The 57,671-nt window shown below is 43.0% G+C and carries 54 protein-coding genes; 29 read left to right on the top strand and 25 right to left on the bottom strand.

Features of this window, described 5'->3' with window-relative positions:
- Window positions 1-250: 250 nt before the first annotated feature.
- From ACVW0P_RS03035 to rseP, 7 genes are all read left to right on the top strand, one after another.
- Window positions 251-1,747: a malate:quinone oxidoreductase gene (locus ACVW0P_RS03035; RefSeq protein WP_457130768.1), complete on the top strand. Its 1,497-nt coding sequence runs from the start codon at window positions 251-253 to the stop codon at window positions 1,745-1,747.
- Between the two features lie 145 nt (window positions 1,748-1,892).
- A complete protein-coding gene (locus ACVW0P_RS03030) occupies window positions 1,893-2,843 on the top strand; it encodes a glycosyltransferase family 2 protein (protein WP_354430866.1) in 951 nt (316 codons plus the stop codon).
- 115 nt (window positions 2,844-2,958) lie between these two features.
- The gene (locus ACVW0P_RS03025) at window positions 2,959-3,927 is read left to right on the top strand and encodes a glycosyltransferase (RefSeq protein WP_354430867.1); all 969 of its coding nucleotides are present in this window, start codon (window positions 2,959-2,961) and stop codon (window positions 3,925-3,927) included.
- A 9-nt stretch (window positions 3,928-3,936) separates the two neighbouring features.
- A complete protein-coding gene (locus ACVW0P_RS03020; RefSeq protein ID WP_457130767.1) occupies window positions 3,937-4,665 on the top strand; it encodes a hypothetical protein in 729 nt (242 codons plus the stop codon).
- Window position 4,666: 1 nt separating this feature from the next.
- Window positions 4,667-6,166: a GH3 auxin-responsive promoter family protein gene (locus ACVW0P_RS03015; RefSeq protein ID WP_457130766.1), complete on the top strand. Its 1,500-nt coding sequence runs from the start codon at window positions 4,667-4,669 to the stop codon at window positions 6,164-6,166.
- A 69-nt stretch (window positions 6,167-6,235) separates the two neighbouring features.
- Window positions 6,236-7,411, top strand: coding sequence for a 1-deoxy-D-xylulose-5-phosphate reductoisomerase (locus tag ACVW0P_RS03010; RefSeq protein WP_457131144.1), 1,176 nt, complete (start codon window positions 6,236-6,238; stop codon window positions 7,409-7,411).
- A gap of 16 nt (window positions 7,412-7,427) precedes the next feature.
- Complete coding sequence (rseP, locus tag ACVW0P_RS03005; RefSeq protein ID WP_457130765.1) at window positions 7,428-8,759, top strand: RIP metalloprotease RseP; 1,332 nt, start codon at window positions 7,428-7,430, stop codon at window positions 8,757-8,759.
- A gap of 219 nt (window positions 8,760-8,978) precedes the next feature.
- On the opposite strand, the gene ACVW0P_RS03000 is transcribed toward rseP, so the two are convergent.
- Genes ACVW0P_RS03000 through ACVW0P_RS02985 form a run of 4 tightly spaced genes read right to left on the bottom strand, consistent with a single transcriptional unit; the run spans window position 8,979 to window position 13,619 of the window.
- The gene (locus tag ACVW0P_RS03000; protein WP_457130764.1) at window positions 8,979-9,581 is read right to left on the bottom strand and encodes a DUF4199 domain-containing protein; all 603 of its coding nucleotides are present in this window, start codon (window positions 9,579-9,581) and stop codon (window positions 8,979-8,981) included.
- A gap of 26 nt (window positions 9,582-9,607) precedes the next feature.
- Window positions 9,608-10,276, bottom strand: coding sequence for a hypothetical protein (locus ACVW0P_RS02995; protein ID WP_457130763.1), 669 nt, complete (start codon window positions 10,274-10,276; stop codon window positions 9,608-9,610).
- Window positions 10,277-10,287: 11 nt separating this feature from the next.
- Complete coding sequence (locus ACVW0P_RS02990; protein ID WP_457130762.1) at window positions 10,288-11,541, bottom strand: dihydroorotase; 1,254 nt, start codon at window positions 11,539-11,541, stop codon at window positions 10,288-10,290.
- A gap of 20 nt (window positions 11,542-11,561) precedes the next feature.
- The gene (locus ACVW0P_RS02985) at window positions 11,562-13,619 is read right to left on the bottom strand and encodes a BatA domain-containing protein (protein ID WP_457130761.1); all 2,058 of its coding nucleotides are present in this window, start codon (window positions 13,617-13,619) and stop codon (window positions 11,562-11,564) included.
- 241 nt (window positions 13,620-13,860) lie between these two features.
- Here ACVW0P_RS02985 and ACVW0P_RS02980 point away from each other — a divergent pair, with 241 nt between their 5' ends.
- Together ACVW0P_RS02980 and ACVW0P_RS02975 are read left to right on the top strand one after the other, a co-directional pair.
- Window positions 13,861-15,417: a M28 family peptidase gene (locus ACVW0P_RS02980; protein ID WP_457130760.1), complete on the top strand. Its 1,557-nt coding sequence runs from the start codon at window positions 13,861-13,863 to the stop codon at window positions 15,415-15,417.
- Between the two features lie 91 nt (window positions 15,418-15,508).
- A complete protein-coding gene (locus ACVW0P_RS02975) occupies window positions 15,509-16,273 on the top strand; it encodes a DUF72 domain-containing protein (RefSeq protein ID WP_457130759.1) in 765 nt (254 codons plus the stop codon).
- Here ACVW0P_RS02975 and ACVW0P_RS02970 read toward each other — a convergent pair.
- From ACVW0P_RS02970 to ACVW0P_RS02950, 5 genes are all read right to left on the bottom strand, one after another.
- Window positions 16,230-16,517 carry a hypothetical protein gene (locus ACVW0P_RS02970; protein ID WP_457130758.1) on the bottom strand — a complete coding sequence of 96 codons (288 nt, stop codon included), beginning with the start codon at window positions 16,515-16,517 and terminating at the stop codon, window positions 16,230-16,232. The two genes, ACVW0P_RS02975 and ACVW0P_RS02970, sit on opposite strands and share 44 nt — an antisense overlap.
- Before the next feature lie 59 nt (window positions 16,518-16,576).
- Complete coding sequence (locus ACVW0P_RS02965) at window positions 16,577-17,305, bottom strand: hypothetical protein (protein WP_457130757.1); 729 nt, start codon at window positions 17,303-17,305, stop codon at window positions 16,577-16,579.
- Window positions 17,306-17,320: 15 nt separating this feature from the next.
- Window positions 17,321-19,636: a family 20 glycosylhydrolase gene (locus tag ACVW0P_RS02960; RefSeq protein ID WP_457130756.1), complete on the bottom strand. Its 2,316-nt coding sequence runs from the start codon at window positions 19,634-19,636 to the stop codon at window positions 17,321-17,323.
- Window positions 19,637-19,817: 181 nt separating this feature from the next.
- A complete protein-coding gene (gene trxB, locus ACVW0P_RS02955; RefSeq protein ID WP_457130755.1) occupies window positions 19,818-20,774 on the bottom strand; it encodes a thioredoxin-disulfide reductase in 957 nt (318 codons plus the stop codon).
- A gap of 150 nt (window positions 20,775-20,924) precedes the next feature.
- Window positions 20,925-22,100: a dipeptidase gene (locus ACVW0P_RS02950; protein ID WP_457130754.1), complete on the bottom strand. Its 1,176-nt coding sequence runs from the start codon at window positions 22,098-22,100 to the stop codon at window positions 20,925-20,927.
- Window positions 22,101-22,315: 215 nt separating this feature from the next.
- On the opposite strand from ACVW0P_RS02950, the gene ACVW0P_RS02945 reads away from it, so the two are divergent.
- The 3 genes from ACVW0P_RS02945 (at window position 22,316) to ACVW0P_RS02935 (ending at window position 23,643) form a co-directional block, all read left to right on the top strand.
- A complete protein-coding gene (locus tag ACVW0P_RS02945; RefSeq protein WP_457130753.1) occupies window positions 22,316-22,633 on the top strand; it encodes an ArsR/SmtB family transcription factor in 318 nt (105 codons plus the stop codon).
- Window positions 22,633-23,136, top strand: coding sequence for an SRPBCC family protein (locus ACVW0P_RS02940; RefSeq protein ID WP_457130752.1), 504 nt, complete (start codon window positions 22,633-22,635; stop codon window positions 23,134-23,136). Before ACVW0P_RS02945 ends, ACVW0P_RS02940 begins: the two co-directional genes overlap by 1 nt.
- A gap of 78 nt (window positions 23,137-23,214) precedes the next feature.
- Window positions 23,215-23,643 carry a VOC family protein gene (locus ACVW0P_RS02935; protein ID WP_457130751.1) on the top strand — a complete coding sequence of 143 codons (429 nt, stop codon included), beginning with the start codon at window positions 23,215-23,217 and terminating at the stop codon, window positions 23,641-23,643.
- Between the two features lie 253 nt (window positions 23,644-23,896).
- On the opposite strand, the gene ACVW0P_RS02930 is transcribed toward ACVW0P_RS02935, so the two are convergent.
- On the bottom strand, window positions 23,897-25,525 hold the full coding sequence (locus ACVW0P_RS02930; RefSeq protein WP_457130750.1) for an acyl-CoA carboxylase subunit beta: 1,629 nt from the start codon (window positions 25,523-25,525) through the stop codon (window positions 23,897-23,899).
- Window positions 25,526-25,670: 145 nt separating this feature from the next.
- On the opposite strand from ACVW0P_RS02930, the gene ACVW0P_RS02925 reads away from it, so the two are divergent.
- From ACVW0P_RS02925 to ACVW0P_RS02915, 3 genes are all read left to right on the top strand, one after another.
- The gene (locus tag ACVW0P_RS02925) at window positions 25,671-26,132 is read left to right on the top strand and encodes a hypothetical protein (RefSeq protein ID WP_457130749.1); all 462 of its coding nucleotides are present in this window, start codon (window positions 25,671-25,673) and stop codon (window positions 26,130-26,132) included.
- On the top strand, window positions 26,132-26,626 hold the full coding sequence (locus ACVW0P_RS02920; protein ID WP_457130748.1) for a T6SS effector amidase Tae4 family protein: 495 nt from the start codon (window positions 26,132-26,134) through the stop codon (window positions 26,624-26,626). The genes ACVW0P_RS02925 and ACVW0P_RS02920 overlap by 1 nt, the downstream gene beginning before the upstream one ends.
- Before the next feature lie 62 nt (window positions 26,627-26,688).
- Complete coding sequence (locus ACVW0P_RS02915) at window positions 26,689-27,090, top strand: hypothetical protein (RefSeq protein WP_457130747.1); 402 nt, start codon at window positions 26,689-26,691, stop codon at window positions 27,088-27,090.
- A 7-nt stretch (window positions 27,091-27,097) separates the two neighbouring features.
- Here the strand turns inward: ACVW0P_RS02915 and ACVW0P_RS02910 are convergent, their stop codons facing one another.
- From ACVW0P_RS02910 to ACVW0P_RS02890, 5 genes are all read right to left on the bottom strand, one after another.
- Window positions 27,098-27,682 (bottom strand): LOG family protein, encoded by a 585-nt coding sequence (locus tag ACVW0P_RS02910; RefSeq protein WP_457130746.1) that lies wholly within the window; start codon window positions 27,680-27,682, stop codon window positions 27,098-27,100.
- On the bottom strand, window positions 27,679-28,299 hold the full coding sequence (locus ACVW0P_RS02905; protein ID WP_457130745.1) for a hypothetical protein: 621 nt from the start codon (window positions 28,297-28,299) through the stop codon (window positions 27,679-27,681). The genes ACVW0P_RS02910 and ACVW0P_RS02905 overlap by 4 nt, the downstream gene beginning before the upstream one ends.
- Before the next feature lie 22 nt (window positions 28,300-28,321).
- On the bottom strand, window positions 28,322-29,791 hold the full coding sequence (gene guaB, locus ACVW0P_RS02900) for an IMP dehydrogenase (protein WP_457130744.1): 1,470 nt from the start codon (window positions 29,789-29,791) through the stop codon (window positions 28,322-28,324).
- Window positions 29,792-29,980: 189 nt separating this feature from the next.
- Window positions 29,981-31,264, bottom strand: a complete 1,284-nt coding sequence (locus ACVW0P_RS02895) for a M16 family metallopeptidase (RefSeq protein ID WP_457130743.1) — start codon at window positions 31,262-31,264, stop codon at window positions 29,981-29,983.
- 70 nt (window positions 31,265-31,334) lie between these two features.
- The gene (locus tag ACVW0P_RS02890; RefSeq protein WP_457130742.1) at window positions 31,335-32,603 is read right to left on the bottom strand and encodes a M16 family metallopeptidase; all 1,269 of its coding nucleotides are present in this window, start codon (window positions 32,601-32,603) and stop codon (window positions 31,335-31,337) included.
- A gap of 250 nt (window positions 32,604-32,853) precedes the next feature.
- On the opposite strand from ACVW0P_RS02890, the gene ACVW0P_RS02885 reads away from it, so the two are divergent.
- Window positions 32,854-33,426: a hypothetical protein gene (locus tag ACVW0P_RS02885; protein ID WP_457130741.1), complete on the top strand. Its 573-nt coding sequence runs from the start codon at window positions 32,854-32,856 to the stop codon at window positions 33,424-33,426.
- Window positions 33,427-33,496: 70 nt separating this feature from the next.
- On the opposite strand, the gene ACVW0P_RS02880 is transcribed toward ACVW0P_RS02885, so the two are convergent.
- The 6 genes from ACVW0P_RS02880 to ACVW0P_RS02855 all read right to left on the bottom strand — a co-directional run bounded on the left by ACVW0P_RS02880 (window position 33,497) and on the right by ACVW0P_RS02855 (window position 42,088).
- Entirely contained in the window at window positions 33,497-33,841 is a 345-nt protein-coding gene (locus ACVW0P_RS02880; RefSeq protein ID WP_457130740.1) for a phosphoribosylpyrophosphate synthetase, read from the bottom strand.
- A 145-nt stretch (window positions 33,842-33,986) separates the two neighbouring features.
- Complete coding sequence (locus tag ACVW0P_RS02875; protein WP_457130739.1) at window positions 33,987-35,603, bottom strand: hypothetical protein; 1,617 nt, start codon at window positions 35,601-35,603, stop codon at window positions 33,987-33,989.
- Between the two features lie 204 nt (window positions 35,604-35,807).
- Window positions 35,808-38,405: an ATP-dependent chaperone ClpB gene (gene clpB, locus ACVW0P_RS02870; RefSeq protein ID WP_457130738.1), complete on the bottom strand. Its 2,598-nt coding sequence runs from the start codon at window positions 38,403-38,405 to the stop codon at window positions 35,808-35,810.
- Between the two features lie 513 nt (window positions 38,406-38,918).
- Window positions 38,919-40,346: an ATP-dependent DNA helicase gene (locus ACVW0P_RS02865; RefSeq protein WP_457130737.1), complete on the bottom strand. Its 1,428-nt coding sequence runs from the start codon at window positions 40,344-40,346 to the stop codon at window positions 38,919-38,921.
- Between the two features lie 297 nt (window positions 40,347-40,643).
- Window positions 40,644-41,339 carry a hypothetical protein gene (locus tag ACVW0P_RS02860; RefSeq protein WP_457130736.1) on the bottom strand — a complete coding sequence of 232 codons (696 nt, stop codon included), beginning with the start codon at window positions 41,337-41,339 and terminating at the stop codon, window positions 40,644-40,646.
- Between the two features lie 41 nt (window positions 41,340-41,380).
- Window positions 41,381-42,088 carry a hypothetical protein gene (locus tag ACVW0P_RS02855; protein WP_457130735.1) on the bottom strand — a complete coding sequence of 236 codons (708 nt, stop codon included), beginning with the start codon at window positions 42,086-42,088 and terminating at the stop codon, window positions 41,381-41,383.
- A gap of 196 nt (window positions 42,089-42,284) precedes the next feature.
- Here ACVW0P_RS02855 and ACVW0P_RS02850 point away from each other — a divergent pair, with 196 nt between their 5' ends.
- The 4 genes from ACVW0P_RS02850 (at window position 42,285) to coaD (ending at window position 44,929) form a co-directional block, all read left to right on the top strand.
- Window positions 42,285-43,097, top strand: a complete 813-nt coding sequence (locus ACVW0P_RS02850) for a DUF3822 family protein (protein ID WP_457130734.1) — start codon at window positions 42,285-42,287, stop codon at window positions 43,095-43,097.
- On the top strand, window positions 43,073-43,606 hold the full coding sequence (locus tag ACVW0P_RS02845; RefSeq protein ID WP_457130733.1) for an RsmD family RNA methyltransferase: 534 nt from the start codon (window positions 43,073-43,075) through the stop codon (window positions 43,604-43,606). Before ACVW0P_RS02850 ends, ACVW0P_RS02845 begins: the two co-directional genes overlap by 25 nt.
- Before the next feature lie 17 nt (window positions 43,607-43,623).
- Entirely contained in the window at window positions 43,624-44,202 is a 579-nt protein-coding gene (gene nudK / locus ACVW0P_RS02840; RefSeq protein WP_457130732.1) for a GDP-mannose pyrophosphatase NudK, read from the top strand.
- Window positions 44,203-44,467: 265 nt separating this feature from the next.
- Window positions 44,468-44,929, top strand: coding sequence for a pantetheine-phosphate adenylyltransferase (coaD, locus tag ACVW0P_RS02835; protein WP_457131143.1), 462 nt, complete (start codon window positions 44,468-44,470; stop codon window positions 44,927-44,929).
- On the opposite strand, the gene ACVW0P_RS02830 is transcribed toward coaD, so the two are convergent.
- A complete protein-coding gene (locus ACVW0P_RS02830) occupies window positions 44,898-45,485 on the bottom strand; it encodes an NUDIX hydrolase (protein WP_457130731.1) in 588 nt (195 codons plus the stop codon). The two genes, coaD and ACVW0P_RS02830, sit on opposite strands and share 32 nt — an antisense overlap.
- Window positions 45,486-45,534: 49 nt before the next feature.
- Here ACVW0P_RS02830 and pyrE point away from each other — a divergent pair, with 49 nt between their 5' ends.
- The 6 genes from pyrE (at window position 45,535) to ACVW0P_RS02800 (ending at window position 49,856) form a co-directional block, all read left to right on the top strand.
- The gene (gene pyrE / locus ACVW0P_RS02825; RefSeq protein WP_457130730.1) at window positions 45,535-46,176 is read left to right on the top strand and encodes an orotate phosphoribosyltransferase; all 642 of its coding nucleotides are present in this window, start codon (window positions 45,535-45,537) and stop codon (window positions 46,174-46,176) included.
- Window positions 46,177-46,184: 8 nt separating this feature from the next.
- On the top strand, window positions 46,185-46,580 hold the full coding sequence (locus ACVW0P_RS02820) for an SRPBCC family protein (protein WP_457130729.1): 396 nt from the start codon (window positions 46,185-46,187) through the stop codon (window positions 46,578-46,580).
- 595 nt (window positions 46,581-47,175) lie between these two features.
- Window positions 47,176-47,667 carry a hypothetical protein gene (locus ACVW0P_RS02815; protein WP_457130728.1) on the top strand — a complete coding sequence of 164 codons (492 nt, stop codon included), beginning with the start codon at window positions 47,176-47,178 and terminating at the stop codon, window positions 47,665-47,667.
- 8 nt (window positions 47,668-47,675) lie between these two features.
- Complete coding sequence (locus ACVW0P_RS02810; protein WP_457130727.1) at window positions 47,676-48,359, top strand: hypothetical protein; 684 nt, start codon at window positions 47,676-47,678, stop codon at window positions 48,357-48,359.
- A gap of 10 nt (window positions 48,360-48,369) precedes the next feature.
- On the top strand, window positions 48,370-49,110 hold the full coding sequence (locus ACVW0P_RS02805; protein ID WP_457130726.1) for a sensor histidine kinase: 741 nt from the start codon (window positions 48,370-48,372) through the stop codon (window positions 49,108-49,110).
- A gap of 74 nt (window positions 49,111-49,184) precedes the next feature.
- Entirely contained in the window at window positions 49,185-49,856 is a 672-nt protein-coding gene (locus ACVW0P_RS02800; RefSeq protein ID WP_457130725.1) for a response regulator, read from the top strand.
- Between the two features lie 130 nt (window positions 49,857-49,986).
- Here ACVW0P_RS02800 and ACVW0P_RS02795 read toward each other — a convergent pair whose 3' ends face one another.
- Window positions 49,987-52,242 (bottom strand): hypothetical protein, encoded by a 2,256-nt coding sequence (locus ACVW0P_RS02795; RefSeq protein WP_457130724.1) that lies wholly within the window; start codon window positions 52,240-52,242, stop codon window positions 49,987-49,989.
- Between the two features lie 346 nt (window positions 52,243-52,588).
- Between ACVW0P_RS02795 and ACVW0P_RS02790 the strand changes: the two genes are divergently transcribed.
- Together ACVW0P_RS02790 and ACVW0P_RS02785 are read left to right on the top strand one after the other, a co-directional pair.
- Window positions 52,589-54,217, top strand: coding sequence for an ABC-F family ATP-binding cassette domain-containing protein (locus tag ACVW0P_RS02790; RefSeq protein WP_354430912.1), 1,629 nt, complete (start codon window positions 52,589-52,591; stop codon window positions 54,215-54,217).
- A gap of 30 nt (window positions 54,218-54,247) precedes the next feature.
- Entirely contained in the window at window positions 54,248-55,066 is an 819-nt protein-coding gene (locus ACVW0P_RS02785; protein ID WP_457130723.1) for a carboxypeptidase-like regulatory domain-containing protein, read from the top strand.
- Window positions 55,067-55,072: 6 nt separating this feature from the next.
- Here the strand turns inward: ACVW0P_RS02785 and ACVW0P_RS02780 are convergent, their stop codons facing one another.
- On the bottom strand, window positions 55,073-55,936 hold the full coding sequence (locus tag ACVW0P_RS02780; protein ID WP_457130722.1) for a class I SAM-dependent methyltransferase: 864 nt from the start codon (window positions 55,934-55,936) through the stop codon (window positions 55,073-55,075).
- 155 nt (window positions 55,937-56,091) lie between these two features.
- Between ACVW0P_RS02780 and ACVW0P_RS02775 the strand changes: the two genes are divergently transcribed.
- Window positions 56,092-56,286: a hypothetical protein gene (locus ACVW0P_RS02775; protein ID WP_354430915.1), complete on the top strand. Its 195-nt coding sequence runs from the start codon at window positions 56,092-56,094 to the stop codon at window positions 56,284-56,286.
- 314 nt (window positions 56,287-56,600) lie between these two features.
- On the opposite strand, the gene ACVW0P_RS02770 is transcribed toward ACVW0P_RS02775, so the two are convergent.
- Entirely contained in the window at window positions 56,601-57,095 is a 495-nt protein-coding gene (locus tag ACVW0P_RS02770; RefSeq protein ID WP_457130721.1) for a response regulator, read from the bottom strand.
- Window positions 57,096-57,671: the final 576 nt, after the last annotated feature.

Below are 57,671 nucleotides of genomic sequence, written 5' to 3'. Positions count from 1 at the left end.
TTGTTATAACACGCACACAAGCAATTTGTGTTATAGCAAGCATAACAGGCAGTTACAAAAACCTGCTTGTACTATGAGGCTTTTTATAGAAATTTTAGTAAAATTGCCTTCTGAATATCATATAGTAATTACACCGCAGTGTCGCGACTCCATTGCAATGAGTGTAAACTTTATATCATTTAATTAGTTTACAAGAGGTATAATCAGTCAAATAATTTATTTGAATGTATCTTTAGCATTCAATAGTAACATGAATAACGGCAAAGTTTTTAACACAACGGTTGATGTAGTTTTGGTTGGCGCGGGTATTATGAGCGCAACACTTGGGGTGATGCTTAAACAGCTGCAGCCCGATCTTACGATAGAGATATTTGAACGACTTGATACCGTTGCCGCCGAAAGTTCTGACGCGATGAACAACGCCGGTACAGGGCACTCTGCCTTTTGCGAACTTAACTACACCCCGCAGCGTAAAGATGGCTCGATAGAAATTATAAAGGCGATTAAAATTGCCGAGCAGTTTGAAATCACCAAAGAATTTTGGTCGTTTTTGGTCGAGAACGGTTATGTGGATTCTCCGCAAATCTTCATCAGCAAAATACCGCACATGAGTTTTGTTTGGGGTGATGACAATGTTGATTACCTAAAAAAACGCCGCGACGCATTGGTACAGCATCACTTTTTTAAAGGCATGGAATATTCTGAAGACCATGCGCAAATTAAGAAATGGGCACCATTGATAATGGATGGCCGCGATGGCGGGCATAATGTGTCGGCTACATTTATGGAAATTGGTACAGATGTTAACTTTGGTTCGCTTGCGCGTAGCTTAGTTAGCAAGCTACAGCAAAAACCGGGCGTTACATTAAGCCTTAACCATGATGTTAATGATATTAAACGCAACAAGGACAACAGCTGGAAAATAAAAGTAAGCGACCGCATCAGTGGAAATAAACGCGAACTGAACGCCAAATTTGTTTTTGTAGGCGCAGGCGGAGGTGCATTGCACCTCCTGCAAAAAACAGGCATACCGGAGAGCAAGGGCTTTGGCGGTTTCCCGGTAAGCGGGCAATGGCTGGTTTGCAATAACCCGGAGATTATTAAACAGCACGAGGCAAAAGTTTACGGCAAAGCATCGGTAGGTTCGCCACCAATGTCTGTTCCACATTTGGATAGCCGGATCATAGATGGGAAAAAAGCGTTGCTTTTTGGGCCTTATGCAGGCTTTTCTACCCGTTTCCTTAAAAAAGGCTCGTTGTTTGATCTTTTTACATCTATTAAATTAAATAATATTTTACCATTGCTGGCCGTAGGGCGCGATAATATGGCACTGACCAAATACCTTATTAGCCAGGTTCTGCAATCCCCTACCGATAGGCTTAAAGCTTTGCAGGAGTACTTTCCTGCGGCTAAAGCGGATGAATGGGTGTTAGACATTGCAGGCCAGCGTGTGCAGATCATTAAAAAAGATGCTAAACATACGGGTGTGCTCGAGTTTGGTACCGAGGTGGTAACAAGTGCGGATGGCAGTATCTCCGCGCTGTTGGGTGCATCGCCGGGCGCGTCAACATCTGTACCTATTATGGTTGACCTGATAACCCGTTGCTTTAAAGATAAGGCACAAACGGCTGCATGGCAAACTATATTCAAAAAGATGATCCCATCTTACGGGCGATCGCTAACTACCGACGAGGCACTCGCCGATGCTACAAGGGCAAGGACAAGTAAGGTATTGGGGTTGGTTTAGAAAAAAGCACATTTACGATACCTTCTTTTAAGAAGTTGTCTCTTAGCAAGATATTTAGATTTGATTTTGCGTTTGATGAATGTTACTTAATCAATCCTTAATTTTTATATTTTTGCAGATACCTTTAAAAAGGTTTACTCCATAAATGAATATATCAGTAGTAGTACCACTTTACGATGAGGTTGAATCGTTACCTGAGCTTACCTCCTGGATAAGCCGCGTAATGGCCGACCATAATTACACCTATGAAATTATCCTGGTTGACGATGGCAGCAAAGATGGCTCCTGGGACATGATCGTGAAGCTAAAAGAGAACAACCCTTTTATAAAAGCTTTTAAATTCAGGCGCAACTATGGTAAATCTGCAGCTTTAAACATTGGTTTCGAAGCTGCGAAAGGCGACGTAGTAATTACCATGGATGCCGACCTGCAAGACAGTCCGGATGAGATCCCCGTACTTTACCGCCGCATTACCGAAGACAAATATGACTTAGTATCGGGCTGGAAGGCAAAACGTTACGACCCATTAACCAAAACCATACCCACTAAGCTATTTAACGCCGCTACACGTAAAATGAGTGGCATCAATAACCTGCACGATTTTAATTGCGGGTTAAAGGCATATCGCAACGCCGTTGTAAAAAACATTGAGGTTTATGGCGAAATGCACCGCTATATCCCGGTTATTGCCAAATGGGCGGGCTTTACCAAAATTGGCGAGCAAGTAGTAGAGCACCGTGCCCGCAAATACGGCAAAACCAAATTTGGGTGGACAAGGTTCATCAACGGCTTTTTAGATCTGCTATCTATATTTTTTGTAGGCAAATTTGGCAAACGCCCTATGCACTTTTTTGGTGCGATGGGTACATTGAGCTTCTTCGCCGGTATTGTGATAGCCATTTGGCTGATATCAGAAAAGCTGTACGACCTGGCACACCGTATTGTGCCACGGCAACCCACCGATAACCCGCTATTTTATTTCGCTTTAATAGCCATTATACTGGGTTCGCAGCTATTCCTAACTGGTTTTGTGGCCGAACTGGTTTCGCGCAACTCGCACGACAGGAACAATTACCAAATAGAAGATACTATTTAGATGTGCAGATGAGAAGATATGGAAATTAGCTTCTATCTAACATCTAAACTTATAACATCAACCAAATAATACATCTGCACATCTGCCTATTCGCACATCTGCACATCTGACAAGAATGTTTTTTTCCATCATCATACCTTTATATAATCGCCCACAAGAAATTGCCGAGCTACTGGCCACCCTAACGCTGCAAACTTATAAGCAGTTCGAGGTTTTGGTTATTGAAGATGGCTCTGTTGAACGTGCCGAAGATATTGTGAAAGGATTTGAGGGAAAGCTCGATATCCGCTATTTTGAAAAACCCAACGAAGGCCAGGGCTTTACCCGCAACTTTGGCTTTGAACGCGCCAAGGGCGATTACTTTGTAATATTTGATTCGGATTGTTTGATCCCTGCGGATTACCTGCAGATCGTAAGCGATTCGCTAAACACAAACTGGCTGGATGCTTACGGCGGTCCCGATGGCGCGCATGAGTCGTTCACTCCTTTACAAAAAGCCATCAGCTACTCCATGACCTCCCCTTTCACCACAGGCGGCATCCGTGGTGGTAAAAAAGGCATCGGGCAGTTCCATCCGCGCAGCTTTAACATGGGCATTTCGCGCCAGGTTTGGGAAAAGGCAGGTGGTTTCATCATCACCCGTTTAGGCGAAGATATCGAATACAGCATCCGTATCCATTCGTTAGGGTATAAAATCGGGCTGATTCCCGAGGCCATTGTTTACCACAAGCGCCGCACCGATTTTTTGAAGTTTTACAAGCAGATCCATTTTTTTGGGCGGGCGCGAATCAACATCTACAAATTTTTCCCGGCAACGCTTAAACCGGTACATTTTTTCCCGGCGATAGCTACGCTTGGTTTTATGATCATCATTATTGCCAATATAGCGCAATGGCCGTTAGCCATGTTGTTAAACATAATGTTAGGCGTTTACATTTTGTTGATATTTTTTCACTCTCTTATTAAGAATAAATCAGCAAAAATCGCATTTTTGAGCATCATAGCTGCCTTCACGCAACTCACGGCCTACGGGTTAGGTTTTATGCAGGATTTTTGGAAGCGTGTAGTGTTAAAAAAATCTTAAAAACGTAATATGTATCACCCGTTCTCTGTTGCAGATACCGTAAAGGCTGCATGGGATATCTTCAGGAAAAACTTTGTAACTATAATAGTTTACTCGGTTATTTCATTCTTTTTGCTGGGGGTACTTGGCCTTGTAATTAGCCTCATTTATTCTCCCGGTGATTTTTGGGGAACAATGATTGTAACCTTTATTCTTATTTGGTTACAAGCCTACACTACCCTTGGGCTTTATAAATTGATTTTTACGGTTATCGATAGCGAGTATTATGAATTTGAATTTATACAGGTTATACCAAAGGCCAAAATGGTCTGGAGTTACCTTGCAGTTGTTTTCATGTTTGCTTTTGTTGTAACCAATGTTGGCATAGTGGTAGATTATTTAGAAGAGAGCCCTACCATACAACTCATTGTAGAATTGGTTGCTGGCGTGTTGGGCCTATACCTTGCCCTCCGTATTATGTTTTTTAACACATTTGTGGTTGATGATGCATCAGGCCCTATAGAGTCTATCAAACAAAGTTTTGAACTTACAAGGGGGTACATATTAAAGGTAGTTTTAATATTAGGTATCATTATTTTATTGATAGCCTTACCTGCAAAACTTTCTCAATACTATCCGCTTATATCCTTAACCATATTGTTCACTTACCCTTTTGTAAACATTGTTTTAGCGGTTACCTATCGCAAATTAATTTACAGCCACCAGGATGTAGATGATGATATTGCCGAAACCAACTAATATGGGTTTAAAAGCAGCTTTAAGCAAGGTATTTGCCTGGTATGTAAATGAGCAGTTAAATACCATAAGGCAAAATGCTGTAGCATTACAGCAAAAAACTTTTAGCAACCTAATCCACGACGCTAAAAATACCGCTTTCGGTACCGACCATAATTTTGCTGCGATTAAAAACTACGAAGATTTTAAAAAGCAAGTACCTATACGTGACTATGAAGAACTGCGCCCTTATATAGACCGCGTGGTAAACGGCGAGGCCAATGTTACATGGCCGGGCAAACCCGCCTATCTTGCAAAAACTTCGGGCACAACATCGGGGGTCAAATATATTCCCATCTCTAAAGAAAGTATGCCCGAGCATATCAAAGCCGCGCGCAATGCGCTGTTAAGCTATATCCACGAAACAGGCAAGGCCGACTTTGTAGACGGCAAAATGATATTCCTGCAAGGCAGCCCCGTGCTGGCAGAAAAGTATGGCGTACAAACCGGGCGATTATCTGGCATTGTAGCGCACCATGTACCCGCTTATCTGTTGAAGAACCGACTGCCATCGTACCAAACCAACTGTATTGAAGACTGGGAGGAAAAGGTAGATGCCATTGTAAAGGAAACCGCCAATGAAGATATGCGGCTGATCTCGGGCATACCACCCTGGTGCCAAATGTATTTCGACAGGCTCTCGGCAGTATCGGGCGGTAAAAAAATCAGGGACATCTTCCCCAACTTTAAACTGTATGTGCATGGCGGTGTGAATTTCGAACCTTACCGCGCCCGTATGGAGGAGAGCATCGGTTTCAAGATCGATAGCATCGAAACCTACCCTGCATCCGAAGGGTTTATCGCCTTTCAGGATTCGCAAAAGGATAAGGGATTGCTGCTGATGGTTGATGCGGGCATTTTTTACGAATTTATTCCATCAGACGAGTGTTTTAATGACAATCCAACCCGCATCAACCTAAAAGATGTGGAGCTTGATAAAAATTACGCGCTTATCATGAACACCAGCGCGGGTTTATGGGGATATAGTTTAGGAGATACGGTAAAATTCGTATCTAAAAAACCTTACAAAATTGTGGTAAGCGGCCGCATAAAACATTATATCTCCGCCTTTGGCGAGCATGTAATTGGTGAAGAAGTTGAGCAGGCATTAATGGGCGTTGCTACAGAAGAGGGCGTTGACGTTATTGAGTTTACCGTTGCGCCGCAGGTAGCCCCTGCCGATAGTTCTTTACCATACCACGAGTGGTTTATCGAGTTTGGAAAAGAACCTAAAAATATTACAGCATTTGCTTTAAAGGTAGACAAGGCGCTTCAACAAAAAAATATTTACTATTTTGACTTGATAGAGGGTAACATATTGCAACCTTTAATAGTCAGAAGTTTAAAAAAGGATACTTTTATAAACTATATGCGCAGCCAAGGCAAACTGGGCGGGCAAAATAAAGTCCCGCGCCTGTCAAACGACAGGAAGATAGCGGATGAATTGCAAAAGTTTATACAATAGATAAAACGCAAAAAACAACGTCATTGCGAGGCACGAAGCAATGACGTATAACATACATATTTGGACAAGATAAAAAACATAGCCATCCTTGGCTCTACAGGCAGCATAGGCACACAAACACTTGAGGTTATCCGCGATAACACTCAGTTGTTCAGGGCTTTTATGCTTACTGCACATTCAAATGCTTACTTACTTATCGAGCAAGCTATTGAGTTTGTGCCAGCCTACGCCATCATTTGCGACGAAAGTAAATACCTGGAAGTTAAAGAGGCCCTTGCCCATTTACCTACCAAAGTTTTAGGCGGATACGAGGCTATCAAAGAAACGGTTACCCATCCGGATATCGATGTGGTGCTTACCGCCATGGTTGGCTTTGCAGGTCTTGAGCCTACCATCAATGCAATAAAGGCAGGTAAAGACATCGCGTTAGCAAACAAAGAAACGCTGGTGGTTGCAGGTGAGATCATAACCGGCCTGGCTAAAGAACATGGCGTTAATATTTTACCTGTTGATAGTGAGCACTCGGCTATTTTCCAATGCCTCGCGGGCGAGCAGCGTAATAAGATCGAAAAGATAATCCTGACTGCTTCCGGCGGGCCGTTCCGCGGCCAATCTGCCGAGTTTTTGGCAAACGTGACCCGCGAGCATGCCCTTAAACACCCCAACTGGGTTATGGGCGCCAAGATCACTATAGATTCAGCATCGTTAATGAACAAGGGTTTGGAAGTGATAGAAGCTAAATGGTTGTTCGATTTGCAGGCCGACCAGATAGACGTTATTGTTCACCCACAGTCTATTGTACACTCATTGGTGCAGTTTGAGGACGGCTCGATAAAAGCGCAGATGGGCTTGCCGGATATGAAGTTGCCTATCCAGTACGCCCTAACCTACCCTAACCGCGTTAAAACTAACTTTAAGCGTTTTAATTTTATTGATTACCCAAGCCTGACGTTTGAGCAGCCGGATCTTGCTACCTTTCGTAACCTTAAACTCGCTTTTGATGCCTTGGAACGTGGTGGTAATATGCCCTGCATAATAAATGCCGCAAACGAGGTGGCGGTAGCCGCTTTCCTGAATAATGAAACAGGATTTTTAACAATGAGCGATATAATTGAAACCTGCATGCAGCAAATTAGTTATATACCGGCACCATCGTTAAACGACTATTTGAATACTGATAAAGAAACACGCATATTTGCGCAAAATTTAATACAAAAAATGCCGTTAAAGGCAGTACGATCTTAATACATAAATATAACGGATGAGCGTTTTGATAATGGCCGGCCAATTAATACTTGGTCTTTCAATTTTAGTGATACTACACGAGTTTGGGCACTTTTTAGCAGCCCGCGCGTTTGGGATAAAGGTTGAGAAATTTTACTTGTTTTTTGATGCCTGGGGAGTAAGTCTTTTTAAATTTAATTATAAAGGTGTTGAGTACGGCATTGGCTGGTTACCATTAGGTGGCTATGTAAAAATTGCCGGTATGATAGATGAATCTATGGATACCGACCAACTAGCAGGCCCGCCGCAACCATGGGAGTTCCGTTCTAAACCGGCCTGGCAGCGCTTAATTGTAATGCTTGGCGGTATCATCGTTAATATTATAGTGGGCATTTTCATTTTTTGGGTGTTAACCATCCGTTATGGCGAAACCTACACGCCAAATGCTAATATCAAATACGGTATTGTACCGGGTAAAATAGGTACCAAAATGGGCCTAAAGGCAGGTGATAAGATCAACGCGGTAAATGGCAAGCCTATTGTTCGGTTCGAGGACCTGATAAGCAGTAAAGTACTGCTTGATAAAACCGTATTAAACGTTCAGCGAGGTAATGAGACTCTTGACATACAGGTACCTCCTACCATCTTGAATGATCTTTCTGATTTTGGTATCGAAGAATTTATAAACCGTGCCCCTCGTATTAAATTTACCATTGGTACGATAGCACCTAACGGCGGAGCACAAAAGGCCGGTTTAAAAGTTGGCGACAGTATAGTTGCCGTTAATGGTACACGGGTAGACTATTTTGACCAGATGCAGGATCGGTTGCATGAAAATAAAAACAAACAGGTAGATCTTTCTATAATCCGTAACAATACGCCCTTACAGGTTAAGGCCCAGTTAGATACAGCAGGTGTTTTAGGTTTTAAACCAAAGCCCGATCTGCCTAAAGAGATAACCGTTAAATACGGTTTTTTTGCATCACTACCTATTGGAGCTACCAAGGCATGGGGTATGTTTACCGACAACGCTAAGGGAATAGGTAAAATATTTACTGGTCAGGTTAAAGCTCGAAAGGCCATATCAAGTCCTATAGGCATAGCGGTAATGTTCGGCAGCCATGTAGACTGGATCCGTTTTTGGAGCCTTGTGGGCTTTCTTTCAATGGTATTAGCGCTAACAAACCTATTGCCTATCCCGGGATTAGATGGCGGGCACACCGTTTTCCTTTTAGTTGAGATGATAAAGGGAAAACCACTTAGCGATAAGTTCCTGGAACGCGCGCAAATTGTAGGTTTTGTATTACTGATATCCCTAATGGTATTTGCCTTTGGTAACGATATTGTTAAACAGGTAATGAAGAAATAGTAATCTGAATGAAGATATCAACAAGAAAGCAGCTTCAGTTTGAAGCGGCTTTTTCGTTGATATGATACAATACAGCAAGCGTTTTAATTTGGTATTGCAATGCATATAAAAATACCTGAGCGGCGGCTCTGTAAACTTGGGGTACTTTTTATAGGTAACTATACAACAAAAAAGCCCGCCTGAATAACAGACGGGCTTGTGATATTTTAAAGGAATCAATTATACTGTTGGGTCACTTTCTAATTCGGCATCAGTGCTAAACGTATGGCCTTCCTTTTTAAGGAATGCTGCAAGTATTAAAGAAAGCATAAACAAAAAAATAATTGTGATAAAAACTGCTTGTACTTGCTTGCCAATTGTTGGGGCCTTTTGCTCATCAAATTTCTTCTGAATGTCGTCTACCTGTTTATCAATAGCTTCTTGGCTGGCATTGCTTTTTTCGAGCATCTGGGTGACCGCGGTGGTCATCGACGCTTCCATTTTCGGAACCATGTCTGGCTCTATAACTTTAGCAAAAAGCATATCCCTAACCAAAAATTGTACAGCAAACGATATAAGCAACATGATAAAGATGCCCGATGTTGCCTGCCTGAAATTCCAAAAACCACCAATTTTTGTTCTTAGTTGTTTACTGTATATAACAGCCAGTGCTATCGGAATTATAACCGATAGTAAAACCGGGGCGGCAGAGATAAGTATGATAGACGTTGTAGAGGTCATCACGTAAAATGAAAGGATACTTACCACTGTAACTATTACACCAAGTACCAACCCCAGCGGAATAGCATTCTTTTTAATTGATTTGTTTAGATCTTCACTCATGATAATGAACAGGTTTTATAGTAGGTTTATTTAAAGCTATACAAAATTTCTACAACAGCCATATCAAACGGCTTATTTAGGGCATTTTCTGCAATAGCTTTTTTATCCGCATCACCAGCTTCCGGGTTTTGAAAGAAACAGATCATTGGGTAAAACAACTCTTTTACTTCAGAATCCTCCGGGATGGTTTTGGCTACTTTGGCTACTTCAGCAACGGGGCTTTCTATCAATATCTGGTGGGCTATAACGGGCTCGTAAATGCGGTATTCGTCTTGAAACTCGTCCTCATCTACTAATAAAAATTCTTTCAAATAATCTTCCAGTTCCGGGTCGATATCTTCATCTTCGCACTCGTTTAGATATAAAAGCAGGTTTAAAAGCTCGGTGCCACGGTCAAGGGTTTGCTCCTCAATAGCTTCCCACTCCGGGGTTTCCAGGTAATCGTCGTCCAGTTTCTTAACGTCTTCGCTAAAAAAGTTGATCATCAGCAGATCGAAGAAAACTTCACGAAGTTCCTCCAGCTTTGGTTCATCGTCAAATACGGCGTCAAGCGATTCAACTTTACTCATAAAGTCGTCGTCTGACGAAAAAACCGCTTCGAATTTAGCGGAAAGGGCTGCGGCATCAAAGCCACCATATTGCGTAAAAGCCTGTAGAGCGCCGTTAACGGCTGAGCTTACTTTCGGGTCGGTCATGATTTGTATATTTAGTTTTTTAAAACTTTGTTGTTATTACAGGTTAACAATACTTTTCCTTTTAAGTTCTGCCCCATAAATGGCGAATTGTAACTTTTTGAACGGTTGCTTTCGCGGCTGTACCACCACTCGCCATCGGTGCTGAATACCACCAGGTTTGCGGTTGCACCTTCTACTATGGATGCGGGATCAATATTTAAAATCTTACGCGGGTTGATAGCTAATTTCTCTACGATCTGCCCGGCATTTAACCCCGACTGCAAAGCCAGCGAAAAGGCAGTTTGCAAGCCGATGATGCCATACTCGGCAACTTCAAACTCAACATCTTTAAACTCAATTTCGTGCGGGGTATGCTGTGATACAATGGCGTCTATAGTACCATCCTGCAAACCTGCTCTCAAAGCATCAACATCCTTTTGGGTACGCAGGGGTGGTTTAACTTTATATAGGCTGTCGAAACCCATTAAAGCCTCATCGGTGAGTATTAGGTTATGCGCGGCAACATCGCAGGTAACTTTTACCCCTTTGCGTTTCGCTTCGCGGATAAGCTCTACTGCGTGTACGGTAGATATGGTAGTAAAATGGATCTCGGAGTTGGTGTCCTGGGCCAGGTATAGGTCGCGGGCTATCATAAGTTCTTCCGCAAGCGCGGGGATACCCTTCATGCCCAGCATGGTGCTTACCACGCCCTCGTTCACCTTTGCTTTACCGGCAATAGAGGTATCTTCGGGATAAGAGATCACCTTTGCGCCAAAGTTTTGTACATAAAGCAGGGCGCGCTCCATCAGGCCGGCATCCTGCACGGGGTGGTTGCCATCTGTAAAAGCTTTTGCGCCGCTCTTGAACATGTCAAACATTTCGGCCATGTCTTTCCCCTCACGTTTGGTAGAGATGGCACCCAGCGGATATATATCTACCAAATTGCCTTTGGCGCGGTTAAGCAGGTATTCTACCTCGGCCTTTGAATGTACCGGGGGTTGGGTATTTGGCATCAGCGCTATCCCCGTGAAACCACCTGCGGCTGCTGCTGCCGTACCTGTTTGCAAATCTTCTTTTACTTCTAAACCAAGTTCGCCAACGTTACAGTTAAGGTCGAAGAAGCCCGGTGAAACATAATAACCTTTGGCATCAACGGATTTCACATCAGCATCTATCGATTTAGCTATTTTAGTGATGATGCCTTTCTCTATCAGGATATCGGCAACCTTGTTATTAAACGGAGAAGCGGGGTCTACAACAGTGGCGGATTTGATTAGCAAATTCATTTGCGCTGTTTTATGATGGGTTAGTTGATATCTGCGGGTTGCGTTATGTTTGCTTTACCAGTTTTATAGTACCGTATCAGCAAAGTTTCGGCAGCCAGAAATATCAACGCCAAAATTATACAAAGTTTCCATAATTGAAGCCCCGATTTTGCGGCACCTGCAATACTATCTGCATTTAGTTTATTCCCGTTAAGCACCGCGGCATTTTTAGGGAATATTTTCTCCAGATCTGCAGGGGTTAAATAACTCAAGTCGCTTTCGTTGCGGTTATCATTAAAAGCCAGAACAGCAGCAGTGCTATCCTGTTTTTTAAGGTCGTAGATGCCGGTTTCGGTCAGCTGTTCGGGCAGGTAAAGCATGGTGCTCCCCTCCTGTTGTCTTACATCGGGGATAATGGTTTGATCACCCTTAACCAACTTTACCAATTGCTTTTCTGTCGATTGCATCGGCACCGTTTCAATCGGTTCGTTATTGCCTGTGGTGTAGAATAAAGGCTGGTCGTGCCCGCTTAATAATGCTATCCTGAACATTACCGGCACAAACAGCGCGTGCACCGGCAGGCTGCTGTAAGTTTCATCTAACGCTACGGCAGCTACGTAAACCCTGCCCCGGCCCGAAGTTGAGCCTTGCCACATGGTAGCGCCGTCTTTTAACTTCATCAGGTATTCGCCCGGGTGGGTGCCGCTCTTTAAAGAGTAATATTTATACACCAGCGGCAGATCGGGGTTTTGTGGTAATGTTTCAAAAATGCTTTTAAAGATCTGGCTTTGCAGGTTAATGGCAGATACCTTGGTTGGTATCTCTACCAGGTCTGTTGGATATGCTGCCCCAATGGGTTGCAGAAAAGCTTTATAACTATTAAGATCTGCATGTATCGACGGGAACACCATAAGTGTACCGCCTTTGCTTACGTATGTTTTTAATTGCTGCGCCAAACCTGCCGATACGGTTTTGATATCGCTTAACACGATAATGGGATAAGCATTTAACCCTGCATAATCTACATTACCATCGGACACCTGTTTGGGTGCGAAGAAAGCATCCGTTGAAAAAACGGCACTTAAATATTTATTGGGTGTGCCCCCGTTTATCAGCAATACGGGCAGCTGCTTGGTAACGTTAAACGTAAAGTAGAATTTATTATCGAACGTAATAGGATTATCCTGTAACTGGATCTCGGCACGCTGCCACCCTCCCTCCAAACCAGAGAAAGACAAAGTATCTGTTTGTGGCGACCGCGCTTTCACCGTAAAGCTGGCGATGGCTTTTTGTACACCGTTTACTATCAGCTTTAGTGGGATCTTTTCTGCCACTTTATCGGCATAATTACGCAGCCTTACCACCATCTTTTCGCTTTCGCCTGGGCGATGCGTGGCATTGAGCATCCACACAGAATCTACAGCCACGTTTGGTAACGAGTTAGCTTTTAATTGTGACAGGTTAACCGGGAAACCGGCATCTGCAATGGCGGACTTACTTTCTATATTCCTTTGAAAATCTGACAGTATGAAAACGTTTTTTGACGCACCGGCCTGCATATCCAGCAAGCTTTTTTGCCTTGCCAATATTTGGCTTAGCTGCCTGCTTTGCGGGCTTATCTTTACGGCATCTACCGCGTCATTAAACTCGGTACCGGTAAGCAGGCGCTGGTGTTTACCCTCAAAATCTTGCGTAAGCAGTTGGAAACGGTCGTTAATATTATATGCCGCGGCTATTTGTTTGGCCATTTGTTTGGCTTCATCAAGCAGGCTTCCCTCAGGGTTGAGGGTTTGCATGGAGTAGGAGTTATCTACAAAAACGCTAACTACCTGCTGCTTGCCTGCCGTAGCTTCATCTTTACCGGGGATGTACGGACGGGCAAAGGCAAGAATCAAAAAAAACAGGGCTAATAATCGAGAAGCCAAAATCAACCGCTCTTTTAAATTACGGCGACTGGCCTGCTGATCCTGCACTTCTTTTAAAAACTGCACATTGCTGAACAATACCTTTTTATAGTGCCTAAAATTGAACAGGTGAATGATGACCGGGATGGCCAGCGTTAACAATGCAAATAAAAAAGCGGGATATAAAAAATGCATTACGCAAATGTGCAAATTATTGAGCAGATGCAGAGAGGTTATAATGTTAAATTGGTTTAAGGGCGCTATGCATAGCTGGAGACGTGAAGCATCGCGCCTCTACATAATTTTACCGTAGAGACGCGATACTTCGCAGCTCAATTCTCATCTATCGTCCGCATCCCCACAATTGCAGCAAGAAAACTTGCGCTTATAATAACATTGCAGTAGCTTTAACAAAACTTAACTTTAACCACTAACAATGAAACACTTAACCTTAAAACTGTTATTAGCCGCGGGATTGCTTGGTGGCGTTTCGGCATTTGCACAATCGCCGGATACCGCTGTTTTTAACCGCATCCGCCGTGCCGAAATGAGCAGTTCGCAGATCCCTAAAATTGCACATTACCTAACCGACGTGGCCGGCCCGAGGCTTACAGCTTCGCCGGGTTATAAACGTGCCGCCACCTGGGCGGTAGAAACCATGACCAAATGGGGACTTACCAACGCCAAAATGGAACCGTGGGGCGACTTTGGTAAACAGTGGGATCTGCAGGATTTCAGTATTATCATGAAAGCGCCTTATGTACAACCCGTTATGGCCTACCCAAACCCATGGAGCGCAGCCACAAACGGCATACAGCAAGGTCAGGTTACCATCATAACCCCTGCGCAGGCGATGGATACCATTTACATCGCGCAACATGCAAACGATTTAAAAGGCAAATTCATCCTGATCGCCGGCGGTGGTGGCCAAAAAAAAGACGTAAGTTTCAAACCCCTGGCCCAACGCTTAACAGACGAAGAACTGGCAAACATGAAGGATACCTATATGGTTACCCGTGAGCAAATGGCGATGTACGCGGGATACTCTAAAATAATTACCCGGGTTGATGTATTGATGAAAAACTCCGGTGCTTTAGGCCTTATCAGCGCATCGGCAAATAACAACAACGGTACTGTATTTGTACAGGGCTTTGCCGAGCATAAGCTAAACGCGCCTGCCGCTATTGCCCAACTAAGCATGGCTTATGAGGATGGACAAAAAATTAAACGCCTGATCCAAAGCGGCCACCCGGTAGAACTTGCGGTAAATATCCAATCAAAAACATACACCGATGACATTAAAGGTTATAACGTAGTTGGAGAAATTCCGGGTAGCGACCCTAAATTAAAATCGCAGTTGGTGATGCTCGGCGGCCACCTCGATTCGTGGCAGTCTGCTACCGGCGCTACGGATAACGCGGCGGGTTGTATTGTAATGATGGAAGTGGTTAGGTTGATAGATTCGCTTGGCCTTAAACCAAAACGCACTATTCGCATTGCTTTGTGGGATGGCGAAGAGCAGGGCGTTTACGGCTCATTCAATTACGCTAAAAATCACTTTATGGGTACGGATTACAAGTTAAAGCCTGAGCAGTCGAAAGTATCGGCTTACTATAACCTTGATAACGGCACCGGTAAGATCCGCGGGATCTATACCCAGGGAAACACTGCCATTCATCCCATATTTGAAAAATGGTTTGTACCATTTGCAGACCTTGGCGCCAAAACCGTTACCGATAAAAACACAGGTTCTACAGATCACCTATCATTCAATTGGGCAGGCATCCCCGGCTTCCAGTTCATCCAGGACCCGATAGATTACGAAACCAAAACCCACCATAGTAACCAGGATAATTACGACCACCTGCAAATTGAAGACCTAAAGCAAGCAGCTATTATTGTGGCATCGTTTGTTTACCAAACCAGCATCGAAAAAGATATGATGCCACGCAAGCCGCTGGTAAAAGAACCTTATGTTTTTGACGGGTTGTAGGAATACTCTTTTCATAAAACTACCTTAGCAAATTGCTAAGGTAGTTTTTATATTAGCTCAAACAAAAGCACCCCCCAATTTTTATATTGATATGGATTGGCATATCGGTTGCTCTGGATTTCATTATAAACATTGGCGCGGTACCTTCTACCCCGAAAAACTCGCCATGACTAAATGGTTTGATCATTATTGCAAGCATTTTAGCACACTGGAGCTGAATGTTACCTTTTACCGCTTTCCGCAACTGTCATTTTTACAAACTTGGCATGATAAGAGCCCCGCTAATTTTAGGTTTGCCGTAAAAGCACCAAGGGCAATTACCCATTTTAAAAAGTTTAACGATACAACACAAATGCTCACCAGCTTTTACGACACTATAAATGATGGTTTGCGGGATAAACTTGGCCCGGTACTGTTCCAAATGCCGCCTAATTATAATTATACTGATGAAAAAATGGGCAAGATACTTAAGGCCCTTAACCCTGCTTTTAATAACGTACTGGAGCCAAGGCATGCCAGTTGGTGGCGCGAGGATATTTACAAAAAACTGGCCGACCACAATATAACTTTTTGCGGCATGAGCCATCCCCTGCTGCCGGATGATGTTATACAAAATACACCTGTTGTATATTACCGTTTTCATGGCATGGAGCAATTATATCACTCTCTGTATTCAAAAAAATATTTGCAGCGCGTTATTGACGTGGTAAAAGCAAACGATAGTATTAAAGAAAGTTGGTTTTATTTTAATAACGATATAGAGACCCACGCCATTTACAATTCTAAGGATATGATGGAAATGGTTGGCTTAGCTATTCCTCAATCTGAGTTATCAGGAGCGATAGACCTGTCTTAATCTTTTTGATCAAGCCTGCCAAGTCTTCTTGCGACATATTTTGTTGCAGGTCTTCTTCGTTGATATCGTTCATCTTATCCAGTATCGCTTCAAGACCCAAGTCGTGTTCCTGATTCAGGTTGTCGCCGTCCAGCTCCAGCACTACAAACAGGCTGGAGATGCGCTGGTAATAGTTTTCCTTATCAACCTTATCCAGCGTGTGGTATTCCAGTTTTAGTCGGTATAAAAATTCCTCTAATATCATGTGGGTTAAAATAAAAAAGGTGGTTTAGTAATTAGCTAAACCACCTTCTAACGTTTATATTATCTGCGCCTGCGGCGTTTCTTTTTTGTTTCGGTTTGCCTGCGCTTTTTAGTTTTACTTACAGTTTGCTTCTTTTCTGGCTCCGCTTGTTTTACATCTGCTTTTGTATCGGTCGAATCTTTACTTAGTTGTGTAACGGTAAAGTTGTTGCTGCGAAGGCCGTATTCTAACTGGCGTTTTGCTCCGGTTGGTTTAGCGGTAGAATCGTTGCTGTCATAAATAGGAAACTCGCGGATCAACTTGCCATCTTTGATATAAAAGTTATCGTTACCCCGGTAACCCTTCCGTTGAGACCTGGTGAGCTTCGGGAAATCGAGACTATTGGCATTGTTGTTATTAAACTCAAAAGCGTAAACCTTGGCATAGTTAACCGTATCCTTTCCTTTCGATTGAATTAGTATCTCGGGGTTACCGTCAACATCCATATCAGCATTAAACACATCGCTTATGGTGCCGTCAAGATCGCCGGTGGTGGTGGTGTACTTCATCCTGGCAGAATCTGAATGCAATATGGCATACGAGCCTACCTGCGTCGAACCCCTGCCCCAGCTAACCACATCGTAGGTTTGGCCGGGCGATACTTCTACCGCCTTATGGAAACGAAACGGTGCCATAACAGTAGGTTTAGCAACCACATTGTTATTTACCGCAGGTTTTTTATCCCCGCTACCGCAGCCTGCTATAGCTAGACAGGTTGCTGAAATGAATAAATAGTTTCTAAAATTCATTCGTGAATATAGCGATTAATTAAACATCATATCTGGCGACACCTCTCCTTTTGGCTTACCCGGTATAGTCATGTAAACCCGCAGGCCGCTTGCCGATGAGTTTGCATCAACATATTTGATGGTAATCTTGTGGTAACCTTGCTTTAACGGAATAACGCCCTGCTGCTCAACAAGGCCGGTACGGCCGTCGTTATCTACAATTGGCACATCATCTATCAGCAACACCGAACCGTTTGATGATGCTGTTGAGAAACCATAGTTACCATCAACATCGGCCTTTAAATAGCCGTTAAAAACCACTCCATATTTATTGAACGCTTTCTTAAACGCGCTTAGTGCGGTGCTAAAGCTTTTTGCCACACCGGTATCAATCACTGCCGCGGAATTTATTTGCGTAGTATTTACATAAGTACCTGCCGATGCCTCGTATTTTAAGCCCGGTGTGTTCCCGGTATATGCTACTGCCGCCAAAGGTGCTTTGTTAAACACTTTCGCCGCTGTAATATTACTGCGTTTGCCGGATGGGGTTATCACAATGGTTTTAAGGTCGCGGTATTCGTCAAGGGGCACGGGATAGGTCATTGGGCCGGTGTATAATAATTCTGTTTCACGCGGGGTGTAGCCGTCAATGGTGTAATAAACCTTAGCCCCCTTTACCGGCGATTTTAAGTTAACCGTCATGGTAGATCCTATCATCACCGTATCGGCACCCCCAATTGCTGGCGGCACGCGATAGTTGAAACCGTTTTTATCTAACCGGGCTAAATGACTTGGCATGCGGGTTTCTGAAAAATCCTTGTAGTTTTTATTTGCGGTTGGTGTCCACGCCACTTCAGACAGGGCCAGCATTCGCGGCAATATCATGTACTCTACCTTTGTTTCGGTTGTGATATATTCTGTCCAGAGGTTGGCTTGTACGCCTTTAATGTATTTCTGCTCATCAGGCGTTAAAGCTGCCGGGGTTGGGTTGTATGCATACGTTTTTTGGATAGGCGCACTGCCGCCAATGCCAACAGGTTCCTGGTTTATTTTACCCTGCGCGTGGTCAAAGTAGAGCGCCTGGCTGCTTGGCGTCATTATAACATCGTGGTGTTGTTTGGCTGCTTCTATGCCGCCTTCTTCGCCCCTCCAGCTCATTACGGTTGCGTTTGGTGCAAGTCCACCTTCTAAAATTTCGTCCCACCCAATAATACTGCGGCCTTTGCTGTTCACAAATTTCTCCATCCGTTGTATGAAGTAGCTTTGCAAGCCATGCTCGTCCTTCAATTTCAGGCGTTTAATAAGATCCTGGCAAAATTTATTTTTCTTCCATATATCTTTTGGTGCTTCGTCGCCGCCAATGTGGACGTATTTACTTGGGAAAAGGTCTATTACCTCGGTCAAAACATCCTGCAAAAAGCCGAATGTTTTTTCTGTAGGGCAAAAGATATTGTTGAATACCCCCCATTTTTCGGCCAGGGCGTAGGATTGACTTGGGTCGCAGCTTAGTTCCGGGTATGCGGTTAAGGCAGCCAAAGCGTGGCCAGGCATTTCAATTTCGGGGACTATAGTAATGTACCTCTCCGATGCATACTTGATCACGTCGCGGATCTGGTCTTGCGTGTAGAAACCGCTAACGGGCACGCCATCGTATTGCAGCGGGGTGCGATCTTTAAAGTTACCGATAACGCTTTGCGCACGGCGACTGCCCACAGTGGTTAATTTAGGATATTTTTTTATCTCGATGCGCCATCCCTGGTCATCAGTTAAATGCCAGTGGAAGGTATTCAGCTTGTAAGCAGCCATCAGGTCGATATACCTTTTCACAAACTCTACCGAAAAAAAGTGACGGCAAACATCCAGCATCATACCGCGGTAACCAAACCTTGGATAATCCTCGATAGTTACGGCAGGCAATTTCGCGGTGGCAGCCCGTTCAAGCGGCATTAACTGAATCAGGGTTTGGATGCCGTAAAATAAGCCCGCGCCTTTACCCGCAACGGTAATTTGCTGTGGGGTAATGGTTAACCGGTAACCTTCGACAGGCAAGCCTTCGGTATTGGTTGATGTTAAATATATGGATGTAGTGCTAACGCGTGCATTGCGTAAACCAACCTGCTTGTTGTAAGCCATGCTGTTGGCCAAAAACGATGAAAAGAATTGCACCGCTTTATTACTCGGGCTATCGGCTTGTATAACGGTTTCCTGACTTAAGATAAACTCGCCCGGTGTCTTCTTAACGGATACCGGGGCGGGGATTATACCGGCGTATGGGTCGGTGTCCTGGGCTTTAACAATAACCGATGCGGCCATCAAAAGAGTAAGCAGCGTTACAGAGATCTTTTTATTCATAGTAAAACAAATACAGGTAAATAATGAGCCCGTAATTTAGCATTATTTAAAAAAAATGCACTATAATCACTCAAATATTACACTAACAGAAACAAAGAAGCCGTATTCTTATTAGGAATACGGCTTCTTAAAATATTTTAATTTGTACAATATCGGAAACGAATTATCGCGTCTCTACGCGTTAAGCTGTTACAACGTGCTCTTTTGCAGCAAGGTAACGCTCAGCATCAATGGCGGCCATACAACCTGTACCTGCCGCGGTAACGGCCTGGCGATAAATATGATCTTGCGCATCGCCACAGCAAAATACACCTTCTACATTGGTTTCGGTTGAACCCGGGTGGGTTAAGATATAGCCAGTTTGATCCATATGGATAGTGCCGCGGAATATATCGGTATTTGGTTTGTGGCCAATGGCTACGAAGAAACCGGTAACGTCCAATATTCTGTCTTCATTAGTAACGTTATTGCAAACCTTAACCGCGTTTACGCTTTGTCCGTCGCCTAAAATTTCAATGGTGTCGGTGTTGTATAAGATCTCGATATTGGGGGTGTTCAGCACACGGTGAACCATTGCTTTTGAAGCACGGAACTCGTCGCGGCGAACTATCATGTAAACTTTACGGGCCAGTTTAGCCAGGTAGGTTGCTTCTTCAGCAGCAGTATCACCGGCACCTACAATGGCAACATCCTGCCCTTTAAAGAAGAAACCATCGCAAACGGCACAGGCAGAAACGCCAAAACCGCTGTATTTTTGCTCCGAATCCAAGCCCAACCATTTTGCAGATGCACCTGTAGAAATAATAACAGTATCGGCCAGGATGGTTTTGCTTTCGTCGACCGTAACCTTGTGCGGTAACGAGCTAAAATCAACTGAACTTACGTAACCGAAACGGATATCGGTACCCAGGCGTTCGGCCTGTTTACGGAAATCTTCCATCATTTCGGGACCCATGATGCCATCCGGGTAACCCGGAAAATTCTCAACATCGGTAGTTTGGGTAAGCTGCCCGCCGGCAAGCATGCCTGTGTACATTACAGGATGAAGATCGGCACGCGAAGCATAAATCGCTGCGGTATATCCCGCCGGGCCCGAACCTATAATAAGGCATTTTACGTGTTCAATATCTTGTGACATTTGTATCTTTAATGAGATGCGAATTTAATATTTATACCTGAATGTGCCAATAGGTAATAGTCAACATACTGCCATACGTTAATGACTATTTACCAACATTACGCGCGTTAACCCCATTGTCACAAACGAAATATTACCGTATAAAATTTGTCATTTCCCAGCATTGGCTTTTAGCACCCTTATAAAATTAGCGCCCAGGATCTTGTCGATATCTTTTTCGCTATAGTGTAGCTTCAATAACTCCGCAGTTATTTTCGGATAATCTAAAACGCTGTCTAAGCCTAATGGGTATGATTCCGCGCCGTCAAAGTCAGATCCTATCCCCACATGGTCGGCACCTATCAGCTTCACCATATAATCGATATGTTTGACAAGCATACTTAGCGGCGGGCGCAATTGGTCGGCTTCTGCTTTATTGATTACGTTAAGGCGGATACTGGCTAAATCGTAATCATTATAGACCTTTATCAACGAATCCATTTCTGTTTTATGCCTGATGAGGTAGGCATCGTGCGGGGTATTATAAGCGCTATCTACAAAGCCGCTATAAAAGTTAAGGAAAACCACACCGCCATTTTTGGCTATGGCTTTCAATTGATAATCTTTAAGGTTGCGGCGGTGCGGGTCTAAAGCGTAAGCGCAGCTATGCGACGCGATGACCGGCTTTGTGGTCAGGGCCATTACATCGGTAAAAGTTTGCTCGCCGGGGTGCGACAGGTCTATCATCACCCCTAATTTATTAAGGCGCTGTACTACCTGTTTGCCAAGATCAGTTAGGCCTTTATGTTTTAAACTATCCGCATGCAGGGTTTCATCCCGGGCGGATGTTGCCCAACTGGTGCTGTTGTTCCAGGTAAGTGTTAAGTAAACCATGCCTCGTTTATGCAGGCTGTCTATATAATCCAGCCTGTCCTCTATCATGTGGCCGCCCTCTACCCCTATCATGGCTGCAAGCTTTTTTTGTGCTACGGTTTTTTTCAAGTCGGCAGCGGTGCGCACCAATTTCATTTTAGCGGGATAACGTTTGATAAGCGCGTATAACGAATCTATCTCGCGGTTAGCGAAAGCATAGGCCGTGCCGTTTCCATATTGGTCGCCACACCAAACGGAGAACACCTGCACATCCAACCCACCTTGTTTAGCGCGTGGGATATCAAAATTGCCTGTGGTTTGCAACTTGCCCAGATCAACCCGGGTAATAAGTTGATTAGAAAGCGCGTCGTTATGCGTATCTATCAGTATCGCGCGCTGATGAATCTGTTTAACATTTTGTGCCGATGCAGATAAGGTAGATATCAGCAGAAATGGCAGGAGCAGCTTTTTCATTGTAATGAAGGTAGGTAATTTCCCTTAAATGTTTTCACATTGTTGCGCATCTTGGATGGATTGTACACTACATTGATTTTTTCCTTCGGTAGGACACCCGCCCTTTAAGATTCCGATCCTTCCCTCCCCAAAAAATATTTTAAAATAAATTTGCGCAACCCGAAAGTTGCACATATATTTGCAACCTACAGGTTGCTTATTTGAACATTTGTAAAATGAAACAAGACATATTTCAGGCAATAGCCGACCCAACTCGCAGAGCTATTTTAGCTTTAATTGCTATGCAAGCGTTAACACCAAATGCTATGGCAGAAAAATTTGACATGAGCCGGCAAGCAGTATCGAAACATATTAAAGTATTACACGAATGCCAATTGATTAAACCTGAGCAGGCTGGGAGGGAAATTTATTATCACTTCAACGCAAAAAAAATGCAGGAGTTTGACAATTGGTTAGCCCAATTCAGGCAAAACCTGGAAGTTCAATTTAGCCAACTCGATGAAGTATTATCAACACTTAAAGAACAGAAATAATGAACAACGACCTACTATTTGATTTCACTGTTGACAAAGCAGCGAAAACGGCATTTATAACCAGGGAATTTAACGCCGGACTATCTTTGGTATGGGATGCTTTTACTAAGCCGGAACTACTGGACCAATGGGCAGCGCCTGCACCAATGCGTGCCAAAACTAAGTATATGGATTTTAAAGTTGGAGGGCAAAGGTTTTATGCGATGATAAGCCCCGACGGACAAGAGCGGTGGGCAATTCAGAAATATACATCAATTACTCCTAAAACAAATTTTAAAATGTATAATTATTTTGCAGACAAAGACGAAAACCCGGAACTGCCGGGTTCTGAATGGAATTACAAATTCAGCGAAGAAAATTGCAAAACAAAAGTAAGTATCACCATTTTTAATGAATCCCTTGCCCGCATGGAGAAGATGATTGAAATGGGCTTCACAAAAGGATTTGAGATGACAATGAACAATTTGGATAATCTGTTGGCCACTTTATCGCCGAAATTGTAACAAGAAAATTGTCAATCACATTAACAACGGGAATGCTGATTGGCTTGAGCAGAAAAAATTAAACTTAAAAATAAAATTATGAGAACAATTAATCCATGGATCAACTTCAATGGCAACGCCGAAGAAGCATTCAATTTTTACAAATCAGTTTTTGGCGGCGAGTTCAAAAAAATCATTCGCTTCAAGGATCTGTCTGGTCCTGAATTTCAGGTTGCAGAAAACGAAGCAAATAAAATAATGCACATTAGCTTACCTATCGGCACGCACAATTTATTAATAGCCAATGACGTTCCGGAAGTTATGGGGCGGGTAAACGAAAATGAAAACAGGTCTAAAATATTTGTAAGCACCGAAAGCCGTGAAGAAACCGACAAAGTATTTAACGGATTATCGGCGGGCGGCGAGGTTGAAGGGGAAATTGGGGATACGCCATGGGGCACCTATGCCGGAATGTTTAGAGACAAATATGGTATTGAATGGATCATTGAGTTTGACTCGAGCTTATAACGGATAAGTTAAAATAATAAACCGACCCCGCCCGGCTAAGCGTTTAATAAAAAGGTACATCTCTCAACGCCATTGCTGTGAGCGAAGCATTTCTCTACTTTGAGGCCAAAGCAAATAGTCACTCTGCAAGTTGGGGATTGCTTCGTACCCGCAATGACGTTTTTTTATTTTAAACAGCTTCTAATAAACACGCGTGAATTGACATTCCCTACCATTTTAAAAGAGACACGAAGTATCGCTTCCCTGTCTTCTTCTACGTTTGTATTATCCCTACATTAAAAGCTTTTTCTATCGGCGCGTGGTTGGCTGCTTCTATCCCCATGGATATCACCTTACGGGTTTCAAGCGGGTCGATAATACCATCTACCCAAAGCCTTGCGGCAGCATAGTATGGCGTGGTTTGGGTATTGTATCTGTCGGTGGTTTGTTTAAGCAGTTCGGCTTCTTTCGCCTCGTCCACTTCTTCGCCTTTGGCTTTTAGGCCTGCCGCCTGCATTTGTACCAACACCTTAGCTGCCTGCGCGCCGCCCATTACGGCTATTTTGGCCGATGGCCAGGCATAGATCAGCCTTGGATCATAAGCCTTGCCGCACATGGCGTAATTGCCTGCGCCGTAAGAGTTTCCTATCACGATAGTAAACTTTGGCACCACAGAGTTTGCTACAGCATTCACCATTTTGGCACCATCTTTTATAATGCCGCCATGTTCGCTGCGGCTGCCTACCATAAAGCCGGTAACATCCTGTAAGAAAACCAAGGGGATCTTTTTTTGGTTGCAGTTCATGATAAAGCGGGTTGCCTTATCTGCCGAATCGGAATAAATAACGCCCCCAAACTGCATCTCGCCTTTTTTAGATTTGATAACCTTGCGCTGGTTAGCCACAATGCCAACCGCCCAGCCATCAATACGGGCAAGGCCGCAAATAATGGATTGGCCATACCCTGCTTTATACTCCTCAAATTCCGAATCATCTATTAAACGTTTGATGATCTCGTTCATATCATAGGCTTTATCGCGGGTTTCGGGCAGGATACCGTAAATATCTTTCTCGTTTAATTTTGGTGCCGATGATTTGATGCGGTCAAAACCGGCCTTGTTATAATCGCCCACCTTATTCATAATGTTGCGGATAGAATCCAGGCAAGCTTTATCGTTAGGGTGCTTATAGTCTGTAACGCCCGAGATCTCACATTGCGTGGTTGCTCCCCCAAGTGTTTCGTTATCTACGTCTTCGCCTATGGCGGATTTAACCAGGTATGATCCCGCAAGGAAAACTGAGCCTGTACCTTCCACGATCATGGCTTCATCGCTCATGATAGGCAAATACGCACCACCCGCCACACACGACCCCATGATGGCCGCTATCTGGATGATACCCATGCTGCTCATCTGCGCGTTATTGCGAAAGATGCGCCCAAAGTGCTCTTTATCCGGGAAGATCTCGTCTTGCAAGGGCAAATACACCCCTGCCGAATCTACCAGGTAAATAATAGGCAACCGGTTTTCCATGGCTATCTCTTGCGCGCGCAGGTTCTTCTTGGCGGTTATCGGGAACCAGGCGCCGGCTTTAACAGTTGCATCATTAGCTACAATAACACATTGCCTGCCGCTAACATAGCCTATGCCGCAAACCACACCGCCACTTGGGCAGCCGCCATGCTCGGCGTACATGCCATCGGCTGTAAAAGCGCCTACTTCCAGCCAGGGCTTATCATCGTCTATGAGATATGCAACACGCTCTCGGGCAAGCATTTTGCCTTTTTCTTTTTGTTTAGAAGCGGCTTTTTCGCCGCCGCCCATGAATATTTTTTTGAGCTTTGTATTAAATTCGTAAACGAGTTGTTTGTTAACATCCTCATTTTTATTGAATTCCAGATCCATACGTGTCTATTATAGGTTATGTAATTTTAGGAAAATAAATTAGAAATACCCTACACCTGTTGTAATTATTATGCAAGCATAGCAATAACCTATAGTTAATTTAAAACATTTTATTAACTATAGCGTTAATTAACAAATCTTAGCCATGCGGATACAATCAATACTTATCGCTTTAATATTATTTGCAGCTGCCTGCAAAAGCCCCGAAAAAAAGGCGATCGTAGTGAGCCATGACACCGTAGCCACAGTTAAAGACACCACAAAATTCTCTGCACCGTTGGTAAAAAGCCTTTACAGCAATTCGGATCTTGTTGCCAAAATAAAGGTAATCAGTACTGTTAAAAAACAGGAAATTTACATCATAACCGCTCAAATGCTCGAGGCATATAAAGGGCAAGCTGCTAAATTATCCGAAATAAAATACGAAGCTTTTTTAGAAGAAGGCGACTACAAAGAATTTGTTGATAAGACCCTAATCATTTTCCTGAAAACAAATACACAGGATAAACAGCTTTATAGCCAGGGTGTACATTGGGGGCGAACAGAACCGAACGTAGAATTCGCCTATAGTGATTCCCTTAAAAACCACATTTTAAATATCAAATAATGCTATTACCTACTTTTCAAAGTTTAAACTCTAACTACCCGGGGAGTAACTACTCGTCTGCACAAGTTAGGGACCTGATCAAAGGCGAAATATCATCTCATTCTCCGTCGTTTAGCAATACCTGCGTTATTAGAATGAGCAGGGCTTTTAATTATGCAAATACCGGTAAGCTGTTCGATATCCCGGAAAACCCATCAGGCATGCTTACGTTTAAGGGTGAAGACAAATTAAACTATGCTATCCGTGTTGCGGAGTTCAATACCTTCCTTCGACATAAGTATAGCAAACCGTCTGTCGTACTAACCAAAAAAAATGGTGAATATGATTTAAGCATAATTAAGAATGTATCGGGCATTATAAAATTTGATGTAACAGGTTGGAACGACGCTACCGGGCATTTTACCTTATGGGATGGATCATCATGCGTTTACTGCGGCGACCATAATTATTTTGAAATGAAACAAACGGTTTCAATTTCGTTATGGAAGTGTTAACTAAATTATAATATATAAAACAAGGTTATTGGGGATAAAGTAATGTTATTCGACGTTTCTTTATGAAAACAAAACATCTCATCATTACTCTTTTTTTGCTTACTTCTGTAGCTTGCAAGGCGCAGAAATCACAACCCGCCATCAAAATAGTAACCACTCCAAACAACGAGCTGGTTAGATACAGCTTATACAGTTCTGAAAAAGTTTATTACTATTTGGGATTGGAAAAATTGATTGATAAAAGATGGCAGGAAATAATGATTGATATTTCGAACAAAGCTCCTGATATGAGCGCGCTCGTAAATAATTTACAGTCAGGGAAGAAAATTGATGGTTTGTTTTTATCCAAACAAATTCCATCTATTTATAAAAAGGCGGGGGCGTACCGGTTTAAATTAAATTATGGGGGAAGTAGTGCGGCGATTGAAAAAAGTATTTTTTCTGATGAGTTTCATTTAAAATAAGATCTAACTACATCAAATTCCTATCCCTAAACCAAACCTCATCGGGTTTTATGTCGATCTTTTCCATCAGGTCAACCAGTTCTATAGGGTCGGCACAGGTTAATACCAGTTCACGATTAGCAGGTTTTAGGTAGCGTTGTTGTACCATTACATCCATTTGCGTTAACAGGGCATCGTAAAAGCCACCTGTATTTAAGATCCCCACCGGGTGATTATGCAAGCCTAATTGCAACCAGGTAAGCACTTCAAAAAACTCCTCAAGCGTACCAAAACCGCCGGGCAGCATGATGATACCGTCGCAAAGGTCGTTCATCATTTGCTTGCGTTGGTGCATGTTATCAACAATGTGCAGTTTGGTGATTCCCGTGTGGCCAACTTCTTTATCCATCAAAAACCGGGGGATAACGCCTATAACCTCTCCGCCCCTGCCTAATACGGCATCGGCCAATAAACCCATTACGCCAACATTACCGCCACCGTATACCAGCTGGATATTTTTATTTACCATAACATCGGCCAGTAGTTCAACCGCTTGTTTAAGTTGAGGGTCTCCGTTAAAATTGGCACCACAGAATACGCAGATAGCTTTCATTTTTTTCGATTGTGGATCATTTCTCTAAATTTCTCTACATCTTCCGGGCGGTAAAGTATTTCCATAATGGTGGGATACCGGGGAGAGTATATTATCGAAACTTTTTGCCCTTGATAAAACCGGTCAAAATTTTCATGTGAAATGCCTTCATAAACAGTATATTCTTCCCCATTTGCCATGGTGAATACAAGTTTTATTTTAGTTAGATCAATTTTACGCGTGGAGAACGAACTACCGCCTTCCACGGTTGCATCAGTCATTACACCGTATTTAAAGATCTCCTGTTTTTCAAGGTGAATTTCTTGAGTGATCATTAACACTGCCGAGCCGAAAAGTATCAATAAGATAAAACCGAAAATAATGTACCCTTCGTAGGAATTGTTTTTTTTGCTCGGAACCAAGAGAAATCTAATCGCAAAATAAGTCATGAAAAAACATACTGTGATAGAAATACCTGCAAGAATAGCCAATAAAGTAAGCATCGACTTCATGTAATCGATTGGTATGCCCCAAAAGAAGAAAAGAACAACCGCAACCAAAGCAGTACTCCAAATTACTGCCTTACGTTTGAGCATTGCTATTTGCTGTTCGTCAAATACTTCAACATTATTTTCCATAATTTTAACATTTCCCTAATGATTACCTTGTATAATTTGGAGCTTCTTTAGTAATGGTAATATCATGCGGGTGGCTTTCGCGCATACCGGCAGCGGTGATACGTACAAACTTGGCTTTTTGCAGGTCTTCGATATTGGCAGCACCGCAGTAATGCATACCTGCACGTAAACCACCGATATATTGGTAGATCACCTCTGCCATGTTGCCTTTAAATGGTACGCGGCCAACAATACCTTCGGGAACGAGTTTAGTTACTACGTCGGTCTCGTCCTGGAAGTAGCGGTCTTTTGAACCCTTAGCCATAGCCTCTATAGAACCCATACCACGGTATGATTTAAACTTACGGCCTTCGTATATAATGGTTTCACCCGGTGATTCTTCTACACCTGCAAACAACGAACCTGCCATAATTGAGCTTGCACCCGCGGCTATAGCTTTCACCATATCGCCGGTTTGTTTGATACCGCCATCGGCAATAACCGGGATGCCGGTACCTTCAAGCGCCTTGGCACATTCGTAAACGGCATACAGTTGAGGAACGCCCACACCTGCAATGATACGGGTGGTGCAGATAGAACCAGGGCCTATACCAACCTTAACCGCATCGGCACCTGCTTCGGCGAGGGCTTTAGCTGCATCGCCGGTGGCGATATTACCTGCAATAACCTGCAAGTCCGGGTAGAGCTGTTTAACGGCCTTTACCATATCTATAACACCTTTTGAGTGACCGTGTGCGGTATCAACTGTAATAACATCCACACCGGCCTTAACAAGGGCGGTAACGCGGTCAATATTATCTGCAGCTACACCAACGGCTGCACCCACTCGCAGGCGGCCAAACTCGTCTTTACAAGCGTTAGGGAAGTTTTTAACTTTCTGGATGTCTTTATAAGTAATCAATCCTACCAATTTACCATCCTTATTTACAACGGGTAGTTTTTCGATCTTATTATCCTGCAGTATCGCGGCTGCGTCCTGTAGAGTTGTACCTTCAGGAGCTACTATAAGGTTTGTTTTGGTCATAACCTCGCTAACCGGTACGGTTAGGTCTTTCTGAAAACGCAGGTCGCGGTTGGTGATGATGCCCGTAAGTTTGCCGTCAGCATCAATTACCGGGATGCCACCTATGCTGAATTCGCGCATGATGTTTACCGCATCAGATAGCAAGGCATCTTGCAATAAAGTAATAGGCTCCTGGATCATGCCACTTTCAGATCGTTTTACTTTACGTACTTCGTCGGCCTGTTGTTGGATGGTCATGTTTTTGTGCAGCATACCAATACCACCTGCCTGGGCTATGGCAATAGCCAAACCAGATTCGGTTACGGTATCCATGGCGGCCGAAATGATCGGGACGTTCAACCGGATCTTTTTTGTTAAAAAGGTGCTCGTGTTGACTTCGCGCGGTAATACTTCTGAATATGCGGGGAGTAATAGTACGTCGTCATAGGTTAATCCTTCGGCGACAAATTTGGATGGGTCTAACTGCATAGCAAATAATTATTTGGAGGTATTATTTGCCGGGCAAAGCTATGAAAAATTATGGGATTTGGAAAGGAATTGATGTGCAAATATGCATATGTGCGGATATGCATATCATTTTACATTACATTGATGAATTCAAATATCGAAATCTTTTCTCATCTGCACATATGCATATCCGCACATCTCCACATCTTCCTAATATTTCCCTACTATCACTTTATAAAAATTCTCAAAATCAAAGTATTTATTGGCAAGGGCCTTCAGGTCTTCGGCGGTGATGTTTTTTACTGTCTGGGTGTAGCGTTCGTAATAATCGTAGTCCAGGCCGGCAAAATATAAGTTCTTAAATTTATCGGCATGCGACAGCACATTTTCCAGGCTTCCTAATAGTGAACCAAGCATAAAGTTGCGCACAAGCGATAACTCTTCTTCGGGGATAAGTTCTGTTTTTAACAGGTTTACCTCCTTTTCTATCTCAGCTACGGCAGCTTTACAAACATCGGCACCAACCTCTGACGCGATGTATAACGAGCCGGTTTGTTTAAATGACGACATTCCCGACCCGATACCGTAGGTATAACCCTTATCCTCGCGGATGTTAGCCATTAGCCTTGAGCCAAAGTACCCCCCAAGCACAGTATTAAGCACCAGCAACCCCGGAAAATCCGGGTGGGTACGGTTCACAAAAGGTGTACCTATGCGGATGGCGGATTGCAAAGCATCCGCTTTCTCCTTATAAATAAATCGCTCGGCAGATGGTTCCAACTCAGGCTGGGTAATATCGGCAGGTTTTGAGGTTGCGCCCCAAGGGCCTTCAAAAGTTTCGGTAACGGCTTGTAAGATGTTAGGATCGGCTTTCCCGGCTATTACGATATTACAGTTGCCCGGTTGGTACATTTCCCTGAAAGCTTCCACCAGGTCCTCCCTTTTCAGGGATTGAAAATCTTCGGGCTGGGCGGCAAGGCCGTAGATGGTTTCGCCGTAAAGCGCTTTATTAAATTCGCGGCGGGCTACAACATCATTTTTTTGCAGGCTTACCTGTAGCTTTTGCTGCTGGTTACGGATAAATGTACTCAATTCCTTCTCCGGGAAGATAGAATCTGTTAACACATCTTTAATGACAGGCAGGGTTGTGTTTAAATGCTTGGTAAGTGTGTATAACGTTACCTGCGAATGGTCGTAACTAAAATCTACCTGCAAAAAAGCGCCGTAAAAATCTATCTTATCAGCAATTTGTGCCGATGTCAGTTTAGTTGTCCCTTCGGTTAGCATGGTGTTTACCGCCACGTTAAGTAAAGGCTTGGCAGGGTTAAAACGGATGTTATGGAAGATCCATTCTATCCGCACCAGGTCAAGATCGCCCGAGTTAAAGGTGAAAATATTGGCACCATTGTTAAGTTTGGTAGCTTCGGGGCGGATCAGGTTTATATTTTCAACCCCGTTAAATTGCGGTGGTGTTTGTCTGTCGAGTATAGTCATTGATTGTCGGGTCGTTAAGTCATCGCCTTGCAGGAATTTCCCACCTGGGTCAAACAATTCAATTGATCTTTTATTCGTTAATCAGTTGTACAGGCTCATTCACGGCCTGCGCCAGGTACACCAGCGTAGATGAATTTTCTTTTCGGAAGATCTGGTTGGCGTTCGCCTTTATCTCCCCGGCCGTCACCGCCAAAAACTTAGCCGACTCGTGGTTAAAGCCGTCTGCATCGCCCATCAATTCGTACATGGCAAGGTTCATGGCCTTGTCTAAAAGCGACATTTCCGAGAACACCATTGTGCTTTCTGTTTTGTTCTTCACTTTGGTCAGTTCATCAGCGGGCACCTCATCATTCTTCAGGCGTTCAACCTCGGCCCAAAGCGCAGCCTCGGCTTGCTCAATAGTTACGTGTTCCAACGGTTTACCTTCCAACACAAACATGCCTTTGTCAAGGCTGCCTGTTATGTAGGCATGCACCTCACTAAAGAGCTGTTTATCTTTTATCAAACTGCGGTGCAGGCGCGATGAATTACCCCTCGAAAGGATATCAGACATCAGTTCGACCGCATAATAACTCTCATCTAAACGCCCCGCCATCTGGAAGGCGATGTACACATCGTTAAGCGGCACTTTCGCGGTGTGCGTATCGCGGCGCTCTTCATGCTGCGGCTGTTCTTGAGGCAGGTCGCGTACGTATCTTTCGCCGGCAGGGATCGGGCCAAACCATTTCTCGGCCATTGCTTTTATCTCTTCGGTCTTAACATCGCCACCAACTACCATAATGGCGTTCTGCGGGTTATAATGCTTTTTAAAAAAGGCTTTTACGTCTTCTATCCGTGCGTCCTCTATATGCTTGATGGTTTTACCTATAGTTGCCCATTGGTACGGGTGGGTTTTATAAACCATTGGCCTAAGCTTTAACCATACATCACCGTAAGGCTGATTGAGGTAGCGCTGTTTAAACTCCTCTATTACCACATTACGCTGCACCTCGAGGCTCTTCTCGCTAAAGGCAAGGCTCAGCATTCGGTCACTCTCCAGCCAAAAGGCGGTCTCTAAATTGGCCGATGGCAGGGTGATGTAATAGTTAGTAATGTCGTTGCTGGTGAAGGCGTTATTTTCGCCGCCAACACGCTGTAACGGGCCATCATAATTGGGGATGTTTACCGATCCGCCGAACATCAAATGTTCAAACAAATGCGCGAAGCCGGTTTGTTCGGGGTTTTCATCCCGTGCACCAACATCGTAAAGAATATTGAGTACGGCCATAGGGGTAGTACTATCTTCATGAACAATAACGCGAAGGCCATTATCCAGTGTAAATCTATTGAATTTAACCATGTAATAACGATTAATTAACGGTAGGCAAATTTATAGTTTTTTGCTGCCGCAGGGTTTATATGATGTACGGAGAGTGTCAAAAAATTACCCACCAACCGTACTTATCAAACATAAAAAACAATATTATAATTACACTATGTTAAACAAATAAACACTAAATGGTTGTAGCGTTTTACAATAATTAAGTATGAATTATATAAAATAGGTTATATAATACTATTAAACAGGTTTTTATAAATTTACATCATTGATGAATATCAAGCTCAACACTGACCAATTTATAAAAGAACTAACAGTAGACCCAACAAAGGGCTTTATTGAGCGGCTTGCAATGACCTTGCGCGCACAGGGCTTTGATTTAAATGAACTTGTAGACCTTACTTTTCACCCCAATATCCGGGTTGGTTTCCGCGCAGCGTGGTTATTGGATACCATAATGCTTACCCAACCTGAGATTTATATAGATAACCTGGAATATTTTGTAAAACGCATGGCTGATGTTACCAACCAAAGTTGCAAAAGGCATTACGCCCGTATTATGATGCATTTAACCCTGGCGAATGCGCCAATAATAATTCAACAAAAATTAGCGGCAATAGACCTGGAAGACGTGGTTGAGAAATGCTTCGATTGGCTGATAGACCCAAAAGTAAAAGTAGCAGTAAAAGTTTTCGCGGCAGAAACCCTTTTTAACCTGCACAACCGGTACGATTGGATAAAAGAGGAACTTACGAACCAGGTAGCCTTTATGATGCGCAATGGCGGCCCGGCAATACAATCAAGAGGAAAGAAATTGCTTGCTGCAATTGGAAGTAAAAATTAAAAAGTCAAAATTCAAAAAACAGGATCTGTCGCCGATCATATCTTTTGAATTTTGACTTTAAACTTTTGAATTACTCTGTAGGCCTATCTGCGCCGTGCAGATTATCGCTAACCTGGTGGTGATGTAATTTAGCAGCAATGGCAGACGAACTATCATCGGCGTACGTGCCGTAGGCATTTATTACAATACCCTTCAAATTATATTTTGCCGAACTTATGCCGTAAACTATTGACATATCCGACGGGTTACTTTGGCCCTCGAAACGGTAAAACTCATCTATCTCAAAATCATCGGCAGTCATATGTATATCCTGTGATTTATCGTCTATGGTATCGCCTTCAAGGCTTAAGTTTGCTGTATATCCTCTTTTGGTAAGGTCGTTAGTGGCATCCACTAAGGTTTCGAAATTTTTCATGGTAGTAGCGTTTATGTTGTTGTGATAACGATTGTACCTGAATAACCATTAAGGTTAAAGGTTGTTTGCATAATTTACCAACGCGGCTAAACAAAAACAGCGGTAAGATAACCTACCGCTGTTTTGAGATTTGTATGTATATAAACTACTGCGCTTTAGCAGCCCAAAGCGCCGCATTTAAATGCAATGCCGGATGCGAGGTAAAACCTGATGGTGAATCGCCCGACCATCCGTTAAACAAGTTATCGCCGGTATCACCGGTACCATCATCAGATGGCGAGCTGTCGCCAATAAAGAATACCCTACCGCTACCATATGTAGAAAGCAAAGCCATTACACTGGCGCTACCACCATTGGTTGCGCTGTTACGCCAAAATAAGCCTTGTACATTGGCATTGTTTGCGGGGGTTAATGTTGCCGTTGACCCATTGTAGAACGCCAGTTTTGAAGCAGTACCTGCCGCGCCATTCAGTACTTTTTGCGCGTTTGCGTTGGCACCTGTATAAACGTTTGTAGAAGGGCCTTCGCTGATGTCAACATAGTTTATGGTGAAGCCAAACGGGTTACTGTTGTTAATGCCGTTATTGGTCATCAGATCATTCCAAACACGTGGCGAATCAAACCCATCGCCATCACGGTCTGACGGGTTATAGCCATTGCCATCGGTACCGGCTGTGGTAGCAGCGGTATGGTCGGCAACCATAACAAGGCCACCACCGTTGCTAACAAAATTCATAATGGCGGTTTTCTCTGTAGCTGTGAACAAACGGTTAGGCTCTATAACCACATACACATCGTAATTACTCAGATCCTGGGGGTTTGATGCGTTACCATAAGTAAGCGCTGTGCCAACCGGTAAGGTTTCTACCAATTCACCTTTTTTAACCAGTTCAACAGCCCATGCAGACATGGCACCCTTCCAATAGGTTTCTGAAGTACTTGCAGTTATGCCGGTGTACGATGGAGTTGGGATGCGTTGGGCCTTGGTTTCTACTGTTGTGCCGCCAGTGTACATTGGGACATTTTCGGTGCCATCAGCATCAATCTGCCAATCGGCGCTTCCGGCGTTTTCAAGATGGCTGGCGTCAAACAGGAACTTTTTACCTGTTAACACCGTACCGCCGCCAGTGCCACCACCAGCGTTATCGTTTACAGTAATATCATCAATATTGATACGGTTTGTGCCACCGCTAAGTTTACGGAGTTCTAAACGCACACTCCCGGTTTGGGTGATAGTGAACGTTTTTAAAGTAAGCGTTGATGTTGTGGTAACCGCAGCGCCAGACTGGGTCCAGGTACTTCCACCATTTACAGAATAAAATAAGCCTATGGTACTTGCTGCGTCTCCGCTGTAAGTTGCACATTTAAAAGTGACGGTACTTATACCGGTAGCTACGTCAAATAGCATGGTTATTTTACCTGTATTACGGACCCGTGCCGACCATGACCCCGCTTTTTGATCGGCTGCTAAATTACCAATTAGTGCATCATACAAGTTCCATGTGCTACCAGACAGGGTAACGTTATCACCACTTGATGAACCTGTTGGCGATACATCATACGCTGTTTTTGGGCTTGTTGTGCCAACCTCAAAATTTTGAGTAAGCGAAACCGCTTCTGTTTTTAAAGATAACGATGGTTTAACATCAATTGATTGCGCGACACCTGCTTTAACACTTTCGTTTTTTTGGCAACCCGCTGCCAATAAACCCGCCGCAAATAATGCGACAACCGGTAATTTTAGTTTTGTAAAATGAGACATGTTTTGATTTTTAGTTAAGTTGATATTTCTTTACACTTAATTATACGATCAAATCTCTACAATATGTTTCAATTACTTTTACACATATTATTAACTTATTATTAAGTTATTACACAATTGCGAATGATAGAACGATAGCCTTTTAAACAACAAAGGCCGCCTTAGGCAGCCCTGCTGTATGAACGCATCACGCTACTCATCAAATCACTCACCCGCATTCATAAACACAAAGTTGTTATCAAACATATCCAGCTTTATCTTGCTGTCACGGTCCACCTTCCCGGCCAGGATCTGTTTTGATAATTCGTTCAGTATTTTCTTTTGGATAACTCTTTTTAACGGACGGGCACCAAATTGAGGGTCGTAACCCAGTTGAGCCAGCCAGTCTAACGCCTCGTCGGTTGCATCAATGGTAACACCCATTTCTGCCAGGGTTTGCTGTACCTGCCTGAACTGTAGTTTCACAATATCGCCTATCTCGTCCCTGCTTAGCGGGGTAAACATAATTATCTCGTCTATCCGGTTCAAAAACTCGGGGCGGATTGTCGCACGCAAAAGGGTAAATAATTCATTTTTGGTTTTAGCGATAATTTCCTCGCGGTTGTTATCTTCCAATTCAGAAAAATTCTCCTGTATAATATTCGACCCGATGTTAGACGTCATGATGATGATGGTGTTCTTAAAGTTCACCACGCGGCCTTTATTATCTGTTAAGTGGCCGTCATCAAGCACCTGTAACAGGATATTAAACACATCCGGGTGCGCTTTCTCGATCTCATCCAACAATACCACGCTATATGGTTTGCGGCGCACGGCTTCAGTTAACTGGCCGCCTTCATCATAACCCACATATCCCGGCGGCGCACCTATCAATCTTGAAACAGAATGGCGTTCCTGATATTCGCTCATATCTATCCTTACCAACGAATTTTCATCATTGAAGAGGTATTCGGCAAGGGCTTTGGCAAGCTCGGTTTTACCCACACCTGTTGTACCCAAAAATATAAACGACCCGATAGGCTTGCGTTTATCCTGCAAACCGGCACGGCTGCGGCGGATGGCATCGCTAATAGCTTCGATAGCTTCCTCCTGCCCTGCTACACGTTTGTGCAACTCAGCTTCCAGGCTGAGCAGCTTCTCACGTTCGCTCTGGATCATTTTACTCACAGGAATGCCCGTCCAGCGGCTTACCACTCCGGCGATATCGTCGGCAGTAACTTCCTCTTTCAGCATGCGGCTATCATCCTTGTTTTCGGCTAAGGCTTCTTTTAGCTTATCAACTTCGCGCTGTGCGTCTACAATGGTGCCATAGCGCAATTCAGCTACTTTACCGTAATCTCCGGCGCGCTCGGCCTGTTCGGCTTCCAGTTTATAATTCTCTATCTGTTCAACCTTTTGATTGATTCCATCTACAATATCTTTTTCGCCCTGCCATTTTGCACGTAACGAATCACGGTCGGCAGACAGGTTGGCGATCTCTTCGCTCAACTCTTTTACTTTATAGTCATCCTTTTCGCGTTTTATAGCTTCGCGTTCAATTTCCAGCTGCATAATGCGGCGTTCCAATTCGTCAACAACCTCGGGTACCGAATCCATTTCTAAACGTAGCTTAGATGCAGCCTCGTCCATTAAATCTATTGCCTTGTCAGGCAAAAACCGATCAGAAATATAGCGTTGCGACATTTCAACGGCTGCGATAATAGCCTCATCCTTGATGCGTACTTTGTGGTGGGCCTCATAGCGTTCCTTCAACCCACGCAAAATAGAGATGGCATCGGCAGTATCCGGCTCGCCAACCATTACCTTCTGGAAACGGCGTTCCAACGCTTTATCCTTCTCTACATATTTCTGGTATTCGTTTAGCGTGGTTGCGCCAATAGCACGCAATTCGCCACGGGCAAGGGCCGGTTTCAGGATGTTGGCGGCATCCATGGCACCTTCGCCACCACCTGCGCCAACCAGGGTATGGATCTCATCGATAAACAAAATGATCTCGCCATCGCTTTGGCTTACTTCTTTTATAACGGCTTTAAGGCGTTCCTCAAACTCGCCCTTGTATTTGGCACCTGCTATCAGCGCCCCCATATCCAGCGAATAAACGGTTTTAGTTTTCAGGCTTTCGGGCACGTCACCCTTGATTATACGGAAAGCAATACCCTCGGCAATGGCAGTTTTACCTACACCAGGCTCACCAACCAAAATAGGGTTGTTCTTTGTACGGCGACTCAAAATCTGAATAACCCTACGAATCTCTTCATCGCGACCGATTACCGGATCAAGCTTGCCGCTTTGGGCATAATCGTTAAGGTCACGGGCGTATTTGTTTAAGGCATTGTAAGTCGCTTCGGCATTTTGGTTGGTGACTTTGCTATCACCGCGCAAACTGGTGATGGCTTTTTTAAGGTCCTTTTCATTTACACCGGCATCTTTTAAAGCGCCTGAGGCTTTGTCGCTACCGCTTAGTATGCCTAATAATATATGTTCTACAGATACAAATTCATCCTTAAATTCTTTTAGGTAACCATTTGCTTTTTGTAACGCTGAATTTACGGCTGATGACAAATAAACATCGCTCCCGCTAACTTTTGGGAATGACTTTATCTGCGTGTCAAGCGTTTCGTTTAGCCTGTTCAGGTTTACGTTTAATTTTTTTAGGAGATAGGTAATAACGTTCTCGTCAACCAATAACAGGCCTTTTAGCAGATGCGCGGGCTCGATAGCTTGCTGCTGGTTGCCTGTCGCAATTTCGGATGCCTTTTGTACAGCTTCCTGGGCTTTTATGGTAAAGTTGTTAAAATTCATAGTACTCAATTACACTCAAAACAATTGCCACATCTTAATACAGGAACAAATGTCATTAAATTTGAAAATCAACGGACATTTTGGCAACCACCAGCCTACAACATTTAGAAACGATACTATTTAGCATCGTTATGAATATTATAACGGCTGAAAGCATACCAGGCACAGGCAGTACCTTCACTATTGTGCTTTCGATGGTGAGTAGTAAATAAAAGTTTTGAGTTGCAATTTATAGGTAATACTATACTGTCCCACTTTTTATTATACAACGCGGTACAAAAACGTAATACACTAATAATTAAATGCTTACACAAACATAATATTACGTTTCTGTTAAAGTAATACATCTTTAACTATATGTTAACTCATTAAATATAAGTTACTTATATGTTTTAGTCATGCTGTACTGAACGGTACACCGTGGGACACCGTGAGACACCCGAAAAATTTGTAGATCAAAAAGTAGGTTTTTGGATTTTGCGCCTCAATTTCGACTCTGAAATTACAGCAATATCAAAACTCCGGCTCCAATTTTTCGACAAAAAATTGTTTGTTAAAATTCACCAGGTAAAGCTCTTGGGTGGCCCTGGTACAGGCGGTATAAAACCAACGGAGAAAATCGGTATTCACCATTTCATCCGTGAGGTAGCCCTGGTCAACAAATACGGCTTCCCACTGGCCACCCTGGGCTTTGTGGCAGGTAATGGCGTATGCAAATTTAACCTGCAGCGCGTTGTAGTATGGGTTTAGTTTAAGTTCGTTATGCTTGTCGCGTTTGTTGGGGATGTGCTCATAATCCTTCATGGCCTCGTTGTAAAAACGCTTTTGGTCATCAGGTAATAACGCGGGCGCCTCCGAGTATAATGTATCCAGTAGTATCTTGCAATCCAGCACCGGGTCTTCAGCATAATCCGTAAACTCCAGCTGCACGTCGGCAAACCTAAAGCCGTACATATCTTCTATTTTACGTACTTTTCTGATCCGGGCAATATCACCATTCGCGATAAAGCCTGTACTTCCCTCCTCCTGGCCTTCCAGCCAAAAGTAATTGTTCTTTACGATCATCAGCTGATCGCCGCCGGTTAGTTCTTCCTCCCGCATCAGGATGCGCCCGCGAATTTGCCGGTTATACATATTGGCGTTTTTGTTACTGCGGCAAATGATCAGCGTTTCATCGTGCCCGTATTTGCTGTAGGCATAGTTAAGGCCTTCCTCCAGCATATCGCTGCCCATGCGGTAAACATCTTTGTAGCCCTTGGTCACAATCTGCGGCATTATCTCTTTACCCTCACGGATGATATCCCTCACCTTGGTTACATTTAACAAAATCCCCGAGTCCTTTTGCTGGCGCAGCACATCGGTCAACTCATAACCAAAAATGGTTAGGCCAAAGCGGTCTTTCATTAATTTGGCATCCAGCGCGGGGCTATCGTCGGCACCAACAGGCGGTAACTGGGCGGTATCGCCAACAAGTAACAGCTTACAGTTTTTGGTATTGTAAACGTAGTTTACCAGGTCATTCAGCAAACTACCGTGGAAACGCCCCGATTCGTCCGATACCATCGACGCTTCGTCTACAATAAACAACGTATTAGTATTCATGTTTTCGGCAATTGCGAAACCCTCGTCCATGTTAAGCGCCGATTTTTTGCGGTAGATGCGCTTGTGAATAGTGAATGCTTTGCGGCCGCTATAGTTGGTAATTACCTTGGCGGCGCGGCCCGTCGGTGCTAATAACACCACTTTAAATTCGTAGGCAGGCAAGGCTTTTACCAAAGCACCTACAATGGTAGTTTTACCAGTGCCCGCGTAGCCTTTCAAAATAAAGCAATCATCTTCCTCGCCGCTGGTTAAAAATGCGTGCAGCTTAGTAAACAACTCCTGCTGTTGGGCTGTGGGCTCATGCGGGAAAGCCTGGCGGATATGATCAATTGTTGGCACACACAAATGTGGCGATAAGAATGGTAAATGGGTAATGTGGCGGGATTAATATTTTACTCACCCCGCGGCACCGCGTGCGCGACCCTCTCTGCTGCGCAAAGAGGGTAAAATTCAAAAGCGATAACCCTCTTTCCGCTTGCGGAGAGAGGGTGGTTGAGCGTAGCGATGACCGGGTGAGTCCACTTTGCGCCTAATAATCTACTCACCCTGGTAAAAACTCACTTAAAAAAAAGAACATGTAAATCGCTACTTCTTCTTCAGAAAGCCAATCGCGGGTGAGTCAAAACACATAGCAATTTATAACGGTCCAAGTAAATAATAATCGGCAGCGCCAGCTTTTTGTACAATCATTATTAATATACCATTTTGTACTATACTAAAGCCCATATAATTAACGCCGTTGTACATTCCTTTCCAAGCCCCGGGGCAAAGGTCATAGTAGCTGCTCCATCCTGCGCCTGCGTAATCGTTTTTATTACTTATAGCAAAATTATGGTCATTAGAAAACTTCATGTAGGTTGTCGGATTCTCCGAATTTCTGAAACGGGTATTAGCAAAGGACGGAACATCGGCATTTTTGGTAATCACAAGCTGCATTTCTATCGATGCATCACTTTGTTTTTTATAAATGGCGTTTGCCATTATCAATTGCCCTTTATCATCTTTGGCGAATGTAAATGTATAAGTAACTGTTCCGTCCCCTAACTGGTCTAAAATCCAGGTATTATTTACCAGGTTCACGGTATATATCTTCCGGAAGGTTATCCCGTCTAAAGTTGCTTTTATATCGTTACCATCTTTATTAAAGTAAATAATTCGGAGGCCCAATTCTGAGCCTAAAGTTATATCAATGCTGTAGGCCAAAAGGTCGGCGGTTGTTACCGGGGTATTTACTTTAACTTCAGGTTTTACGCCGCCATCTTTTTTGCAGGATGCAAAGGCAAGTAATAAAATTAACGAACAGGCTTTTAGTATGGGTTTCAAATTTTTCATAGCAGTTTTTTTATGTGGTTTACATGTTCAATTAATTGCGTCTACTGCGCGATCAAAATGTGTAGTTCTTTATCACCCGCCTTTTGAAAAAACATCCCAACAACCGAATTATTATTTTTAATACAAATACCCATATAGCTTACCCCTTTATAATCACCTTTCCACGCTCCCGGGCAAAGGTCATAATAGCTTGAATATGCCGCTCCTGTATAATTTTTATTATCGCTTACGGCAAAATTATGGTCGACCGTAAATTTTGCATAAATGGGCTGGTCGTCATCTGAAACAAATTTCAAATTGGCAAATGTTACCAAATCAGATTTTTTGTACAAAATGGCACCCATTTGCACAGATGCGTCGTTCTGCTTTTTATAAGTAGATTTAACAAGGCTCAGCTCGCCTGTGTTACTTTTACTAAATTCGAACGTACAAATCAGCGAGCCGTCGCCATTCAGATCCAAAGTCAAAATATTATTCGATACAACCACCGTGGCAATTTTTCGGGATATTACACCATCATAGGTAGCTTTAATATCGTTGCCGTCTTTATTAAAATAAATGATGCGAAGGCCTCCAACCATATTTATTTGCGCCGGTATAACGTAACCTAAAAGATCGGTAGCTGTAACCGGTGTATTATTTATTACAGGGTCTTTATCAGGTTTTACGCCGCCATCTTTTTTGCAGGATGCAAAGGCAAGCAATAAAATTAATGAGCAGGCTTTTAGTATGGGTTTCAAATTTTTCATCGTCGTTTATTTGTGTGATTGATGAGCTGAAAGTACCATTAGCCTGTTTATGCTTTTACAGGAATGAGCGAATGACCCGTTTGACTGCGTTAATACATAGTTTGGGTTAGCGATAAATTTAACCTGATGATAAACACGGTCTTGATAAGTATGTTAATTAAGTAATCCGGAAAAAATACTACTTTTGTTAACCTGCATGAGCGAACACAGACACCACTATACCAGCGACGACCTAAGCCTTACACAGGCCCACAGCTACACCCTGTTATTACAGGTTGATGTAAACAGCTTTAGTTATGCGGTTATAAACGGCAAACAGCTCCTGTCATGGGGCGAAAATTATTCGCTTAATGAACTGCGCGACCCTCAGCAGCTGCGTAATATTTTAACCGCTAACTACAAAGTGGTAGTTGCCGGCCTGCATGCCACGGGTTTCACATTGTTACCGGAAAGCCTTTTTGAGAAAGAACGCCTTGCCGATATTGCACGCCTGCTTGACGTTACCGATACCGAAAAGGTGAAGTGCGAAAAGATAGACGACAGAAATGTGATCATTTACAAGGTTGACGAAACATTAACACACACCCTAAAAGATTTTGAGAGCCAAAAGGTTATCCATGTCGATGCAGGGTTTATTAAAGCCATATCACAGAATTTCCCGCTAAGCACAGATCTGTATTTGAACATTGGCAACGACACCGTTTCGTTTGTGAATTTCACCAACAGCAGCCTGCGTTTTTATAATAGCTTTAAGTTCAAAAGCCACGAAGAACTGGCCTATTTTAGCGCCCTGGTGGTTACCGAACTTGGTCTGCAAGCCGACCAGGTAAAACTGATACTTAGCGGCGACATTAACGATACCGACCGTTATTTTTTATACCTCAAAGATTTTTTCGGCCAGGTAAAGGCTAACGACATTTCTGTATTAGACTTGCCTAACGGCACCGAATCTCACAAAATATTGGCCCTTGCCGCTTTATCGCTATGCGCATCATCGGAGGAAGGTTAAAGGGTTTAAGGCTTAACCCGCCAAAAAACTTACCCGTACGCCCCACTACAGATCTTGCAAAAGAAGCGCTCTTTAATATCCTGCTAAACCAGATCGAATTTGAAGACCTTAAAGTGCTTGACCTGTTTAGCGGTACCGGCAACATTGCCATGGAATTTGCATCCCGAGGGGCAGAAAAAGTTACCGGGGTTGACCGCGCCATACAATGCGTGCATTATTTAAAAGATGCATCGCGCCAGCACGGTTTAGACAATATTGAGGTATTTAAAGCCGATGTATTTAAATACCTGGACATGGAGACCGAGCAGTACGACCTGATATTCGCCGACCCACCCTACGACCTGAACAAGATTCCCGAGATCCCTAAAATAGTGTTCGATAAAAACCTGCTTGTAGCCGGCGGCATGCTGATAGTGGAGCATCAGAGCATGCAAAACCTAAGTAACCACCCGGCCTTTACAGAGCAGCGCAAATACGGGCACTCGTCGTTCTCGTTCTTTAAAGCTTAAACCTAACCAATCTTAACATGAGCGATACTGTTAGAAACGTTCAAACCTCCGTGCTATCAGATAACTGGTACACCCTGCGCAAAGTAACCTATGAGTTTTTGGGCCGCGATGGCAAATGGCAAACCCACTCGCGCGAGGCTTACGACCGCGGCAACGGCGCCACCATTTTGCTGTACAACAAAGCCAAGCAAACCGTGATACTTACCCGCCAGTTTAGAATGCCCACGTATTTAAATGGCAACGCCGATGGCTACATGATTGAAACCTGCGCAGGGTTGCTGGATAAGGACAATCCTGAAGACTGCATCCGCAAGGAAACCGAGGAAGAAACGGGCTACAAGATAACATCGGTACAAAAAGCATTTGAAGCGTACATGTCGCCTGGCTCTGTTACCGAGATCCTGTACTTTTTCACGGCCGAATACACCAAAGACATGAAGGTAAGCGATGGCGGCGGCCTTGCCGAAGAAACCGAAAATATCGAGGTAATGGAAATGCCATTTACAAAAGCTTTGCAAATGGTTAAATCCGGCGAAATAAAAGATGCGAAGACGATTATGCTGCTGCAGTATGCGCAGATAAACGGGTTGGTGTAAAAGCATGGTGGCTTGTTGGTGACAACACCAACAATGGCGGAATTAAAAAGGGGCGGCCTCGCGCGATTCCCTCCCAACGGGAGGGTGTAGGGAGGGGTTTCTTCAAGCGATAAGTATAAGACACGCATCGCGGATTGCAGGGCGTATAAGATTTCTCCTCGCTCCACCGCACTCCTTACCCCGCTCGTTCGAAATGACATGCAGGGTTTAGTTTTTATAATAGAATTATTAACTACTTTTGAATAAGCACAGTGTTATCACCTATATGAAAATAGCCCTTTTCCCCGGCTCGTTTGACCCGGTTACCAAAGCTCACGTTGATATTGTAAAACGATCTGTAAGCCTTTTCGATAAGGTTTACATAGGCATTGGGGTAAACAGTACCAAGCAGGGCCTGCTTAGCGTTGGCAAACGCGAGGATATGCTGCGGGCGGTTTTCGCGCAAGACGACCGCATCCACATAGTAGCTTATGAAGGCTTAACCGTTAATTTTTGTAAAAGCATCGGTGCCGATTATATGATCCGCGGCATCCGTACTGTATCCGATTTTGAGTACGAGAAAGCCATAGCGCAAATGAACCACGCGCTCGAGCCGGAAATTGAAAGTATATTTATTGTAAGCAAACCGGGGTACTCGTCCATCAGTTCGAGCATTGTGCGCGAGATAATCCGCTACAATGGGGATGTTGCCCAGTTTATTCCGAAAGAAGCCCTACCGTATTTATAATCAACTCTTCTTTTTCCAACACATCAATAATAGACGGGAAGGTATTGCTCACAATAGTTGGCACATCCTCCTTTTTAAACCAGCGCACATCTGTAATGCCTTCTTCTAATTGCGGCACCAGCTTGGCTTTGCCTTTGTAGGCCATTTTAAACCAATGGGTTTTCTTTAGCACCACCTCGCCTTTGTAGATATAGGTGTGGTATGTCTTACAGATCTTCTCTTCCAGTTTATTCACCTTTATGCCACACTCCTCCTCTACCTCGCGCACGGCGGCAATTTTAGTTTTTTCTTTTTTCTCGATCTTACCTTTTGGTAAATCCCACTTATCGTTGCGGTAAATGAATAGGTGTTCGCCGTTTTGGTTTGTAACCAGGCCGCCGGCCGCTTCTATCAATACATTATTTTTAATAACCTTTTTCAGGAAAGCCCTGGCATTATCGCAAAGCACGTAAAATAATTTAAAGGGCTGTTTATCTACCCAATGGTAAACAATTTTCAAATCAAAATGCTCAGCATCAATCTTTTGATAGTGAGATGCAACTTTGGGTGTTTTCACTGTTAGCAAAATCACTTTTTCGTTAATATAAATTCTGTATTTTTGAGCCATGTATACCAATAGTGAGACCGAACAGCAGGTCGCGGAATTTCTGCTGCAAATTAAAGCAATAAAATTACAACCTAATAATCCTTTTACATGGGCTTCGGGTTGGAAATCACCCATCTATTGCGATAATCGGGTTACACTATCACATCCAACAATCCGTACGTACATCCGCCAGCAGCTTACATCGGCCATCCAGGAGCAGTTTGGCTCGGTTGGTTGTATCGCAGGTGTGGCAACCGCGGGCATCCCGCAGGGCGCATTGGTAGCGCAAGAAATGGGCTTACCATTTATCTACGTACGTGCAAAAGCAAAAGAGCATGGTACAGGCAGCCTGATAGAGGGCGAAATTTCTCCGGGCCAGCGTGTGGTGGTTATCGAAGATCTAATATCTACCGGCAAAAGCAGCTTACAAGCAGTTCAGGCTTTGCGCGATGCGGGTTACACTGTAGCAGGCCTTGCCGCTATTTTTAGCTATGGGTTTGATATAGCTACCAATAACTTTAAAGAGGCTAAATGCCCGTTCATCACTTTATCTAATTACGACGCGCTTTTAAAATACGCCGAGCAGCATAGTTATATCTCTGCTGCTGATACCTCGGTGTTAAAGGAATGGCGCAAACAACCCTCAACCTGGGGACAATAATAGTTACTATGAGTGTTTTTGAAAGTACAATAACGGTAAAAAAAACGGCAGCACAGGTATATGCTTTTTTGGCAGATTTGAATAATCACCGCCAGCTGATGCCAGATAATATCGAGGATTGGGAGTCGACCGCTGATGTAGCCAGTTTTAACATCCAAAACATTACAAAACTTTCGATAAAGATTGCGGAGCGTGTGGCCGATAGCCTGGTAAGAATTATCCCGGCCGAGAAACCGCCGTTTGATATGGAACTAAAATGGGAATTGAGTGAGGTTGACGGCGCTACACAAGCGGCCTTTACCATTACTGCCGACCTGAATATGATGATGAAGATGTTTGCTTCGGGGCCGCTTCAAAAGCTTGTGGACGAGGAAACAACTAACTTAGCAAAGTTGCTAAGTTAGTCGATCCTCATTTTCGGGGGTTTAAGATCTTTTTACCTTTAAGTGCTGCACTACTACCAATGCATTCACGATAAACAGACTTGTTACTACAATAGTCATAAAGTTTAAATTAGGGTTTAAATACTTTTAGGTGTACTATTAATCAATTGTTATTAAAAACCTAATCTATGCATTTTAAACGCACATTTACAACTTATTTACAATAAAAAAATTATGAGTTTGGAATAATGTAAAACGGTATTCTACCCCCTCGCCCGCTACGTTCATTTTTTATCCCAAAGTAATAATTCTACAGCCAAATTACCCTTTGGTTAATAAATAACCATTTACTGATTTTTTCGTGAAGTTTAAAGTGGCGTATTAATCGCGCCTTTGCAATATTTTGTTTGTTATAGCCTATCTTATGTATCGAGATGGTCTTATCAACTTAAAAAAAATTATGCAGGCTTTTAAATGCGTATAAGTACGTATTATTTGCAGCATATATACGCTGTGTATGTAGGCCTGCTGTAGCTATATTAGCATTTACAAACATATAATTACACATTGCATCGTATTTTAATATGATAGCCACTAAACAACCTAAAAATCAATCATGAAACACTTCCAACTTTTGTTATTATCTGCAACGTTTTTTTGCACCACTGTTTTATTTATACAGTGCACGCCGTCCGGTAAGATCTCTTATGACGAGGTAAAGGCAAAAGTGCACTTCATTTCGCTAAACCAAGCCGAACGGTTCACATCCAATTTTAGAAAAGGGAGAGTTGAAATGATGCGCCAGCTAAAAGACACCAACAGCTTTAACACACCACTGGCTGAAAAATTTAACAGGGATGCGATAGCTGCCTTACTTAATCAAAAGGGCGTAACAGATGTCCGTATTTATTTGGGGAAGGATGATAAAGGGTTTATCAGGCTTGTACTTGTGGGTGTTGATAATAAAGGCAACGATATTACCGAAGGCAGTAATAAAATTATGCGGCTTACCAGCAATGAAGAGAGCGAACCTGCCATAGTTATTGAAGCCGGGCAGCGATGCCCAACCTTGTGCGCCATAAAAAGTAGTTTAGTTAAGCCCAATTAATAGTTGGGATGGAAAACATAACTAATTTTATTTCAAGTCAATCTATATTGATACCAATTTTTATAGGCATTATACGCTATAAAGGATTATACAAAACGTATAATCCTTTTTTTATTTTGCTGATATTGGGGCTTATTGCCGAAATAATTAGTTTTATCTTTATTAACATTTACAGGCATGGTAATGCTCCCATTATTAAAATTTACAGCCTTGTAGAGTGTTGTATTATCCTGCACCAGTTGTATTTGTGGAAAAGTACAGTAAAATATAAATACCTGTTTTATTTTTTGACGGCTACCTGTGCTGCATTTTGGGTAATAGAAGTACTTGTGTTTGGTAACTTAAATACCTTTAGCCCCTACTTTAGGGTATTTTATGCTTTCATTATTGTTTTGCTAAGCATCAATCAAATTAATGCTATGATGTTTTATCACAATGATATTTTATTAAAAAATCCCAAATTTGTGATCAGTCTGGGGTTTATCATTTTCTTTTTATACCAGATCATCTACGAGGCGTCTTTTTATATCGGGTATAATAAATCCATCGTGGCTAATAAAATTATTATAGGTTTTGGATATATAAACCTGTTTACTAACCTGATATATGCCATTGCTATATTTTTAATAACCCAAAATAACAAAGACGGTTATAACAGTTTTTTAAGCGATAATAAAAAACAACGCAGCTAATACCTACAGTGTGACGGATAAATTATTTTATACGGTAATAATTACATCGTTATTAATAGCCATAGTAATTATATTTTTTGTTGTATCAATTATACGTTACAACAAGCGCTACATTCAATTGCAAAAAGAAAGGATACAGGCGCAAATCATGATCCAGGAACAGGAGCGTAAGCGGATAGCTAACGATCTGCACGATAGTTTGGGTCCATTACTTTCAACCGTAAAATTATATATGCACAGCATCGTTATCAACAACGATGCGGATAAAGAGGCCCTGAATAAAGCATCCGGTTATATAGACGAGGCCATTAGCAACCTGCGCGAAATATCATATAACCTGATACCAAGCAGCCTGGTAAGAAACAACTTGATAGTGGCGGTAAAAGAGTATATATCGCGTTTAACAAACCGTAACTTATTAAATATCAAATTTGACGTTGCCGACGATATTTTGATATCCAAAAAAATCGAGCTCCATTTATTCAGGATCATACAAGAAATTGTACATAACACTATCAAGCATTCGGGTGCGGCAACACTTAAGCTGACAATCGCAGGCCAGCCGGGCCTGCTTTTTTTACTATCAGAAGATGATGGGCGGGGTTTTAACTTAACCGAATTGAGGCAAGCATCAGAAGGCCTGGGACTTAAAAGCATAGAAAACCGCTGCGAAATAATTAACGGCACGTTTAAAATTGTTACCACCGTAAATGCCGGCTGTAAAATAATAATCAGGGTACCTAACTTATAGTTATACATGATAGTTATATTATATTCAATTATTTACCTTTATTTAATATTTAATTTCGATTTATTGTAAAGGCCATGTATTATAATCACATCAATATTGTAATTGCAGACGATCATGAAATTTTTTTAGATGGCTTGGCGCTGATGCTTGCCGGCCACAAGGGTTTTAACGTTTGCGGCCGTGCATTAAACGGGCACCAGCTGCTGGAAATAGTAGACCGCGAAAAGCCTGATATTGTATTGACCGATATACGGATGCCCGGTATTGACGGCATACAAAGCGCAAAACATATATTGGCATCCTACCTGCATATTGGCGTTATTGCCCTTTCCATGTTTGATGAGGAAAACCTTATTGTAGAAATGCTGGAAGCCGGCGCTAAAGGTTACCTGCTTAAAAACGCGCATAAAGACGAGATTATTGACGCGATTAACAGCGTTTACCAAAATAAAAATTATTACTGCTCGCAAACCTCATTCCTGCTGGCTACCATGATAGTGCGCAGCAAGGGTAATCAAAACGTGCAGCAACACCCCGTTGTGTTAAACGAAAGGGAAAAGATCATTATACAGATGATATGCCAGCAGCAAACAACCCAGCAAATTGCTGATAAGATTTATTTGAGCAAGCGCACCATTGAAGGATATAGGGTAAAAATACTGGAAAAGATCCAGGCAAAAAACATCGCAGGTGTTGTAATATTTGCCCTAAAAAATAACATCATCACCGAGGCGGACGTATTGTAAGCGGCCTTATCTTAACCCTCTCCTTTGGATAGGGTTCTTTTTTAATGACGTCCCTTTAAGATACTTTGGGTAAGGCTAACTACAAATGCCCCGGTTATAAAATAACCGGGGCATTATCGCAATAAAATAGCTACGATTTTGGCGCAACAGCTATTGCTGCAATATAGTGGGCATCATACTGGCTAAGCCTGTCGTTACCATTGGTATGGGTTGCGTAAACATTTAAGTTTTCTGAAAACGCGGCCATTGTGCATGTGCCCAACATATCGCTTACCCCTATAGCTTTATGATATTGATCCATATTGGCAACGCGGTTAACCGGGTTTTGCACTGCAGGTGGAGCCTGTGCCGGGCCAAATGTAACCTGCGTTATGTCGTAAACATTATCGCCGGTGGTTACATTTAGCAGGTTATTAGCGTTAGCTGATGTCCCGGCAGATGCGGCAGCGCCCAAAGCGCCGCTATTACCTTTGTAAACATTAAAACCATAAGTGGCGAAATTATGAGCGTGCCCGGCCTGGAAAATTAATTCAACCTTATCGTTAAACTTATCATCGTAATACCCGGTGCCGCATTCGGTATCGGTAGAGTGCCCGTCAACCAAAGCGTCAGAGATACCGGCATAGCAATAATCATTGTCTACACGCATCAGGAAGTTAAAGCCAGTTACATGATTGCTTACATCCCGCTTTACATAACCGTTACCGGCAAGGTCGGCGTCAATGGTGTCACCAACTGCGGGCCCGCCATCTGTAGCTATCTTGCTTACTTTAAAAGGATTGTAGTTTAGCGGAACAACCTGCCCGTTATTGTTTAAAAGTTCGATAGTGAACTGATATAAGCCGGGTGTCCAGCCAACGGTATTTATATTTATGGCATCGGTATCAATGCCGGTATCCCATACGGCATCTGCAAGACCTGTATCGGCGCTGGCATGGATATGCGGAATTTTATACATCACTTTACCTGTCGAATCAAGGTACGGCCCAAGCGCGAAACTGCCCGGCACATGTTCCCAGTCGCCCGGCGCTACCTGGATCCAATGTGAATAAGCCTTTGCTACACTCCCCCCGAGTGTTTCCGGCGAACCCACATTGTTACCCAGATAAGCATCTTTCAGCAATTGGCTGGTCCACCTGTAGTGGGTAACGCCAAAACCTGCCAGGGCATCGCCAAACTGCAGCACCAAAGAAAAGCCGCCGCCAAAAGGGCTAATGTTACCCTTGTTGCTATAAGCTGTTAGCCCAACAGCATTATCCAGATGGCCGCTCGCGGTTTCCTGTTGCTGGATGCTCCTTACGCTTACTCCCCTGTTTACGCTTTTAACCCATACGTAATTAGCTTCAATTGCAGGGCTGTCACAAAAACAAGGCCTTACTGCAGGGTTGGTAACAGATACGTTTATATCGGTGCCGCAAGCATAATTCCAGTAAGTATGGCAGGATATGGCCGGTTTATAAACCGTTACCCAAACGCCATTTATCAGTACCTCTACCCATACATAAACATTTGGATGGTTTGCTTTAAAATAAAACATGTTATAGTTAAAGCGGCCGTGGCAATCTGTTATTACCGTGGCAATTGGTGTGTTTTTATAAAAATAAGGCCAAAACCAGGGCCACCAGCATAAATAAGGATGAAACAGATTAAAGTTGTTAGCAATAGTTTTGCTAAAGCTCTCCATAGATCCCGAAAGGATGGCATTTTGGATGTTTTCTGGTAGTGTAGGGCGAATAGGCAGTTTTTCTACAAGCTCGTGCACATCTGCCAACTCGTAAAAATTGTTGCCCGGGGCGATGCTTCTTTTTAAAGCATTGGTGAAACTTGTGCGTATTGGGCCGGGATCTGGTATAGGGATCGGTTTTTTGATCACCGCTACCAATCTGTCCCGCAGGTCTTTTAGGATGTTGATAGGTATATGGGGTATCAGTATCCTGATGGGTGTTATATTGCAAATGTGCACCCTTGAATTACATATGTTTAAAACTTCGGGATGCCCGTTAACGTTAAATGTTTTATGCACCGCGCCTGATATATTACACCAGCCAAATTGGAACGGATATGGGAACGCAGGGATATACGGTAATCTGAAAATACCATCTGATGGTATGCGAAGCGATGGTTGCCAAGCCTCCATTTGCTGTAAAACACTTTCTGTTACCGTAGTTTTACCGGCTTCTTTTGGCAGTTCGGGCGCTATATACAGCTTGCTGGCATGCAGGTTGGCTGCCGACGTTGCTAAACGCGCCTCTCCGCTTCTCAACGGGTGCGATTCGGTTACCTTGCCCTCTTTGTCAACCACGTAAGCCATAAGGTTTGCCGCGTTTTTTTCCTCTTCCAATGGTATCTTAATAATCACCGGATTTGTTTGAGTTTCTTTTGCCATGATAATGTGATTTGTTTTTCGCTTACTCTATTTTCCCTTTTCAGCAATCGGGAATTACCGTATTCAAAAAAAGTGTTGGTAGCACAGCTTTTGATAGTTCAAAGATGTAATAACGCGAAGCAGCTGGCAATGAGGCTTATACTTGGTTTAATACGTATAAATACGCTATTTTTAAAATCACTATTTCTAACTGGTTAATATATTATAGCAGCTGTTTTATTGTTACGCGGCTGATAGATAAGGGAGCAGCTATTTTAATATATGCACTTGTGCCGATGTGTAAAGTTTTTATCGGTTTAAATAAATTAACTATTTACCGTATTTTTGCGCCAAATACAAGTACAGCATGATAACGGTATCTAATTTATCCTTACGTTACGGAAAACGCACCCTTTTTGAAGATGTTAACCTAAAGTTTAGCCAGGGCAATTGCTATGGCGTAATTGGCGCGAATGGCGCGGGTAAATCTACTTTCATGAAGATCCTTTCGGGCGAGATAGACCCAAGCAGCGGAACGGTGAGCTTTACCCCCGGCGAGCGCATGGCGGTATTGAGCCAAAACCACTACGCTTACGATGAATTTACCGTTCTTGAAACCGTAATGATGGGCCACAAAGAGATGTACGCCATTATGAAGGAGAAGGATGCTATTTATATGAAAGAGGATTTTAGCGATGCCGATGGCGAACGTGCCGGCGAACTGGAAAACCTTTTTGCCGAAATGGATGGATGGAATGCAGAAAGCAACGCCGCTACCCTATTGAGCAACTTAGGCATTAAAGAAGAATTCCACTACAGCCTGGTTAAGGACCTGGATAACACCCAAAAGGTACGTGTGTTATTGGCACAGGCCCTTTTTGGTAAACCCGATATTTTATTACTGGATGAGCCAACGAATGACCTGGATATCCACACCATTACCTGGCTGGAAGATTTCCTGGCAACGTATGAAGCTATTGTGTTGGTTGTATCTCACGACAGACACTTTTTAGATACCGTTTGTACCCACGTGGTGGATATCGACTTTGCTAAGATGACCATTTACACCGGTAATTATACATTTTGGTACGAAAGCAGCCAGTTGGCCCTGAAACAACGCAGCGACCAAAACAAGAAGACCGAAGAACGTGTAAAAGAGTTGCAGGAGTTTATCCGCAGGTTTAGCGCCAATGCATCAAAATCTAAACAGGCAACCAGCCGTAAAAAGGCTTTGGACAAGATCAACCTGGACGAGATCCAACCTTCTAACCGTAAATACCCTGGCATTATATTTAATAACCAGGGCCGCGAAATTGGCGATCAGGTACTGCAAACCGAGAAACTAAGCAAATCGCTTAACGGTGAAGTGCTGTTTGCCGATATTAATTTCATGGCCAACAAAGGCGATAAAATTGCCGTGCTATCTCAAAACAGTTTGGCAACATCGGCCTTCTACGATATTTTGGCAGGGCGCGATAAAGATTACAAGGGCAGCTTTAAATGGGGCGTTACCGTAAATCTTGCGGATATCCCTATCGATAACTCATCATACTTTAAAGGTAAAGATGATAACCTGATAGACTGGTTGCGCGAGTATTCGGCAGGTGACAAGGATGACCAGTTTATCCGTGGTTTCCTTGGCCGTATGTTATTCAGCGGCGAAGAGGTATTAAAGAAAAGCAACGTCCTATCCGGTGGTGAAAAAATGCGCTGTATGTTTAGCCGCATGATGCTGCAATCGGCTAACTTGCTGTTGCTTGACGAGCCAACCAACCACCTTGACCTGGAATCGATCACCGCGCTAAACAACGGTATGAAAGATTTTAGAGGCAACATCATCTTCACTTCACGAGATCATGAGTTGGTGCAAACCGTTGCTACCCGTATCATCGAGCTAACCCCCGGTGGTATCATTGATAAACTGATGACCTACGACGAGTACATCAACAGCGAAGTGGTACAAAAACAACGCGAAGAATTTTACGCCATGGCGTAACTAATGGGGCAACAAACACGTCTTACTGCTATGAAACTGATCTTGTTTGTTGCCCTACTTATCTCCTCATCCTTATTTGCAAATGCACAGGTATTTGAAGGCCTTGTAAAAGATGCGAAGACCAACCTGCCCCTGCCCTATGTAAACGTGGGCATTATTGGCAAAAATGTTGGGACTGTTACCGATAGCGCAGGCCATTATAGGTTAAACCTTGCCGGCCATGAAGCTGATACGTTAAAGCTATCTATGATAGGATATGCGCCTTCCATTTATAAGGTAGCATCATTTATTAACGATGCGCATAAAACCATTCTACTGCAGCCATCCATCACGCAACTTAAGGAGGTACGCGTAACCAACCGTAAATGGAAGGAAGGCGTGTTGGGAAACACATCAAAATCTGACAACAGCAATGCGGGCTTTTCTGACAATAACCTGGGCCACGAGATAGGCACGGTTATCAAGATTAAAAAAGCGCCAACTTATCTTAAAAAATTCAATGTACATATTACTAATGCGCCGTTATACCCGGTAAAGCTGCGCCTCAACTTTTACAGCCTTAAAAAAGGCATGCCCGATCAACTGCTGCAAAACCAAAATATTTATGTAGATGTGCTGGCAGGCCAAAAAGACATCGAGGTAAACCTTAAGCCATACGGCATATATGTTGACGATAACTTTTTTGCCAGCCTGGAATGGATAGCAAATTCAAAAGGCCACGGCCTAATGTTCTCTGCTTATTTGAGTATATTCGGCAGCGGCGCGGTTATCTCGCGCGAAACCAGCCAGGCTACCTGGGAAAAAGTAGGCATTGCTGGCATTGCGTTTAACGTATTGGCTGAATATTAATAGCCCCTATTTTTCGGATACAGCTATTCTGAATTTATTGTGATATATCACATGCCCATTAGCTTGCGCATATGGTTGTATAGCTTCAGAAATGGCTTGGTGAACCTTATCAAACCCGCTATGCGCAATTGCTTTGGCTACGGGGCCGGTGGCAAGCAGGCCCTTGATCGCAGTTTCTGTACTTGCGTAATCCCAAACGGAGGTAACATCTTCCACCTGTAAAAGCTTAAAGCCGGCTTGTTCTAATGTATTTTCCAACAGCCTGTTTTCGGTAAGTGCAAAAGGGCCTGGTGCACCTGGTGCCGGAGGAGGCAAAAGGTTGCCAACAGCTTTTAAGTAGGTTTCCGCTTCGCAGTCTTCCTTATTACCCCAGATCATAGTTACCAGCTTCCCGCCTGGTTGCAATACGCGTTTGGCCTCAACTAAAGCATTTTGGACATTGGCGGCGTATTGGAATGAATTGAACCCGCAAACTATGGTAAATGAGTTATCTTCAAAAGGCAATTCCTCCATCTCCCCGCTCACAAAATGGATGATTGGGTTGCGTTTCTTAGCTCTTTCAATCAAACGTTCACTTGCATCTATGCCCGTAACTTTGGCACCTGTTAAACTCACCAGGTCGCCAAACAAGCCGGAGCCGCAACCAACATCCAATAATCTGTCAGCAGCTGTGGGCTTTAAATAATTTATAACATAATTATAACCGGCAATACCCGTTTGCTCCTGGATGTTTGCCCAATCTTCGGCACGCTCACCCCAAAGTTTCCCTTGTATATCTCTTGAACCCATATTTTGCGATAGATAATGCGTAAGCGCTAAATGTACAAAACCCTTGTCAAAAACCAAATTTGCCAAGTAAATAGAAAGCATACTCCCTCCGTAAAAACAAAACATTGTATCAATGTTTAAATGACAGATATTATTAATACTTTTTCAGCTATTATTTTTCCACATTTATTTGTAATGCGTTAGTAATGACTATATTAGCAGAACATATTATACATTACTTTATTATAACAATAACAATGAGTTTATTTTCCATATTTTGTATTGTGTTATTAGGCATGTCTATCACCCTTATACTGGGAATAGCATTTTTTAGCTATCTTAAATATATCAAAAGGCGCTATTACCCAAATTGGAAATTCCCCGACTACATAAGTGTGGGTTATGCAGAATACCTGTACCATAAATTCATCAAGAAGGACCTGCAAAACTGACGACCGGCAATGAAGCAACTTAACTGTGTATGTTAATATAAAATGTTAATGCCATTAAAAGCGTTTATAACAGCCTAATCCCTTTTCCTAGCTTTTAAAGTTGAAAATTGTGCGATGATTACAAACGCCATGCCGATAATAAGAGCGTAAAATAGAATATTTTGAGTTAAGCTACCAACATCAAGTTGATCTACGAATGTTGTTGAATTACAGTGCATGCGATCCATCAAAAGATTGTAAGACTTCATAAATAGCAACTTATAAGCCAAAGCTCAAAAGCTGTTTTTACAGGATTATAAGCCGTGCGTACCATATTAATAACAATTAAGGTTAAAAATGGCTCTTATCTTTTCTAACCCGATTGGCTTCCGAATAAGTTCTTCAATAAATGGTATCTTAAGGCTTCTCTCGGTATCAGCCTGCCATAGAGAAGACGTTAATATAAACGTACGTATCCTGCCTAAAGGGTCTATATTAAGTCGCTGAAAGTTTAGAATAAAATCCCACCCATCGCTTACCGGCATATTTAAGTCAAGGAAAATGCAATCGGACAGTTGCTCTGGGGTATTAATGCTTACATGCAGAAGCCTGCTTATCGCATCGTCCCCGTTGTTAAAGACTTCGATCTTGGTATTATTCACTACCCTGTTAATGGAATGCTTTAATATAATAATATCCAGGTCGGCATCGTCAATCACGTAAACCAATGGGGTATTGTTATCGCTATATAAATCGGGGAAATGGGATTTGAAATCATAACCTATAGCTTTACCTATGCTATTGATAACTTTGGCACTCAAATCGCTCATTTTAAACCACTTTAAAATTGTTCGTTGACTAACTTTGAGCTTGAGGGAAAGATCATCTACGTTATAACCAAGCTTGCCGGTAACAAATTCTAACTTCATTCCTCGATGCGTTTCCATACCCTAAATTACAACTTCGAGCTATATATTTTAGGTGTTTACCACGTATGGATGGCAATGATATCAATTAAGCCTTTTTTACCCTGATTTAAATTTCAAAATAGGTTAAAAACACCCTTGTTGTAAAATAATTAATTACCATGAAAAGTATAATGCAGTTTACTTTTAACCGATATGCTATAATTAATTATTTTTCTTAAAAGGTGCCATTCTATCGTTCTTACGTAAAATTTTAAAAATTCGTTAAATTCAATGCAACCTAAATATGAGTACAACGTATAATGAATTGTTGGTTAATTGGTTTATGAGTTCAATAGTGAGAGTTTAAGCCTCTAAGTGTTACTTAGGGGCTTTTTTATTTAAGTGTCTCGTCCTGAAAAAAGTTGACTAATAAATGGTCAACAAAATGAGTTACAAGGTAGTTAAAGTAAAAGGTGAAGCCTCGCATTTAAAGTATAG

This window comes from Mucilaginibacter sp. UYNi724 (assembly GCF_054057495.1).
The sequence above is the reverse complement of the archived record's forward strand: the minus strand, read 5'-3'. Positions and strand labels throughout refer to the sequence as shown.

Coding starts and splice junctions, on each gene's coding strand:
- ACVW0P_RS02875 (WP_457130739.1), bottom strand. CDS start 35,603: ATGTCTCATTTTACAAAACTAAAATTACCGGTTGTCGCATTATTTGCG.
- ACVW0P_RS03030 (WP_354430866.1), top strand. CDS start 1,893: ATGAATATATCAGTAGTAGTACCACTTTACGATGAGGTTGAATCGTTA.
- ACVW0P_RS02965 (WP_457130757.1), bottom strand. CDS start 17,305: ATGAATTTTAGAAACTATTTATTCATTTCAGCAACCTGTCTAGCTATA.
- ACVW0P_RS02895 (WP_457130743.1), bottom strand. CDS start 31,264: ATGACTATACTCGACAGACAAACACCACCGCAATTTAACGGGGTTGAA.
- ACVW0P_RS03015 (WP_457130766.1), top strand. CDS start 4,667: ATGGGTTTAAAAGCAGCTTTAAGCAAGGTATTTGCCTGGTATGTAAAT.
- ACVW0P_RS02790 (WP_354430912.1), top strand. CDS start 52,589: ATGATAACGGTATCTAATTTATCCTTACGTTACGGAAAACGCACCCTT.
- ACVW0P_RS03020 (WP_457130767.1), top strand. CDS start 3,937: ATGTATCACCCGTTCTCTGTTGCAGATACCGTAAAGGCTGCATGGGAT.
- ACVW0P_RS02995 (WP_457130763.1), bottom strand. CDS start 10,276: ATGACCGACCCGAAAGTAAGCTCAGCCGTTAACGGCGCTCTACAGGCT.
- ACVW0P_RS02990 (WP_457130762.1), bottom strand. CDS start 11,541: ATGAATTTGCTAATCAAATCCGCCACTGTTGTAGACCCCGCTTCTCCG.
- ACVW0P_RS02855 (WP_457130735.1), bottom strand. CDS start 42,088: ATGAAAAATTTGAAACCCATACTAAAAGCCTGCTCATTAATTTTATTG.
- ACVW0P_RS02970 (WP_457130758.1), bottom strand. CDS start 16,517: ATGATATTAGAGGAATTTTTATACCGACTAAAACTGGAATACCACACG.
- ACVW0P_RS02890 (WP_457130742.1), bottom strand. CDS start 32,603: ATGGTTAAATTCAATAGATTTACACTGGATAATGGCCTTCGCGTTATT.
- ACVW0P_RS02975 (WP_457130759.1), top strand. CDS start 15,509: ATGGATTGGCATATCGGTTGCTCTGGATTTCATTATAAACATTGGCGC.
- ACVW0P_RS02905 (WP_457130745.1), bottom strand. CDS start 28,299: ATGGAAAATAATGTTGAAGTATTTGACGAACAGCAAATAGCAATGCTC.
- ACVW0P_RS02960 (WP_457130756.1), bottom strand. CDS start 19,636: ATGAATAAAAAGATCTCTGTAACGCTGCTTACTCTTTTGATGGCCGCA.
- ACVW0P_RS02785 (WP_457130723.1), top strand. CDS start 54,248: ATGAAACTGATCTTGTTTGTTGCCCTACTTATCTCCTCATCCTTATTT.
- pyrE (WP_457130730.1), top strand. CDS start 45,535: ATGTATACCAATAGTGAGACCGAACAGCAGGTCGCGGAATTTCTGCTG.
- ACVW0P_RS02910 (WP_457130746.1), bottom strand. CDS start 27,682: ATGAAAGCTATCTGCGTATTCTGTGGTGCCAATTTTAACGGAGACCCT.
- ACVW0P_RS02925 (WP_457130749.1), top strand. CDS start 25,671: ATGCGGATACAATCAATACTTATCGCTTTAATATTATTTGCAGCTGCC.
- ACVW0P_RS02930 (WP_457130750.1), bottom strand. CDS start 25,525: ATGGATCTGGAATTCAATAAAAATGAGGATGTTAACAAACAACTCGTT.
- ACVW0P_RS02980 (WP_457130760.1), top strand. CDS start 13,861: ATGAAACACTTAACCTTAAAACTGTTATTAGCCGCGGGATTGCTTGGT.
- ACVW0P_RS02920 (WP_457130748.1), top strand. CDS start 26,132: ATGCTATTACCTACTTTTCAAAGTTTAAACTCTAACTACCCGGGGAGT.
- ACVW0P_RS03035 (WP_457130768.1), top strand. CDS start 251: ATGAATAACGGCAAAGTTTTTAACACAACGGTTGATGTAGTTTTGGTT.
- clpB (WP_457130738.1), bottom strand. CDS start 38,405: ATGAATTTTAACAACTTTACCATAAAAGCCCAGGAAGCTGTACAAAAG.
- ACVW0P_RS02880 (WP_457130740.1), bottom strand. CDS start 33,841: ATGAAAAATTTCGAAACCTTAGTGGATGCCACTAACGACCTTACCAAA.
- ACVW0P_RS02885 (WP_457130741.1), top strand. CDS start 32,854: ATGAATATCAAGCTCAACACTGACCAATTTATAAAAGAACTAACAGTA.
- ACVW0P_RS02795 (WP_457130724.1), bottom strand. CDS start 52,242: ATGGCAAAAGAAACTCAAACAAATCCGGTGATTATTAAGATACCATTG.
- ACVW0P_RS02935 (WP_457130751.1), top strand. CDS start 23,215: ATGAGAACAATTAATCCATGGATCAACTTCAATGGCAACGCCGAAGAA.
- ACVW0P_RS02945 (WP_457130753.1), top strand. CDS start 22,316: ATGAAACAAGACATATTTCAGGCAATAGCCGACCCAACTCGCAGAGCT.
- ACVW0P_RS02820 (WP_457130729.1), top strand. CDS start 46,185: ATGAGTGTTTTTGAAAGTACAATAACGGTAAAAAAAACGGCAGCACAG.
- ACVW0P_RS02780 (WP_457130722.1), bottom strand. CDS start 55,936: ATGCTTTCTATTTACTTGGCAAATTTGGTTTTTGACAAGGGTTTTGTA.
- ACVW0P_RS02815 (WP_457130728.1), top strand. CDS start 47,176: ATGAAACACTTCCAACTTTTGTTATTATCTGCAACGTTTTTTTGCACC.
- rseP (WP_457130765.1), top strand. CDS start 7,428: ATGAGCGTTTTGATAATGGCCGGCCAATTAATACTTGGTCTTTCAATT.
- ACVW0P_RS03025 (WP_354430867.1), top strand. CDS start 2,959: ATGTTTTTTTCCATCATCATACCTTTATATAATCGCCCACAAGAAATT.
- ACVW0P_RS02810 (WP_457130727.1), top strand. CDS start 47,676: ATGGAAAACATAACTAATTTTATTTCAAGTCAATCTATATTGATACCA.
- ACVW0P_RS02775 (WP_354430915.1), top strand. CDS start 56,092: ATGAGTTTATTTTCCATATTTTGTATTGTGTTATTAGGCATGTCTATC.
- ACVW0P_RS03000 (WP_457130764.1), bottom strand. CDS start 9,581: ATGAGTGAAGATCTAAACAAATCAATTAAAAAGAATGCTATTCCGCTG.
- coaD (WP_457131143.1), top strand. CDS start 44,468: ATGAAAATAGCCCTTTTCCCCGGCTCGTTTGACCCGGTTACCAAAGCT.
- trxB (WP_457130755.1), bottom strand. CDS start 20,774: ATGTCACAAGATATTGAACACGTAAAATGCCTTATTATAGGTTCGGGC.
- ACVW0P_RS02770 (WP_457130721.1), bottom strand. CDS start 57,095: ATGAGCGATTTGAGTGCCAAAGTTATCAATAGCATAGGTAAAGCTATA.
- ACVW0P_RS02860 (WP_457130736.1), bottom strand. CDS start 41,339: ATGAAAAATTTGAAACCCATACTAAAAGCCTGTTCGTTAATTTTATTA.
- ACVW0P_RS02915 (WP_457130747.1), top strand. CDS start 26,689: ATGAAAACAAAACATCTCATCATTACTCTTTTTTTGCTTACTTCTGTA.
- ACVW0P_RS02850 (WP_457130734.1), top strand. CDS start 42,285: ATGAGCGAACACAGACACCACTATACCAGCGACGACCTAAGCCTTACA.
- ACVW0P_RS02985 (WP_457130761.1), bottom strand. CDS start 13,619: ATGCATTTTTTATATCCCGCTTTTTTATTTGCATTGTTAACGCTGGCC.
- ACVW0P_RS02940 (WP_457130752.1), top strand. CDS start 22,633: ATGAACAACGACCTACTATTTGATTTCACTGTTGACAAAGCAGCGAAA.
- ACVW0P_RS02950 (WP_457130754.1), bottom strand. CDS start 22,100: ATGAAAAAGCTGCTCCTGCCATTTCTGCTGATATCTACCTTATCTGCA.
- guaB (WP_457130744.1), bottom strand. CDS start 29,791: ATGCAGTTAGACCCATCCAAATTTGTCGCCGAAGGATTAACCTATGAC.
- ACVW0P_RS02800 (WP_457130725.1), top strand. CDS start 49,185: ATGTATTATAATCACATCAATATTGTAATTGCAGACGATCATGAAATT.
- nudK (WP_457130732.1), top strand. CDS start 43,624: ATGAGCGATACTGTTAGAAACGTTCAAACCTCCGTGCTATCAGATAAC.
- ACVW0P_RS02845 (WP_457130733.1), top strand. CDS start 43,073: ATGCGCATCATCGGAGGAAGGTTAAAGGGTTTAAGGCTTAACCCGCCA.